The following is a 43,957-nucleotide window of genomic DNA, read 5'->3' as shown; positions in this document are numbered from 1 at the left end:
TACATTATTTGCGGTTGTTACCCCACTTTGTTTTTTGTATACTACTGTCTGTGATGTGTTTACTACAGCAACTGGCTTAGATACTATTTTTACATACTGTGCACTTATATACCCCGTTCTACCACTGTAACTTATCTTGTAAAAGTTATTTGTCTTTCCAACTATTACAACATTAGTGCCACTTTTAAAAGTTCCTTGTATAGGATAGTTTGTACTTACTCCAGTTCTTATACTTAAGCTACTTGCTGTTGTTACACCATACTGTGTTGTGTATACATTACCGAATACTTGTATATATTGATCCACACTACCCTTACTACTATTATAATTTACATTGTTGATACTTCCTACAGATACCAAGGAAATACCCATAATAGTAGCAGCTATAACTATCTTTGTTTTTAATGAACTTAGTTTAAATTGTGTTAAAAGCTTAATATTTTTCAATTTAATTCCCCCTCTTAGGGGTTTGATCTATATTCATCCCATGGTCTCTAGACTTAAATCTTCTGATCTTATTCTACAATTCTTTTAGGATGTATTGACCCCTATGATTTTAGGTTTCATTAACTTTAACTTCCGAATTCCTCTATAATATATGATTTGCTAGTACCAAATGTTCTCCTGCTAATTCCTTTGTCAAACAAAAATTTTCTAACTGAAACGCACTACATGTTTTCTCAAATTTAAAATGGAATAGGACATAACTGTAGATGTAGCAAGGCGAACCTCCAGTCCGCCAAAATCCCTCGGGAGATGTGAACAATACGTGAACGACCAAAGCGGAGGCTAGGCGAAGATGGGACAGCTGATGCGGATAAAGGTTAAGAAGTGATTTAACATGGATGCATATGATAGTAATTTAGTTTATTGGATATGGTTATCACAAATTAATGGCATAGGCCCTGTAATTGCAAAAGTATTGTTGAATGTTTTTGAAATTCCACAAAACATATATAAAGCCACCAAATTTGAACTTATAGACATAAAAGGGATAGGAAGCGTTGGTGAATTGTTACACTCCATTTAAAAAAGAATAAGTCGGATATTTTAGAAACTATATCAATAATGGAATTGAAGGGTAGGGTAATAAAAAACACAATTGATGTAAAAAAATATTTTTGTCTATACACCAGGAAAAAAGCATAAAGATAGAACTAAAGAATCCCATTCTTTAGTTCTATCTTTATGCTATATTATGAATTCTACTCTACTTGCTTAAACTGCAGACTGTAAAGGTATGAATACAATCCTTCTTGTTTTATAAGCTCGTCATGAGTTCCTCTTTGATTTATGCCTTCATCAGTAAGTACAATTATTTCATCTGCATTTTTTATTGTACTTAGTCTATGAGCAATAACAAACGTTGTTCTATTTTTAGTAAGGTTTTCTAATGATTTTTGAATATATTGTTCATTTTCATTATCAAGAGCGGATGTAGCTTCATCAAGTATTAAAATTGATGGATCTTTTAAAAATACTCTTGCTATAGATATCCTTTGCTTTTGTCCACCAGAAAGTTTTACTCCTCTCTCTCCGGTATAAGTGTCATAGCCATGTTCTAGACTCATAATAAATTCATGTATATTTGCATTTTTGGCTGCCTCAATTATTTCATTGTCGATTGCTCCCGGTCTGCCATATGATATATTTTCTTTAATGCTTCCAGAAAATAAATAAACATCTTGCTGAACTAATCCAATAGATTTTCTAAGTGATTTAAGTTTTATATTTTTTACATCGATGCCATCTATTGTTATTGAACCATCATTTACCTCATAAAACCTTGGTATAAGACTGCAAAAGGTTGTTTTACCACCACCTGATGGACCAACAAGTGCAATATTTTTGCCTGATTGTATTTTTATATTTATATTGCTTAATATATTATGCTTATTATTATAACTAAAAGATACATTCTTAAAAGATATATCTCCCTTTGGATTAACTAATTCAACTGCATCTTCTTTATCGATTATATCTGGCTTTGTATTTATGACTTCAACAAATCTTTGAAATCCTGAAAGCCCTCTTTGAAACTGCTCTGTAAAATTGACAAGCTTGTCAATAGGATTTAAAAACGTATTTATATAAAGTATGTAAATTACAAGGTCAGATACTTTTAATGAACCGTCACTTATAAATATTCCGCCTACAAGAATGGCGCTAAGATAGAGCAACCCTTGAAAAAAGCTGTTACCACTATGAAATCTGCCCATTATAAAATAACTTTCTTCTTTCGTCTTTAAATAATTATTATTACCTTTATTAAATTTAGCATTTTCTATGCCCTCATTAGCGAATGATTTAACTACTCGTATACCTTCTAAACTATCTTGAATTTGGGCATTTACACCTGCTATCTTCTCCTTGTTTTTTACAAAAACATTTCGCATTTTCTTATTATAAAAATATGAAAAATATAACATTGCGAGTGTAAAGAAAAGAAGTATAAGTGTTATTCTTGAATTTATACTTGCTAGAATAGCAAAAGATCCAACTATTTTTAAAATGGATATGAATACATCCTCAGGACCATGATGTGCAAGTTCAGATATATCAAACAGATCTGTAACTATTCTTGACATAAGATTTCCGGTACTTGCTTCATCATAATAAGAAAAAGATTGCTTTTGTAAATTGTCAAAAATATCTCTTCTCATATCCGTTTCCATTTTTGCTCCCATTATGTGTCCCCATGAAGTTATGAAATACTGACAAAAATATCTTACAATATACATAATTAATAGTGCTATCCCAACATATAAAACATATTTGATTATTTTATGTGCATCATTAAGTACATAAACATCGTTTAACAAATATCTGACTATTAAAGGAAACACCAAATCAATCGCAGATAAAATTAATGCACAAAACATATCCGCAAAGAACAGGAACTTGTATGGTTTGTAGTAGCTTATAAAGTTTTTTAATAGTTTCATTATTATTGTAACCCCTTATCCTTAAAGTTATTTTATTAGTATTATTATAACATTGAATGGGGGCAAGTAAAACAATGTCCGCTACGCTTGGCCATTTAATAAGGCAAAATAACTAAGACTTAAGTCAATTATCTTTATCTGAGTCATGTTTAATATTTGGAATTACCGGGGTAGATTTACTAGCAGCTTTCATTAAGCTACCTACTAAAATATAAGTAATAGTAAATATAATTGCAATAATTATTAATTTTAGCATGAACAACACATCCTTTCCAATTAATAAAAATTAATCTACTTTTTATTCTCTCATCATATATATTTCCATTTCTAAAGTATATCCAAATAACTATGAAATAGACAACAAACTGCCAAAGGAATTACTATGAAATTCACTGGTTATATTGTATTAACTTTATAATTTAAGGTAAAATAGATATAGTTAGTAATATATAAGCAATCAAGCTATAACGTTAATTAAATTATTTATTAACAAGAAAACATAGCTGTAAATTTAACCTGTAAAAAATACTTATAAGGAGTGAAAAATATGAAGTCTTCAACTCACAGAATAGCTATTCCTACAATTCTAGAAGTAGGAAAAGGAAATATTAATAACATAGGAAACTTAATTAAAAAAGCTATGGTCCAAAAGGTTTCAATATATTTTGGGGAGGGAATAGAGGATTTATTTGGAGCTTCTATAAGGAAATCCTTAAAAGAAGCCAATATCCAGATTTCAAAAATAGAAACTATCTCAGCCATAAACTTTGAAGAAATTAGTATAGCGGCCTTTGAAATATCATACGATGTTGAGGCTCTAATTGGCATTGGTGGTGGGAAAGCTATAGATGCTGTCAAATATATGAGTTTTTTAAAAAAAATACCATTCATTAGCATTCCAACTTCAACCTCTAATGACGGTTTTTCAAGCCCAGGCGCATCCCTTTTAGTCAATGGGAGACGTATGTCTCTTCCAGCCAAAACACCTTACGGCATAATTATAGATATTGATGTAATTAAAGGAGCCCCTGAGAAATTTATATTTTCAGGAATTGGAGATTTAGTATCAAATATTACCGCTCTGTATGATTGGAAATTTGAAGAGGAGCACGGAATGGCAATTATGGATGACTTTGCAACTATGCTTTCCAAAAAAGCAGTAAATAGTTTTGTGCGAACTGAATTTAAGACGATTAAGGATGATTTGTTTTTAAAGGAACTAGTGGATTCACTAACTTTAAACGGTATCTCTATGGAAATAGCAGGTGACAGTTCACCGGCCTCAGGCTCTGAGCATTTAATATCTCATGCTTTGGACAAATTTCTTGAAATACCGCAGCTTCATGGCATACAGGTTGGAATAGCAACCTATATTATGTCTAATGTGCAAAACCACAGATTTGTAAGAATCTCAAGGATATTAACGGAAACAGGTTTTTTCCAATATGTTAAAACTTTAAAAATGAGGAAAGAAGATTTTAAGAAAGCTATAGATATTGCTCCTTCAATAAAACCTAGCAGATTTACTTATATTCATGTTGAAGAAAATAGAGAATTGGCTAAAAAATTTATTGATGAGGATGAAACCTTAAATTCTATATTAATATGATATTCTTTTATTTTAAAAATAAATATCCGTAAGAACTGTCATCAAGCTTGACATTCTTGCGGGTATAAAAACTTTCCATGAATACGATTACAAGGAGCGCGTGGATCAATTTTGTTTACTTAGAATTAACATCATATCAACTTTCATTTTGGCAGCTAATAATTGGATTATTGAAATAGAAACAAACTCAGGAGCTGCATATTTAAAATTTTGTTCAGCTTGCTTTAATTCCATCATAGATTGAGTAATTCCATTATTCATAGTTTTTATCCTCCCATTTATAGGTTTTTTCTACCGTCAGGATTGTCCTCAATTAACTTGTATTTTATAAGGTATGTGCGAACAGTAAGCTTTAGACCAATATATTCAAATGGTCAGCAGCAAAATTTGTACGCATTTGAAAATATTTATATATATTGTATTCTAATGTTTAGAAAAAGGAGTAATAGTTAAAGTGAATGGATTTATTAAAATAAAGGAGATTTTATGATAAAAAATATTTTTTATCAATTTAGAAGGAAAAGTTTTTTGAAATTTGACATTAGAATCATAATAATTAGCGTTATTGTAATGCTGTGTGTAATTATGTTCTTTCCGCATTTTTTTAGAAATACGTATACAGTAACCATTGCAAATAAACGAGTAATAAGAAGTGATAATACTAATACGTATTTAATTTATGCACAAATGGAAAATGGTAATATAAGGGTATTTGAGAATACTAATAGTTTATTAGAATTTAAAGTCCATTCTGAAGATGTGTATTGGGGATTGACAATTAATAGAAAATACGAAATAAAAGCATATGGGTTGAGTATGCCTTTATTATCATCGTATCAAAATATTATAGAAGTTAAAGGGGGAAAATAGGAAAAATAAAAACATAAGGGAAGTAAAAATAAAATATTTAAGAAATAACAGTAAATATTTAAAAATATAGAACGATATATGATTGTAATAAATAATATATTTAGGAGGTGAAAATATTTGTTTAAAGAGAAAATTACAGCAATCATATTAAGTACTTTTATAATATTTACTCTTATAGTTTTATTTCAAATTACAGTATATGGCTCGGAATCAACAAATATTGAGGTTAATGTTAAAGAATTTGGAGCTTCAGGTGACGGAAGTACAAATGATACAAAAGCCATATTCGACGCATTTAAATATATAGCGAAAACAGAAACGAGTGGAGTTGTGTATTTTCCAGCTGGAGATTATCTAGTAAATACTACAATTACTGTTCCTACAAATGTATCAATTAAAGGTGATGGCCAGGAATCTACAAGGATCAAACGAATAGACACTAGTAAAACAGCTATATTTAATTTAAAAGGAAATCAAAGTATTAAAGATATAGGTTTCAGATCCCAAATTAATTTATATCCTACTGGTGATGATATTACTATAGTAGATTGTAAGATATCAGGCATAACGCAAGGTATACAAAATGCTGCAACTATTAATAGATTAACTATATCTAATACACTATTTGATAAGTGTGGGTATGGTATTTTATCAAATAATGTACCATCCTATGATGTTACTATTAGTGATTGTAATTTTATAAGTTCAACAGCAGATGACATAGAGATTAATTCTTCAAGCAAGAGATGGCTAATACAGAATTGTGATTTTAAAGATAATATATCAAAATATAATAGCTCAGGGTTTGGAATTGGAGTTGCAGTTGGTGCAACAGAAATTACTATAAATAACTGCAATTTTTTAAATATGGCTTGCCAAGCGATACACATTGAGGATAATTCACAGGTGAATATAACTAAATGTACCTTTAAAAACTCTGGCCTTGGTGGTCATCCAGGAAGTCCACACTCAGATATTGCTCTTTTATCAAGCGCCACAGCAAATATTTCAGATTGTGTATTTTTAAAATCTGATAGTGGGTATTCAAGTATGGGCATATATAGCAATAATTCTATAATAAAAGGGTGTAAATTTTATGAAAAATGGTGTGGCTATTCTTCTAACTATTACAATTGCGAATTTTATGGTGATTCCTCACTAGACCCGGGCAGTAGAATAGGGAAGGGAATAGATAGCCTAAGTGCTACAAAGATAGTTTCAGATTGTAAGTTTTACAATCTATCTGTAGGGGTTGAATATGGTTATCTAGGTGCTGGTTCTTATGGTGGCACAGTGCAAAACTGTGTATTTAACAATTGTGATACAGGAGCAGGATCTAAACGTACCTCCACTATGATATATGCAGGAGCTAGTGAGATGGTTGAAAATAATTTATTTGAGTCTTGTATTGTAGGGGTGAGTTTGCCTAATGGTGGAGATGCCCCGAGAAGAAATTACACAGTAGTTAATAATTTATTTTCTGGTTGTGAGACAAATTTAATTTTAGGTACATTTATTCCAGGATATGAGCGCTTAGTGTCTAATAATAATGATCTACCAAGTATAAATAATATTTCAGTAGATAAAGAGATAATATATAGTTTTGACTATCCAAGTTTTAGTGTAGATGCAACTGGTGGATCTGGAGAAGAACTTACTTACAAATATGTAATAGAGAATAACAATACTACTGTATACGATAGTGGTTTTGTTAAAAGCCCAAAGATTCAGTTTAAGCCTAGAGAAGCTGGTAGTTATAATTTAAAGGTATATGTTAATGATATATCGCCTTTTGAGAATACAAAAGCATATAGCTTTAATGTTGAAGAAGCAATGCAAGAGGATATAAATTTAGATAAAACTGTTGATATATATGATTTAGTTATGATCTCTAAAAATTTGGATAAACAAAGAGGTAGATCAGAAGATTGGAATGAGAGATTGAATGTAGAGGACAGCGATGATGTTATTAATATTTTAGATTTAGCTAAGGTCTCTAAAAAGTACAATTACTAAAATTAGTTTTAAAAATAAGCCTTTCCTTAATTGGTTAGGCTTATTTTTGTGCACAAAGCTTATTACTATAAAATTTATGGAATATTCATTATAGCGCTTATGCAACTATTACTCTTATTTGAGAGGCTAATTTTATTTTATAATTAATGAGATTATAAAACTTAACATAATGTATCTAGCAGTATTGCAAACTATATGATAATATAAACTTTAATGTCAAAGAATGATATAGTTTGACAAGAGAGAGTTTTGAGGGAAAGTAGCCAACTTTTTGGTAAAGGAGAATAAGAGAATGAGTATACTGGTTAGTATAAATTGCATTACATATAATCATGAAGAATATATAGCAGATGCTATAGAAAGTTTTTTAATGCAAAAAACAGATTTTAATTTTAAAATTGTTATCGGGGAAGATTGTAGTTTAGATGGAACTAGAAAAATAATAGATGACTATATAATAAAATATCCAAATAAAATAAAATTAATAACTTCTGATGAAAATGTAGGTGCTAAAGAAAATTCGCGAAGGGTACATGAAAATTCTAATGGTAAATATATTGCATTATGCGAAGGTGATGATTACTGGACAGATCCATTAAAACTTCAAAAACAAGTAACCTATATGGAAAATAACCCAAACTGTACGTTATGCTTTCATTCGGCAGACATAGTGAGAGCAAATAAGCGTAAAACAGGCAGAATAACCAGACCTTACGATAAATGCACTATATGTCCAACTGAAGATATCATTATTGGAGGAGGAAGTTTTTGTCCAACTCAATCGCTTTTGTATCCAAAAAAATTAATGGACAATCCACCAGAATTTTTAACGAGTGTTTCAGTGGGGGATTACCCTTTACAGATGTTGGTATCTAGTTTCGGATATGCTTACTACATAGATGAAATTATGTCATCATATAGATCAGGAGTTAAAGGTTCATGGACAGAGACATCAAAAACAAGAGAAAAAACTCTTAAGCATTGTGAGGAGATTATATTAATGCTTGATGGTTTTGATAAATATTCAAATTATAAGTTTACTAATTCAGTAAATAAAACTAAATTACAGGTGAAATTATATGCTAAAAATTATCCTTCAAATGCATATATAAAATTATTAAATATAAAAGAAAGAATCAGGGGATTTATATATAGTATTTAAAATCCTTAAGGAGAGAATGTATGCCAGAATTAAATTCATTAAAGAAAAAAACCATATCAGGATTATTTTGGAGCTTTCTAGACCTTATAGCAAATCAAGGACTACAATTTATAATCCAAATTATTCTTGCAAGGCTACTAATTCCAAAAGATTTTGGAGTAATAGGTATGATAAGTATATTTATTGCATTATCTGCAACGTTAATAGATAGTGGGTTTAGCCAAGCCTTGATTAGAAACAAAGAGGCTAAAGAAGAAGATTACTCGACAGTTTTTAACTTTAATCTAGTAATATCAATAATGTTGTACATAATTTTATATTTATCAGCCGATAGCATAAGTATTTATTTTAATGAACCAAGGTTGATTTCAATTTTACGAATATTATCCTTAGTTATAATAATTAATTCTTTTAGTATTGTACAAAGAGTTATTTTAACTAAAGATATAGACTTTAAAACTCAAGCTAATATAAATGTAATATCTAGTGTGATTTCTGGGACAGTAGCTATTATATGTGCGTACAATGGGCTAGGAGTGTGGAGTTTAGTAATAAGAATCCTAACAATGCAATTGATGCAAGCCGTACTGCTATGGTTTAAGAATAAATGGAAACCTAAATTAATTTTTGATGCAGGATCCTTTAAAAATATGTTTGGTTTTGGATGGAAATTACTTGCTTCAGGTGTTATAAATACGGTTTATACAAACTTATATTATATAATTATTGGCAAGATTTTTGCAGCCAGTGAGTTAGGTTATTACACTAATGCACAAAAGTTAAATGATGCAGTAAGTCAAACAATTACAATGTCTGTGCAACGTGTTAGTTACCCAGTACTTAGTAAATTACAAGATGACAAAGACAGACTTAAACAAGCATACAGAAAAATAATTAAGACGGTAGTATTTATAAATTTTCCTTTAATGTTAGGTCTAGCCGCCGTTGCTAAACCATTAATAATTGTATTGTTTGGATATAAATGGAGTGGATCTGTGATTTACTTTCAATTTTTATGTTTTGCAGGTATGATGTTTCCACTTCACGCAATAAACTTAGATATCTTGCAAGTAAAGGGAAGAAGTGATTTATTTTTAAGGTTAGAAATACTAAAAAAAGCTGTATTTACAGTATTAATAATTGCAGCAATTATTTCGAAATCAGGAATTATGGGGCTTATAGGTGCTTTAGTTCTAAATTCATATATATCCTACTTCTTAAATTCATATTATTCTGCTGAACTAATAGATTATTCAACTAAACATCAATTAGTAGATATATTACCAGCATTTATAGTTTCTATTATTATGGGAATTGTAGTTTATGCAAGTAATGTATTTATGCCTAATATCGATATAATTAAACTAATATTTGAAACACTACTTGGGTTAATAACTTATATTGTGATTTCTAAGGTTATAAATGCAGAAGGCTTACATGAGATATATAAGTTATTATCACCTTTAATAGTTAAATTGAAAAAAATTAAGGCTGATCGAAAGTATAAGAAAAATAAATAAACTAAGAGATGAGTTTTGCGAAAAAAATATTAACTTTATCAAATGGAGGAGTTAAAAATATGAAAGGTATAATTTTAGCAGGGGGATCAGGTACAAGGCTGTATCCATTAACAAAGGCTATATCAAAACAGATATTACCGGTATATGACAAACCTATGATTTATTACCCATTATCGGTGTTAATGTTAGCAGAAATAAGAGAAATTTTGATTATATCCACAAAAAGAGATGTAGAAACTTTTAAAGAATTACTTGGGGATGGAAGCCAATTAGGATTACAGATTGAGTATGAGATCCAAGAGCAGCCAAACGGTTTGGCAGAGGCGTTTATTATAGGTGAAAAATTTATTGGTGATGATAGTGTGGCATTAGTACTTGGTGATAATATTTTTTACGGCGTGGGATTACATATGCAATTAAAGACAGCTTCAAAAAGAGGTAAAGGAGCAACTATATTTGGGTACCATGTTTCTAACCCAGAAGAATTTGGTGTTGTAGAATTCGATAAGGATAATAATGTTATCTCGATTCAGGAAAAGCCAGAGATACCAAAATCAAACTATGTAGTTCCAGGTTTGTATTTTTATGGTAATGAAGTTATTGATATTGCGAAAAATATTAAACCATCAGAAAGAGGAGAATTAGAAATTACAGCAGTAAATAATGAGTATTTAAAAAGAGGGAAGTTAAAGGTGGAATTGTTTGGTAGAGGGATGGCCTGGTTAGATACGGGGACTTGTGCAGGGCTGCTTAATGCTGCAAATTTTATTGAGGCTATACAAACAAGACAGGGACTTTATATTGCATGTATTGAAGAAATTGCATATTTAAAAGGTTATATAAATGAGTTTCAACTTTTGCAACTTGCAAAACCTCTTTCCAAAGTAGATTACGGAAAATATTTACTGAAATTAATTAAAGATATAAATGATGGCACTCAAGAAGTGGCGGCTGAAATAATGACTTAATTTCCAGTTTATTAAAAATTTAAAATAGAGGTGTTTAATATGATAAATGTTACTAAAACATATTTGCCAAGCAAAGAAAAATTCAAAAACTACGTTGATGAAATATATAGCACTGGGTGGTTAACAAACAATGGACCATTAAAGCAAAGATTGGAAGCTAAATTAAAAGAATATCTTGGAGTTAAAAATATTATTCTTGTATCAAATGGAACATCAGCATTACAAGTTGCCTATAAATTATTAGATTTAAGTGGGGAAGTAATTACAACTCCGTTTTCTTTTGTAGCAACAACAAGTTCGCAAGTTTGGGGAGGCTTAACACCAGTTTTTGCCGATATTGATAAGGACACATTATGCATTGACCCTAAAAAAATTGAAGAAAAAATAACAGAAAAAACAACAGCTATTGTTCCAGTTCATGTTTTCGGAAATGCATGTGAAGTTGAAGAGATTGAAAAGATTGCGAAAAAACATAACTTAAAGGTGATTTATGATGCAGCTCATGCCTTTGATGTAAAATATAATGATGAAAAATTATTAAATTATGGAGACGTATCCACTCTTAGTTTTCATTGTACAAAATTATTCCATACTATAGAGGGCGGAGCATTAATTTTTAATGATGATGATTTATATGAAAAGGCTAAAAAATTAATTAATTTTGGAATTGCTGGGCCAGATAATATAGAATATTTAGGTATAAACTGTAAAATGAATGAATTTCAAGCTGCTATGGGACTATGTGTACTTGATGAAATTGATATTATTGAAAACGGAAGAGAGAAAGTTTATAATTACTATGTTGAAGCTTTTAAAGAAAATGATAGTATAACATTACAGAAAATTAATGAGAATATAAAATCTAATTATGCTTATTTCCCTGTTGTTTTTGAGTCAGAAGAAATGCTTTTACAAGTTAGAGAAGCATTAAATAGTGAACAAGTATCTCCACGAAGATATTTTTATCCGTCATTAGACACCTTGTGTTATCTTAAAAATAAGCAATATATGCCTATATCTAATGATATTTCAAAAAGAGTTTTATGTCTACCGATGTATGATTCGTTAACAAAGAAAGAATTAGATAAGATTAGTAATATAATTTTAGAAACTATAAGTCTTTATGATGTGGATGATGAAGTAGCATTTGCGAGAGGATAATCTTGGGGGGGTATAAAATTGAAATTAGGAATAATGCAGCCTTATTTATTTCCTTATTTAGGATATTTACAATTAATAAATGCGGTTGATAAATTTGTTATATATGATGATGTCCAATATATTAAAAGAGGTTGGATAAATAGAAATAATGTTTTAGTTAATAAAAAGCCACATTTATTTACATTTAGTGTAGTAAAAGATGAACAAACTAAAGCAATAAATGAAAGATATTATTGTTCTAAAACTTTTAATACAGAAATACAAAAGTTTTATAATATGTTAACAATGTCGTATAAGAAAGCAATATATTTTGATGAAGTATTTAAATTGATCAATACAATCTTTGAGTACAATGAATTAAATGTTGCAAAATTTGATTTTAATGCATTAAAATGTATATGCAACTATATTGGAATTGACACTGAATTCATTGCATCATCTGAAATTCCCCAAAATAATATATTAAAGGGACAGGACAAAATATTAGAGATAAATAAAATACTAAAGTCCTCACAATATATAAATCCAATTGGTGGAACAGAATTATATTGTAATGACACATTTGAAAAGAATAATATTAAGTTGAATTTTATTAAAACTTTAAATATAGAATATAAGCAGTTTAATAATGATTTTATTCCTAATTTATCAATAATCGATATTTTGATGTTTAATTCAAAAGAAGAAATAAAACAGTTGTTAAATGAATATGAGTTGGTATAGGTATGAAAAACATGGGAAGAAGAATCTTGTTTATTGGTAACAGAATCAACGTTTTAAAGAAAATAATAGACTTAAAAATGAATATAACAAAGATTTTATGTGTGAAAAATTCTTACTTGGAAAAGTATTTAAATGAAAATAATATAGAATATGAGTTAATAACAGATAAACAAATGTTATTAGATAAAATTAAGATATCAGATTTTGATATTTTAATTTCAAATGGTTGCCCTTATATCATTCCAGTGTCAGAATTAAAAAAAGAACATCAGACCTTTATAAATATACATCCTTCACTATTACCAGATTTAAAAGGTAAACATCCAATTAATGGAGCGTTATTATTTAATAGGAAAGCAGGTGCTACATGTCACACAATGGATAATGCAATTGATGCAGGAAACATTATAGCACAAATCCCAATAGGAATTAATGAAGATATGGATTTAGAATTATTATATAAAACATCATTTTTGGCAGAGGCTGATGTTTTTGAAATTGCATATAATAGAGATTTCATTGAAGATAGTGCAATATCAAATTTAAGTAATTTGAATACTGAATATCTTTATTATTCGAGAAATGATAGTGATTTAATAATAAATTTTAATAGTGATAATGATAGCATAGTGAGAAAAATAAAGGCATTCGGAATAGAAGGCCAAGGAGCTTACTTTATATTTGAAAATAATAAATTTAAAGTGTATGATATTCATCTCATTACAAATGAATATTTAATTAATAAATACGGAAAGTGTAATGATAAGGAGATAGTTCTTGTTTATGGTAAAAATATTATTATCAAAAATAATAAAGAGCTATTAAAATTAAAATTTATTGATGGAAATATTGAATCATTATACGAAGGAGCCATTCTAGAATAATAGAGTAAAAGGTTTATAAATACTATTTAACTATTGGAGGATAATATGTTGCCAATATATAAAAGAATGATTCATATGAGACTTTTCAAAAGTATAATCTACACGCTAAAGACACGAAAACCTACTATTATATATAAAAGAGTGAGATTCGTAAAAGAAAAAGATAGCGTTCTTGAGGTTAAAAAAGCATTTGAAGTTGGATCTGCTTGGGAAGGATGCAATTACACATATTCAACATTTGTAATAAGAACTAATGCAAAAGTATGTGTAACCGGATCTTTTAAAATTTTCAATGGTTGTTTTATTACAGTAAATAAAGGTGCAACATTAACTTTGGGTAGTGGATTTATTAATAACAATGTTAATATTAGTTGTTTTGATAAAATAACTATTGGTGAAGGAGTTGCAATTTCCGAGGATGTAATTATTAGAGATTCTGACAATCATAATATAATTTATGATGGATTCAAGAAAACAAAACCAATTACTATTGGCAATCATGTTTGGATAGGAATGAGGGTTACAATTTTGAAAGGTGTTACGATAGGGGATGGTGCTATCATAGCGGTAGGGTCGGTAGTAACAAAAGATGTTCCGCCAAATTGTTTAGTTGGAGGAACTCCAGCAAAAGTCCTAAAAACAAACGTTGTTTGGGAACTTTGAGTATTTAGATAAGTATTGATTGCAAGCCTTTCCTTAATTGGTTAGGCTTATTTTTGTAAATTTTAAGAAAAATTTACCATTGAGAAAAGTATAGAATTTATTTATACTGTGTAGGGGTTAGGATAAGCATGTGTAACAAGAGCTAATAGTAATTGACATGAAAAATATTAAGCTAAATAAATAAAAAAGTTAAGTAGGTGGGTGGTAATAATGGTGAAATTTAAATCGTATAAAGTAATTGCATTAAGTATAATTCTTCTATTAGGAATAGTATATTTTATTATTAATAGTATTTTTGTTTTTAATCGTGGATTTAGCATTGTAGACTTATATATTACGCATAAGGTAGTTAATATAAAAAGTTATGGTGCAAAACTTGATGGGAAACATTATGATAATAAGGCTCTAAATGATGCAATTAGCTCAATAAAAGAGGGGACAGTCTATATTCCTCGTGGTACTCTTTTGATACCTGACAATGTAACTATTACTGTGCCGAAGGGTATAAATATAACAGGTGCTGGGTTTGATAAGACTAAAATAAAACAATTTAACGGATATCCATCAAACAAGATATTCAATTGTATGGGCAGGCAAAAGATACAAGGCGTTACTATAGATTCAAAGCTTGGTATAAAACCGAGTGGAGATAATATAGAAATATTGAAATGTAAATTTACAAAGGGGGTACAATCAATTCAAGTAGCTGATACAGTTAATAAACTAATTATTCGCAAATGCGTATTTAATAATAATTCGGGATATGGTATTCTATTTAATCGTAAGCCTTCTTATGATTGTTTAATTGAGGATTGTGAATTCGTAAATACAACAGGTGATTTTATAGAAATAAATTCTGCTTGTAAAAGAATAATAATTGAGAATTGTACATTCAAAGATAATCATTGCACGTCTAGTTGGGCTGGATTTGCTATTGGTGTTGCAGTAAAAGCCAAGCAAATTAGCATAAATAACTGTAGCTTTAGTGATATCTATGGCCAGGGTATACATATAGAAGATTATGCAGAGGCAAGCATAACTAATTGTGATTTTAAAAATTGTGGCAGTGCATTTTATGGAGGATCACCAAAGAGTGATATAGCTGTATTATCTAATGCCAAAGTTCATATTTCGGAGTGTATTCATTATCAGCCAGACGATAAATATAGTAAAATAGGTGTATTTTGTACTGGAGGAATAGCGCTTGCCAGTGATTGTACATATTATAAACGTGTTAATTATGGTTTGCGTATATTAAAATAATAATTTATGTCTAATGTGTCGAATTTTAGGAAATTAACTGTTTATTCATAACTATGTATGCTATGATAAACTAAATATTAAAAGTATATATTTATAGGGCGTTATAAAGTTAGGGAAGAAAAAAGTGGGGGCTGGAAGCATGTTTACATCATTAAAGATAGCGTGGAAATTTTTAATAAACAGTAAATTCCAAACATTTGTGATAATTTTAGGTATTGCCATAGGTATTTCAGTACAAATATTTGTTGGACTTTTAAGTAAGGGACTTGAAACCTCTTTGCTTGATAAAATAGTTGGAAATGCAACTCATATTACAATATATCCTAAGGACAAGACAATAAAAAATTATAGCGAGAAGCAAGATAAGATTAAAAAAATAGATAGTAAAGTAATATCAGCGGCACCAGTAGTTGAGTATAATGCATCTATTAGTTTTAATCATATGTATGAGCCAATACAAGTTAGAGGGTTTCTTTCTAAGGATTTGGATTTATTATATAATATAAAAAATAAAATTTATAAAGGAAGAGCAGTTAAGAATCCCGGGGAAACAATAATTGGAAAAGAGCTTAGTGAAAAATTAGGCTTAAAGCTAAATGATAATATATACATAATTACAGGACTTAACAGAAAGAAGGCGCTAAAAGTAGTTGGGTTCTATGATTTCGCTACTATGAAGGTTAATAAAACTTTAGTTATTACAGATTTAAAATCTGCTCAAGATTTAGCAGGTTATGGTGATGTGGCAACTTCCATGGAATTAACAACAAGTGATCCTTATAATGCAGATATAATTGCAAGTAAAATAAAAAAAGGTCTAAATGACAATAATTTAAAGATAGAAAATTGGAAAGCTCAAAATAAGCTATTAGTAAGTGCTATAATGGGCGAAAAAGTATGTAGTATAGTAATTCAACTTAGCGTTATGATTGCAGCTGTTTTAAGTATAATAAGCATAATGAGTATAAGTGTAGTTCAGAAATACAAGCAAATAGGTATCCTAAAGGCTATGGGTATAAAAGATGGTTCTGCTGCTTGTATATTTATGATTCAAGCATTTATATTAGGTGTAGTTGGTACATGCATAGGTGTGGGGTTAACTTATCTATATATAAAAGGCTTTAATAGATATACAGCGACGCCAGGTGGTGGAACACCTCTAATTACTATAATTATTAATTATAATTTTATAATCAAAGTAGCTACTATTGATATAATAGCCGCAACTTTAGCAGCATTTTTTCCAGCTATAAAAGCATATAAATTAACTCCTGTGGAGGTTATAAAAAATGCATAATATTATAGAATTAAAAAATATTAACAAGATTTATGGAAAAAGAGTCAAAACACAGGTATTAAATGATATAAACTTAAATATTGCTGCTGGATCTTTTAATTCTATTATAGGAGCATCAGGTAGTGGCAAAACTACATTATTAAATATAATAGGAATGCTTGACAGGCCTACAAGTGGACAAGTAGAAATGGAAGGAAAAAGAATAGATGAAATGAGTAGAAGATCACTTGCTTCTATTAGAAATCGGGACATAGGGTTTGTATTTCAATTTCATTATCTATTACCTGAGTTTAATGCTATTGAAAATGTTCTTATGCCACGAACTATAAGAAATGCATTTTGTAGTAGGAGAAACAAGGAAAGAGCAAAAGAACTCCTTGAACTCGTAGGACTTACAAAAGTTAGAAAAAATAAAGTATATGATTTATCGGGTGGAGAACAGCAAAGGGTTGCAATTGCAAGAGCTCTTATGAATAGGCCTAAAATAATACTTGCGGATGAGCCTACAGGAAATTTGGATTCTCGTGCTTCGGAGAATATATATAATATATTTCGCGATATAAATAGAGATTTAGGGACTACATTTATAATAATAACTCATGATGAGCGAATAGCAAAAAAAACAGACAGAATAATTGAAATTAAAGATGGGATTATTACATAGTAAGACAAAAAAAAGTGCCCCTCGCGAGGCACATTTTTTCTAAGCTACAGCAACTATACTTGTATCAGTAGTAACCACTTTAGCATCTTTCTTGCCAATTAGAGCACCATTTGTAGATATAAATATGTTCTTTGCAATTACTAAGTCCATAAGAGCAATTACTTCGGCTTCGGTTACAATAGCAGCTCCATTTTCATCGGATTTAATGTCATCTACAGTTAAAGAAAAATACTTACCCTCTGTATTTGTTAAAAATCTCATAACTAAATTATGCATATTAATTGTCCCCCTTTAAATTTTAAATTCTGCTCATAATCTTTGATCTAAACTGATAAATTAAGCTGTAACTAAGCTGAACTGATCTTGTCTGTCTAGTCCGAATAATGGATAAGTTTTCATGTCTGAGATAGTTCGTCCTATTTCAAAAACATCTTCATCCAATGCAGAAACCTTTAGATTACCTAGTACTTTTGTTGCGTATTTGTCATTACCACTAGTGTCTACGCCTACCTTCATTGTAATTTTTAATGCGCTTGATACCTTTGTTGATATAACTGCCATATTAATCACTCCTTTTATTTTGTTTTCACTTAATATATATGGTGCTGCTAAGTTTTGTGCGGAGTTTATAAATATATTTATTTACATAAGTGCTCTTAGCTTTTGAAGAGCTTTTCTCTTAATTCTTGCAAATTGATGGTAGCTTTTATCACTATCACAAGCAATTTCTCCCATGGAGTGGCCAAGGATGTAGTACCTCTCAAGTACCGAGCGCTCGAATGGAAGGAGCGCATCAAGAGCAACATATAATTTTTTCACTTCATCATAGGCTATTACTTCATCCTCTATAGTAAATTCATAATGATCTGCTCGGTCAAAATCTAGCATGTCATTGTTTGGAACTTCTCTAAAATGTTTTATTTCTCCTTTTAGAAGGGCCTTGAAGTTCATTCTTATAGCATTTATGCAGTAACCATTAAAACTATTGCTACCTAGCTTATACATTGCTATGCATTTGATAACAGATAGATAACCGTGCTGAATTAGGTCCTCAGTATCATAGCCTGGAATGTGATACCTCGATGCCTCCTTGTAAATGAGATATTTAAATTTTTCAATTATTGTCTCAGTAGCTCCGTTTTCTTTTGCTTTAGCCATTTCAATTAGTTTTTCCATAATAAAAACACCGCCTATTTATATCTAGTGTACGTGTACATATACATGTACATACGTGTACATATACATGTACGTACGTGTACATATAAACGTACACTGATTGATTTTACTTGTTTTATATAATGTATACTCAAAAATAATTGGTTATTAAGCTATTCCTAATAGTTGTTTTTCTAAAGCATCGATATCATAAATTCTTTGTTCATAGTCGCAGAAGCCACCACTTTTTACATTGTTTACTTTCTCTTTCATATTTCTATTAGCCCATTGTTTTTGATAGTCAATTACCTGCTCAGCAGTTTTTATGCCTTTACTGATCCAGTTGTTTAAGATTTTAGTGATGTATTTTATAGTTTTAGCATTATAGTTAACAGCTTCATGTATAGCCATAATGATAACTTTGTTACTTACATGTGTTGTAAAGTATAATATTTTTTTATACACAAGTGGCGTAATAGCATGTACATTTTCTTCGAATATTTTAATTATACTGTTTAGATCATATCCATCAGCAGCAGAATTATCTTCCTGTTTTATTATTTCTGCAGTTTCTTTAGCTATCTCTAGTTCACTAGTTATTGATTTTTTTTTAGTTAATGTTTCTTTCTTAGTTAGTACTTCTTCTTCTTCTTTATTTATTAATTCTTGTTTTTTATTTCTTACTTCTTGCTTATTACTTCTTATTCTATTACTTGGTAGGGGCTGGCAAGCCCCTTGTAAGGAACTCGTAATAGGCTTATCAATTAGGCAATCACTAGGTTCCTCAATTTCTTCCGGTTTTTCAGAATTATTAGTGGCCTGGATTTTTGGATTTTTTATTTTCGTGCAAATTACATTAGAGTTATTTTCTGAAGAAATATTATCTGCAGAAGGACTAATAAAGGGTTCCTCTATATTAAGGTTCTCAAAAATTTTATCCACATCCAATTGAGATGCATAACATTTATTAAATAAAATCTTAAGAAATGTTTTACATTTTATTTTATTGAGCTCGTTTCGAACGCATTTTATAGCATTTATGTTATTGGGTATATTGTATTTCATCCAATTTAATACCATAATCTCTTTTGTATCCTTACAGTATAAGATCTTGTTATACTCGCAGAATTTAATAAGTAACTTTTCTACAATTTCTATGTTAATCCCAGTTTCTATCGATATTATCTTATTAGACAATTCAAATATGCTGCATTGGGTAGTTTTTGAGTTTGATATAAGATATAAATAAAAAAGTTTTTCCTCAGTCGTTAGTTCAAGGATAAAACTATCACTCCAAAATTCTGTATAAAGCTGTCTATATTTAGCCATTATTTATTCCCCCTAAGTTTTTAATTATGATTTCATAATCACGTATAACCTAATTTCCTACTACACACAATGAGTTTTACTTAATTCATATTTATAATTTTGTTTTGCCATTAACTATATTGAATGGCTTGGGCAAATATATAAATTCTCTATAATCTAATTGATTATCTGTACACCACTTCATTATTCCATTGAAAAACTTTATACCTGGAGTATTATTCTTAACCAGAACTCGGTACACATGTGCTACATCTACACCAATAGCCTTAGAAAGCTTTGTATAACTTTTATTAAACCGTTCATCCATTAAATTCTGCAATGCAGATTTGTTTAATCCCATCTAGATCTTCCCCCTTAAAATAAGTACATTGTTTAAAGCCAGTTACATTATCTGTAAACAATATATCATAAATATTGAATGTTAACAATACTTTTATAAACATATTTGTATTTATTATCTATATTGCATTGACTATAAACAATGAGCAATGGTATAAAGAGGTAAAAACAATAAATAAAATGGCTAAGGGTGATTACAATGGAGTTTAAAGAGGTAAGATAAAGAAAGAGGAAAAGCTATGCCGGTATTAACTGGTCATAACTTTTCCTTCTGTTTTATATTTATTTATACTAATATATATTTTAAAGAACTAATATAGGTTGAGATCATACGTTTTATATTTCTCGATAGCATTACCCTTAATTTATTTTTCTTGTTCTTATCCAATACATTATTGGAACTCATAGTACCTGTATCATAAGAAGTTTTATTTTCGCTTTCTAGAGTACTTGCAATTACAGTATGCCAATTTTCTACGAAGGCTATATCTTCTATATCATTTGACGATATCTCTTGGTTACTTTTATTTTTACATATTATTTTATGAAGTTCGGCATCAAAATTTCCTTCTTTATCTTTAGTGATCATTGATAGATAAGCATTATCAAAGCATTTAAGTGTTTTTCTTAGCATTGTGTTATTAGCAAATTTACAAACATGCCCTACATCCAATTCTATATTTTTTTGTAATTTATCAATTAAGTTATTATGAGCAGTAACTATTTGTTCCTTTAAAGTCTCAATAAAAGCCACATAGTTGTTTTGTGTATATTTCTCATAAGAGCTTGCCTTATCAATCTTTGTTATTACTACTATACTTTCTTTTGGCTTTGATATAATAATGTTTTTTAACTCTTCTACAAATTTATCATCAACTAGTGCTCCGCCAGTGGCGACTGGTACAAGTAATATTTTACAGCTAACTTCAAGATTAGTTTCTGTGACTTGACCCTCTATTTTTCTATGCCCATGTAGGTCTCTAAACACAATTCCATTTTTAAATTTTTCAGGTAAACTCTGTTTAGCTTTTTCATCACATTTTAATACTAATATTGCCTGTTCAAAAAGGAATCTAAATGATATTATTTCACGATATTCTTCTAATTTTTCCTTATATTTATTAAATGCATTGGAAGGTATAATAGTTTTCTCTAAAATATTTTTATGACCCAGAGAAATTTCATGACGCAATCCGTAGAAATCATTTATATTTAATTTTAAATATATTATATAGTCAAGAAGTCTAGTTAGATTTTCATTTGCTATGTTATTATTTATATAGCTATGAATGTTATCACTACTCGTAAAATTGAGTTGCAAGTCTTTTGCTATTACCTGAAATTCTCGGAGTAACTTACTAGTCCTAAATAGATTATACACCCCCTGAAACAAATCGATATTAACCTTAATTCCCCTCTCAGTATTTTTCTTTACGCCTGCTTTGTTAACAACATCAGTAATGCTTTTTTTAATATCAAACTTATATTCTGCATCTATATTTAGAGCGACTAAAATTAAGTCTCTAATTATATCACTTTTAGTTCTCGCTTTTAAGAAAAGCCTGTTCTTTGTATCTTCAAGAATAGCTATATCTGTGTGCATTAAAGTACTGTTGTTTAAAGACGATATAGTTTTACGTAACAATTTTTTTCCTTCTTCATCTACAAACTGCTGACAAAAAGTAGTTTTCCCGGCTCCGGTTGTTCCTACTAACTCAATAATGGTGGGGTCTGAAGCTTTAAATATTCGTTTATAGAAAGCTATAATATCGCTGTCTTGATTAGGCCTATGCAAATCATCAATGGTTCCTTTTAATTCTTTATCTCTCATTATAGTCCTCCTTAACATCAAAGATCTTTAGAATGTATATAATACCTCATATATATTCAAAATATTTGATAATATGTAAGTATATTCTACGTAAACTCTGAAACTCCTTTATTTCGGAGTAAAATTTAAAAATTATTCTAAATTCTATTACAATTTATCAATATATGCTACTAAACGATATTAATTTAGATATGTTTTAAGGGATTCCATAATCAGAATCCCATTAATTATCTTTCTTCTTATTTATTAATAATTTAGTTAGCTATAGGTATTGGTGTAAGTCTACAGAAAGATAATTTAAACTAGAAAGGGCAATAAGAATTATATTTCAGTTATATTAATAGTAAAATAGCAGATTATAATAATTTGTTAGAAATTGATGATATAAAAATAGCTCTCCAGTATGGAGAGCTATTTACATGATAAATTTATTTATGAAATCATCAACGATGCTAATAGTATCAAATTTATTAATATTCTTAATATTTATTTTAACCATTTCATTGCTAAAGATTAAAGTTTTAGTTGTATCGGATTTTATTTCTTCTTTAATCAAATAGCCTGTAATATGTCGAGAATTTTTAGAATAACTATGTAAGTATGTGCTTTTCTCATATAAATCTACAATAATAATATCGCGACTAACTACATCTGTGTATTTCTCTATTTCTCCATCAATAAAAGTATATTTTTTTAAAGGAGTTATACTTCCATTTGCGGTGTATCCCTTATATAAGAAATAATTATCGTCTACATCATTGTTAAACCCATCTGAAATTATTAAGTTTAATCGACTATCGGATTTACTTAAATATTTATTTCTTAGTAAATACGATTCAATATCATTACAGTCCTTAAGTGCCCTATTAACTTTAAAATTAAAAAAGAATTTTTTGAAGAAATTAGATTTTACATTCTGTTGTACGAGTTGTTCACTCACGTTAATTCGCCTCCATCATTATATTATGCAATATTATAAGCTTGCATAATATCATTTGTAAATTTATAGTTTGACTAATATATCCTAAATTTCATAATAACACATATTTTACAATTATTATTATATTATTAACATAATCTGGTGTCAAGTGATTTCTGACCAATCCATTTAAGGCCATAAGTTACTGAATAAATTGATATTTTAGTAGTCTTTAAATTAAGTATAGGAATAGATAGAGCAACTTTGAAAAACGATGGCATATAATTACATAAAATACATGTAAACAAATTATAAATATCATGGTATAATCATTTAAATAATTAAGATGAATTTACATGTATATAATTATATGTTAAATGCATTCTTTAATTTTATAAAACAAATAAGAAAAAAACAACCAATTTTTATTAAAAATAAACACGGATAGTTGCAAAAAAAACGCATTTAGTCGATTGATGTAGAATTGTAAAGCCTTGATATATAACCCTTTAAAGGCATTTATAGTTGTAAAAGAAAAATACAAACTATGGAATAATTAGGAATCGAATGTATTATGAAGTATAGCGATATTAACGTACTTAATTGCAAACTTAAAAAGTTGCCACAAAATTCATAAAGTTATATAATGAAATGAGAATACTTTGTAGAAATTACCAAATTAAAATGGAAATTTTAGATTTAGTTGTAAAATATGGGGATAAAGCATAGGATAAAGTATAAGAAACTGTATACTAATAAATGGGGGGATATCATTGCAAGAATTGGAGAGAAGTACAAGTGTGTCACATGTAGAATATTCCAGAGAATATGAGAAAAATGCAGGATATTTTATAATTAAAAGAGTTATTGATATTATAGGAGCATTATGCGGAATTCTAATAATAAGTCCGGTGATGATTTTAGTGGGTATTTGGATTAAGTTAGATTCGAAAGGACCTGTTTTTTTTGCTCAAAATAGAGTTGGACAAGATGGTAAGGGATTTAAGATGTATAAATTTAGATCTATGTGCATGGATGCAGAAGGTCTTCTAGACAAGCTTAAACATGAAAATGAAATGTCAGGACCTATGTTTAAAATGAAAGAGGACCCAAGAATAACTAAAATAGGAAAATTTATAAGAAAGACAAGCATAGATGAGTTACCTCAGCTATTCAATATATTAAAAGGGGAAATGTCCCTAGTGGGACCAAGACCAAGTTTGCCTAAGGAAGTAGCGCAGTTTACATCTTTCCAAAAACAAAGGTTAATTGCAAAACCAGGTTTGACTTGCTATTGGCAGGTAAGAGGTAGAAATGATATTAGTTTTGCAGAATGGATGGAGATGGATATTGAGTACATAGAAGAAAGAAATACATTTGTAGATATAATACTCATTTTCAAAACGGTGGGAGTGTTATTTGGGGATGAAGGCGCAAGGTAAAAGGCTATTAATTGCAAAATGATAACTAGTAATTAAAATTTTTTTGAAAAGATAATGAAGAAATGAGGAGTATAAATTTATGAAGATAGTTGTAGCAGGAACTGGTTATGTAGGCTTAGTTACAGGAGCATGCTTATCAGAAGTTGGTCATAATGTTACGTGCGTAGATATTAATCAAGAGAAAGTTGAAATAATGAAACAAGGGATTTCACCTATATACGAACCAGGGTTAGATGAACTTTTGAAAAATAACTATGATGCAAAAAGATTGAATTTCACTACTGATTATGTAAATGCATATAAAGATGCAGATGTTATTTTTATAGGAGTAGGAACTCCTGAGCGGGAAGATGGTTCAGCTAATTTAGATTTTGTGTATAAGGTTGCTGAGCAGATAGCTCATAATGTAGAAAAAGATTGTTTGGTTGTAGTTAAGTCAACAGTTCCAATAGGAACTAATGATAAAATAGAAGAGTTTTTAAAAGAACAGCTAGTTAATGATGTTCAAATTGAAGTCGCATCAAACCCAGAGTTTTTAGCTCAAGGTACGGCTGTTAGAGACACACTACATGCTAACAGAATAGTAATTGGAGTAGAATCAGATAAGGCAAGAGATACATTGAAAGGTATATATGAAAGATTTAATACACCAATAGTCGTGGCTAATAGAAGAAGTGCAGAAATGATAAAGTATGCTTCAAATGATTTTTTAGCTTTGAAAATATCTTTTATAAATGAAATAGCAAATGTTTGTGAAATTGTTGGAGCAGATATAGAAGACGTAACAAAAGGAATGAGATATGATCCAAGAATAGGAGATAAATTCTTAAATGCAGGACTTGGGTACGGTGGATCATGCTTTCCAAAGGATACAAAAGCACTTCATTGGCTAGCAAATGATAATGGATATGAATTAAAAACAATAAAAGCAACTATAGAAGTTAATGAAAATCAAAAATATAAGCTTTTTAGAAAAGCAAAACAAAGACTTGGAAGTTTAAAAGGATTAAAAGTAGCTGTTTTAGGATTAACATTTAAACCTGGAACAGATGATTTGAGAGAAGCTCCATCAATAAGAAATGTAAGAAGACTTTTAGAAGAAGGAGCAAAAATAGTTGCTTATGACCCGGTTGGAATTGAAAACTTTAAAAAGATTTATCCAAATGAGATAGAATACGTAACTACTCCAGAAGAAACATTGAAAGATGCAGACTTAGCATTTATATTTACTGAATGGGACGAAATAAAATCTTTAAAATTAGAAGTTTATGAAAAACTAATGAAAACTCCTATCATATTCGATGGTAGAAATTGTTATAAAATAAGGGACGTAGAAAAAAGACAAATAGAGTATCACTCAATAGGAAGAAAAGAAATTTTAAATATAACTAATAAAGGGATACAAGAAGCAGCAGCTACTAGGATGTAATTATTACTAATGACTTAGAGATAGAGGGATGTAAAATGAAAAATATTTTTATTATTGGGTCAAAAGGAATTCCAGCAAAATATGGTGGATTTGAAACTTTTGTAGATAAACTAACAGAAGGACAACAAAATAAAGAAATAAAGTACCACGTAGCTTGTTTATCAAATGAAAATAGTGAATTTACTTATAATAATGCTAGATGTTTTAATGTTAAGGTGCTGAATATGGGAAGTGCGAAGGCAGTTATATATGACATATTAGCACTAAGACAATGTATTAGTTATATAGAGGAAAACAATATAACTGATGCAATTATATATATTCTTGCTTGCAGAATAGGCCCTTTTATTGGATCCTATAAGCACCAATTAGCAAAATTGGGAGTTCAACTTTTTGTTAACCCAGATGGTCATGAGTGGAAAAGGGGAAAATGGAGTAAAGCTATAAGACAATATTGGAAAATTTCTGAAAACTATATGGTGAAATACGCAGATCTATTGATATGTGATTCAAAAAACATTGAAAAATATATAAAACAAGATTATAAGCAATACAATCCAAAAACGACTTTTATAGCTTATGGAGCTGATACAGAAAAATCTAAATTAACAGATGACGATAGTAATTTAGTTGAATGGTATAAGGAAAAAAACATTGAAAAAAAAGGTTACTATCTTGTAGTAGGCAGATTTGTTCCAGAAAATAATTATGAAACTATGATAACTGAATTTATGAAATCAAATACTAAAAAAGATTTTATATTAATAACTAATGTTGAGGAAAATAAGTTTTACGATAAATTAAAAGAGAAAACAAATTTTGACAAAGATAAAAGAATAAAATTTGTTGGAACGGTTTATAATCAAGAACTACTAAAAAAGATTAGAGAAAATGCATATGGATATTTCCATGGTCATGAAGTTGGAGGAACAAATCCATCTCTACTAGAGGCGTTAGCAACTACAGATTTAAATATTTTATTAGATGTAGGCTTTAATAAAGAAGTAGGAATGGAAGGGGCTCTATACTTTAACAAGGAAGATAGAAATCTAGCTAATCTTATAGAAAAATTAGATAACATTGATGAAGAATACATAAAAACTTTAGGTGCTAAAGCTAAGGAAAGAATAGAAAAAGAATATACATGGAAATATATTATTGACAAATATGAAGATGTATTAGTTAATAATATAGGTACAAAGGATACTACACCGTTAAGGGTTGTTAGTGATAAAAAAAAAGAAGAAAAAGTAAAAGTAGGGGCGTAAATTTAGCATGATAAAATATGTTATAACTATATGCAGGTGCTTAAGGGGATATAGACTATATGGAAAACAAAGTTTGTGCAGCAATAATTACATATAATATAGATGAAAAAATAATTGAGGTAGTTAATTCAATTATTGAACAAATAGATACTATTGTGATAGTAGATAATGCATCTAAAAAAGAGACTATAGATATATTAATTAAGCTAAATGAAAATAAAAAAGTAAATATAATCTTTAACAAAGAAAATTGTGGGATAGCAAAAGCATTGAATCAAGGAGTAGAGTTTGCTAAGGAAAATAAATGTGATTGGATTTTAACATTAGACCATGATAGTGTAGCTGAGCAAGATATGATAAAAAATATGCTATCTTGCGAAAAAGACTATAAAAATAAAGATAACATAGGCATCTTAACTCCAAGAATTTTTGAAACGCATAAGCAGGATTTCATATCCAAGAAGGGATATGAAGATTCTAAATATATTAAAGTTAAGGACTGTATTCAATCAGGATCACTTATAAAAGTAAGCGTATTTGATACTATAGGGTATTTTAAAGAAGAGTTATTTATATATCATGTGGATTACGATTTTTGTCAACGTTTATTAAAAGCTAAATATGATATAGTTCAATGTAATAATGTAACGCTATTACATGAAGAAGGATATAAGATAGCGAAGAAACTTTTAGGGATAAAGGTATTTTACAACAATTATAGTTCTCCTGTAGTTTACTACATAACTAGAAATACAATATACATGTGTAAGACATATAGTGTAATCTATATTAAGAGAGTAATTAAAGACTTCCTTTTTATATTATTATTTGATAACAAAAGAAAAGAAAGGCTTTCATATTTTTTTAAAGGGATTCATGATGGTATTTATAATAAATATGGAAAATTAAAAACAACATAAGGATGGTGTGAGGATATGAAAGGCATAATTCTAGCAGGTGGGTCAGGTACAAGATTATATCCAGTAACAAAAGTAATGTCAAAGCAAATGGTTCCAATATATGATAAGCCAATGATATATTATCCTATGTCAGTTTTAATGCTAGCTGGAATAAGGGATATATTAATAATATCTACACCAAGAGATATTATTAGTTTTAAAGAACTTTTTAAAGATGGACAAGAGTTTGGATTAAACATTGAATATGCTGTTCAAGAAAATCCAAACGGCTTAGCAGAAGCATTTATAATAGGTGAGGAGTTCATTGGAACTGATAGTGTTGGTATGATACTCGGAGACAATATATTTTATGGTAAAGGATTCTCAGGTCGTTTGATAGAAGCAGCTACTTTGAAAGAAGGAGCTTTAGTATTTGGATATCAAGTTCAAGACCCAAAAGCTTTTGGTGTTGTTGAATTTAATGACGAGGGAAAGGTTATTTCATTAGAAGAAAAACCAGAAAATCCAAAGTCAAAGTATGCAGTACCAGGATTATATTTTTATGATAATACAGTAGCTAAAAAGGCGAAGGCATTAAAGCCATCACATAGAGGCGAAATTGAAATAACTGATCTTAATAAGGTATATATGGAAGAAGGTTCTTTAAAAGTAGACCTCTTAGGTAGAGGAATGGCTTGGCTTGATACTGGAACTCATGCATCTATGCTTCAAGCTTCAAATTTTGTTGAAGCTGTTCAAAACACACAAGGAACACATATAGCATGTCTTGAGGAAATTGCTTATAGACAAGGATGGATTACATCAGAAGATGTTATTGAACTTGCAAAGCCATTAATGAAAAATGGCTATGGAAAATATTTAGTAGATATAGTAGAAGAAATAGAAAAAGTAAGAGATCAAGTTGCAGTGACAGTAGAATAGGAGGCTTATAATGGGGAACTTTACTTTTAATAAAACAAAAATTAATGGAGTATATATTATAGAATCAAAGGTTTTTGGAGATAACAGGGGTTATTTTACGGAAACTTATAATAAAGAGCATTTTCAAGAAGCCGGTCTTGATATGACTTTCGTTCAAGATAATGAATCAAAGTCTAGCAAAGGTGTTTTAAGAGGACTTCATTTCCAAAGAAAACACAGTCAAGGAAAACTTGTTCGAGTAACTAGTGGAGAAGTTTTTGATGTGGCAGTGGATTTAAGAAAAGGATCAACTACATATGGCAAGTGGGAAGGGGTTGTTTTAAGTGAGAATAACAAAAAACAATTTTATATTCCAAAGGGTTTTGCACATGGATTTTTAGTTATGTCTGATGAAGCTGTTTTTAATTATAAATGTACAGATTTTTATTCTCCAGAATATGATGGTGGAGTTATGTGGAATGATGATGATATAAATATAAAATGGCCAATAGATGGAATAGACAATGTACTTTTATCTGAGAAAGATATGGTTCATCCTAAATTAAAAGACTTGGATCTAAGTGGATATGAAGACTTTATACTTACCAAATAAAGTATAGACTTAACCAAAGTAAGTATAAAATTATGAGGAGCGATTAATTATGAAAAGATATTTAGTTACAGGCGGAGCAGGATTTATTGGATCAAATTTCATCTTGTATATGTTAAATAAATATGAAGATATAAAAATAATAAATTTAGATAAACTAACTTATGCAGGAAACCTAGAAAATCTTAAGCTTATAGAAAAGGATGAAAGGTATACATTTGTTCAAGGAGACATTTGTGACAAAGAATTGGTTACAAGCGTTTTTGATAAAAATGATATAGATTACGTTGTACATTTTGCAGCAGAATCGCATGTTGATAGAAGTATACGTGAACCAGAAATATTCGTAAAAACAAATGTACTTGGAACAGTTAATATGCTTAACTGTACAAAAAATGCATGGGAAACAGAAGATGGATTCAAAGAAGGAGTTAAATTCCTTCATGTATCAACAGATGAAGTTTATGGATCACTAGGTGCAGAAGGATTTTTTAGAGAGACAACTCCATTAGATCCTCATAGCCCATATGCAGCAAGTAAAGCTAGCTCAGATTTAATGGTAAAGGCTTATTCTGATACTTATAAAATGCCAGTTAATATAACAAGATGTTCAAATAATTATGGTGGATTCCAATTCCCAGAAAAATTAATACCATTATTAATAAACAATTGTTTACAACACAAAGAATTACCTGTTTACGGTGATGGCATGAATATAAGAGACTGGTTATTTGTTGAAGATCATGCAAAAGCTATCGATATGGTAATTAATAATGGAAAATTAGGACAAGTCTATAACGTTGGTGGACATAATGAGAGAACAAATATTCAAATAGTGAAAACAGTTATTGAATACATTAATAAAAATGTAGACAAGGAAGTAACTGAAGAACTAATTAAATATGTTGAGGATAGAAAAGGACATGATAGAAGATATGGAATAGCACCAGATAAGATAAAAGAAGAATTAGGATGGTACCCTGAAACTACATTTGAGGTAGGCATCGTTAAAACTATACAATGGTATTTAGATAATAAGGCTTGGATGAACAATGTTACATCTGGCGATTATCAAAAATATTATGAGAAAATGTATAAATAAGGAGACAATAAATGAAAAACAGCGTTTGTTGTGTGATAGTTACTTATAATATAGGAATAAAATTTTATGAGTGTTTTAATGCAATAATCAATCAAGTAGAAAAGGTTGTTATTGTTGATAATGGTTCTGATAATGAAACGCTAAATGTATTGGATGATATAAAACTGAAATATGATGTTATTGTAATATATAACAAAAATAATATGGGAATAGCCAATGCATTAAATCTAGGAGTTAAATATGCATTAGACAATAAATATGAATGGATTTTAACAATGGACAACGATAGCCAAGCAACAGAAAATATGGTGAAGGTAATGCTTAGTTGTTACGAAACTTGTTTTAAATCCAATGATAATATTGTAGGTTTGTTCCCAGAATATATTGATAAGAGCAGTATAAAAGATAAAGAAATATACAAATCTACTCTTGGAAACTATAGTTATAATGAAATTGGATTTGATAATACATCTGGAAATTTAGTTAAATCAGATGTATTTATTAATGTAGGATCATTTAAAGAAAAACTATTTATAGACAGTGTTGATCATGACTTTTGTTTAAGGGTTAAACAATCTGGTGAAAGAATGGTAAAGGTAAGAAATGCCAAACTTCTTCATAGTCTTGGTAATACAAAAGTTTATAATTTTTTCGGAGTGAAAATAAATTGTTCTAATCATTCGGCATTAAGAAGGTATTATGTAACTAGAAATAGATGTTACATGAGAGCGGAGTATAAGAATGATAAGGAATATATGAAATATGATAGAAAGACATTTATTAATGAAAATCTTAAAATTATCATATTTGAAAAAGATAAGATTAATAAAATGAGAATGAGTATAAAAGGATATCAAGATTTTAAAAACAATAAGTTTGGGGAGTTTAATTAAGTTGAAAAACTTTCTACATATTTATTGATTCCTTTTAAAAAAGAAATGAGGTAGTTATATGAACGGATTATATATTAGTTTATCAGATATGAATAGTGATATTAGCAAGGGTGCAAAACGAAAAATAGAAGGACAAATTAAATCATTAAAGAAGTTTAGCAATGAAGTAGATTGGATATATAAAGAAGGAATTAGTACTACATATTGTAACGGAAAAAAAATGTTTGAAACTAAGGCAGGAAATTCTCAGACAGTAAAAAGTAATATAGACTTTATAAAATTATCTAAGAATATAGATTTTAAAAAATATGATTATATATACATAAGGTATATTATTGCAAATTTAGGTATGCTATCCTTTTTGAAGAAGGCAAAAGATAATGGAGTAAAAATAATTATAGAGATACCAACTTACCCATACTTAGAAGAACTAGATGATAGTTTAAAGATGAAAACATTTAAATTTCTTGATAATAAAGTTACAAATCGACTATACAAATATGTATATAGAATAGCTTGTACAAACAAGGACGACAAAATTTTTAACATAGATACAATACAAATAGATAATGGAGTGGATTTAGACAACGTTTCTATTAAAGATGTTAATAGTGGAGAGAATGAGAACTCTATAAATATAATTGGAGTAGCTAGCATTGACAGGTGGCATGGGTATGATAGGTTTATTAAGTCTATGAATAATTATAAAAACAATTCCAAACTAGCCGTTAAATTTTTTATAGTTGGTGGTGGAAATCTTAAGGTTATCGACTATTTAAAAAACTTAGTTAAAGATTATAAACTTGAAGATAATGTAATATTCACAGGGGCTAAGGATGGGGAAGACTTAGAGAACTTATATAATAATATGGACATAGCTGTCTCATCATTAGCATTATTTAGAGCAGGTGGCGGTCATAATCCGATTAAAACAAAAGAATATATTGCAAAGGGACTTCCAGTTATAACAGGATATGATGATACGTTGGTTCCATCTGATTTAGATTTTATATATAAAGTTAATGAAGATGAAAGCATTTTTGATTTAAATGATATTTTTACCTGGTATAAAGAAGGAAATTTCGATGTGAAAGTAATTAGAGATTTTGCTGAAAAGAATGTATCATGGAATCAACAAATGAAAAAAGTTATTGATGAGTTAAAAGAATAAAATAGGAATATTTGATGCATTTATAATGTGAATGGTGGAGAGAAAATGAAGATTTGTTTTATAACAGATAATGTTTTTGATTTAGGTGGAATACAAAGAGTTGTATCAGTATTAGCAAGTGAATTAACTAAGGATCATACTATAGATATACTGTGTAATACTAGTGAATGTAAAGAAAACAGAGAATTATATAATTTAAATAAGAATGTAAATATTATAATGAATCAAACTATATTTAATAAAAAACTTACAAGTAAAGTATACTCTAAAATATTAAGAACCATAAATGATAAAACAGAAATATTAAATAAAGAAATATCTGTAAAACTACTAACTAAGGCATATTACCCAAAAGAAGTACAAGATAAATGCATTCAATATTTTAATTCTAAAGGATATGATATTATTATTGGTGTAGCTGGATCTTATAGTCTGTTATTAGCTATTATTTCCGATAAATTAGATGCAAAGACAATAGGGTGGCAACATAATTCATATGATGCTTATTTAAAAACTAAAGAAAAATACTATTGGCATCAAGATATATTATTTAATAAATACATACCTAAATTAGATAAATATTTAGTTCTCGCAGAATATGATAAAAAAATGTTTTTAAAAGAAAATGATGTAGAAAGTAGTGTAATGTACAATCCCAGAAGCTTTACTAGCCAGGTTAAATCAGACATGAATAATAAAAGATTTTTGGCAGCTGGAAGATTTAATCGTCAAAAGGGATTTGATTTACTAATAGATTCATTTTATGAATTTTCTAAGAAAAATAACGATTGGAACTTAGTTATTGTAGGTGAAGGTGAAGACAAATCTACAATGTTAGAGCAAATTGCTAACTATAATTTGAACGATAGAATAACGGTAGAAAATTTCACTGATGATATCAAACAGCATTTTTTAGACTCGTCAGTATTGTTACTGTCGTCTAGGTGGGAAGGTATGCCTATGATAGTACTTGAATCACTTGAAATGGGAGTGCCTATAATATCTTATGATATTACTGCAGTTGAAGCCTTAATAGATAATAAAAATGAAGGACTAATTATAGAAAAATTTGATACTAAGAAATTCGCAGAAGCTATGTATGAAATTAGCGAGTCATATGAAATGAGATGTGAAATGTCAACAAATGCTATAAAAAAATCTGAACAGTTTGATATAGAAAACATTGTGGTACAATGGACCAAGTTATTTGAAAACATATAAAAACTGTATACTATGATTATGGTAAGAGATAGTTTGAACTAGAATAAGTATTTTAATTAAAGTGAGGTATAGTAAAATAAATGAAAAAAATTTTAATTGCTAATGCAGTACCAACTAATAACGGAGATGCAGCTCTAGTTTTCGGATTAAGTAAAAAGTTAATTGATATGGGATATGAGGTGATATTTTCTACACTTAAATGTAAAACAATGAAAAAACTTTATCCTGATATGACTTGGGTTAAATCAGAATATGATTTTAATAGGATAGAGCACAAGTTGTGTTCAATCTTTCCTAAGCTAAAGGAAAATTTACTTAAATGGAAAATAGTGAACAATAAGTTTTATAAAGATGTTGATATAGTTATTTCAGCACCAGGAGGATACATTAATTCATATTACGGTATATATGATAGATTATATTGTATGGATCTAATAAAAAAAATTCATAATGTAAAATTAGTAATGTACTCACAATCTGTTGGACCATTAAGTGTAATAGATGAGAAAATACTTGATAACTTTATGAATGATTTTGACTTATTTATGGTTAGGGATGAAGATTCATATGAGAAAGTAAAACAATATAATAATGTTATAAGAACAAATGATGCGGCTTTTTTACTAGATAAAATAGAATGTAATAATGAACAATCGAATATAGTGGCTATATCTGTGAGAGATTGGGGCCATGATGGAAGAAGCAAAGAAAATTATATGGATTTAATAAAAAATATAGTCTATAAGTGTGTAGATAACGGAAATAAAGTTGAATTTGTTTCTACTTGCCAAGGTAGTGATAACTACATTGATGATTCTATTATAGCTAAAGAAATACAAGGAAATCTTCAAGAAAAATATAAATCTCATGTTGAAGTAAACTGTAACCATTATTTGCTTAATGATTTAAGAGAATATATTGGAAAATTCAAGTTTGTTATTGGCACGAGATTACATATGTGTATTTTAGCCATTATGTCAGGGGTCCCAGCTTTTAATATATCATATGAGGTAAAGGGAAAAGAGTGTTATAAGATATTGGGACTAAGTGAGTATTCAATAGACTATAATGGTGACATAAATAAAAGTTTAGATAGTCTTCAAGAGTTTATAGATGATAATAAAGGACTAAAAGAAATATATGATCAAAAGGCAAAAGAAATGAATAAAGCAGCAAATGGATATTTTGAAAATATGATTAATAAAATAATTAAGGGACTGTAGGGTAAGAAAATGAATGCATATAAAAAATTGTTAAAAAATTCTGGGGTATTTGCTATAGCCAATTTAGGTAGCAAATTAATGTCTATTATAATGGTCCCGTTTTATACCTATGTTTTAAGTACAGGTCAGTATGGAACTATCGATATGATAATGGCAACAATTTTTTTGCTTTTGCCTATCATATCATTAAATATAACTGACGGAACTTTAAGATTTGCAGTGAAATCTGAACACAGTAAAAGGAAGATATTCAGTTCTAGTATAGTAGTAGTTATTTGTGGTAACTTAGTTTTTCTCTTGTTATATCCTATATTATCCAACATATCAATTATAAAAAACTATGTACTTATATTTTACATAATAATATTTTTACAAAGCGTAAATGCCCTTATTTCTCAATTTGCAAGAGGAATAGGAGAGGTAAAAATATTTGCCTTTAACGGAGTTCTAAATACATTTATTACCTTGATATTAAATATTGTATTACTTATAAAACTTCACATGGGAATAGAAGGATATTTCATGTCAATAGTAATTGCTAATTTCATTTGTAATATATATTTAATAGTATCAATTAAAATTTGGAGATACTTTAAAATAAAAAGTTATAGTTATGAATTAGTTAAAGAGCTGTTGATTTATAGTATTCCACTAATTCCAAATTCGCTTATGTGGTGGATAATGAATGTGTCTGATAGATATATTGTAGGGATATTTCTAGGAGTATCAGCAAATGGATTATATGCTGTAGCTAATAAGGTTCCTACACTATTAAACTTATTAAATTCAACCTTCTCACAGGCCTGGCAGTTATCGGCTATAGAGGAAGGGGATTCAGAAAATAAATCTAAGTTTTATACAAATGTATTTAACATCTTATCTATAGTAATGTTATTAGGAACATCTATAATCTTAGTAGTAATAAAGCCTGTAATTATAACATTTTTAGGAAAAGGATTTAGTAGCTCGTGGAGATATGTACCTTTCTTATTGCTTGCTGTTGTATTTTCAAGTTTTTCAGCATTTTTGGGAACTAATTATATTGCCATGAAGAAAACAAAAGGAGTTTTTAAGACTTCATTAGTTGGTGGAGTTATAAATATAGTATTAAATTTTATGTTAATACCTCTTATAGGTTTAAATGGAGCTACACTTTCAACAATGATTAGTTTTTTTGCAGTGTGGATAATAAGAATACAGGATACTAAAGAGTTTGTTAATATAAAGCTGAATATTAAAAGTTTATGTTTAACTTTAACCATTATATTTATCCAAATTGGGGTCTTATATATTAATATTAGGTTTGAAATCCTTATACAGATTTTATTATTAGGACTTGTTATATTTTTCAATGCCAATACATTAAAGGAAGCATTAAATAAAATAATAAATATTTTCAGCAAAAAAAGACCTAATTATAGAGTTAAGTAAAAAAATGTTTAAAATATATAGGAAACATTGATTTAAAAATGAGGTAGTGTTTTAAAATATTAGGATCATTTTATAGACCAGTATTTTAAAAAAATTTACTACTAAGAATCCTAATTTGAAATCAGCTATTTTGAAAAATATTATACAGAATTGTAATACTTAATAGCTGGGTGAGAATATGACAGAAAATATAATCTAGAATAGGGGCGTAAGCATTATTAAATATTCGAAGTTATATCATGTTAAAATAATTTATTAGGAGTGTGATTTCATGCTAATTTCTAAACTGCAGGATAAACTTATAATATTATTTGTTGTTTTATTTGCTTTTATACTGTGCTTTTTTACTATTTACTCCAAGTTAATAATACTTTTTGGTGCTTGTTTATTCGTATTCGTTGATATTTTATTAAGGAAACGGTTTGAGTTTAAAATAGAATTACGTATTATATTTTACTTGTTAATATCTTTTGTTGTATTAGAATTTATATTGCAACAAAATGATACTTGGATTACAACACAAACGAGAGCATCAATTGTTGAAATTATGATTTTGTTTTTTTTAATTGGATTTGCTCTTATAAAAAATGAAAATTGGTTTACTAAAGAGTTTAAGATAATAACACTTATTTTGATAGGGTTTATTTTTTGTAATTTCATTTCGACTATGCAGCATTATCACAGTCTTAAAATTTTCATAACATCTACGTTAGATTATTGTAAATACTTTGGTTTAATTTATTTTATTATGCTTTCTAAAGTTGATGAAGATGACATTTTAAAATTGCTTAAGGTTTTTTCGCTTTTTATCATAGTTTGCACTATATTATCTTTTTTACAATTGCTTGGTAATATTCAGTTGTTTGATTTATTTAGAGGACGATTTGATATTGTTTCTCGTAATGGAAATTACAGATCCATTGGTTTTTTCCCATACCCAATAGAACTTGGTAATTATGCAGCTATTCTTTTTTGTCTATATTACTATCTTAATAAGTATATATATAAAAATATTTGGTTTTATTTTATCTCGTTGCTTTTAGTAATTAATGTTGTTCTCTCTGGAACAAGAATTGCATTAGTTGCATTAATCTTAGTATTTATTTTTAGTAACTTAAAATCAGTACGTCAAATATTGAGTACTGCTATTATTATTGTTGTTGCGTCCTTAGTACTAAATAATTTTATGAATATACAGCAAATGATTAATGACACAAAACAAGAATATGTTGGTATGACTCCACGTGAATATTATATACTTAATGGAATAAATGTTTGGAAAGACAATCCATTGGTAGGAATAGGTTTTGGCACGTATGGATCAATGAAATATCGAATGATAACAGGGGATAAAATTTTTAATGAATATAAACTGCATGCTTTCGATTTTGCAAAACTTCAAACAACTGATACCTTTGTTGCGGAAATACTTCCTGAGTTTGGTACTTTAGGAATAGTATTATTATTTCTGTTTGGAGGATTATTTTATTCAAGATATAAAATCATAGAAAAATATAATAAGGGTAATAGAGCGTATGTTTATGTTTTTTTTACCATTTGCATATTATCATTAAATTCATCTAGTGTATTTTTTAGTTCTCATATTGGTACTTTTTTTTGGATTAGTATGGGTATGATATTAAATAACTATTTATTATTAACTGAAAATGAAAAACAACAATTGAATAATGACTTAACTACATAAAAATTATATTAAGAAATGAAGTAAAATGGATTTTGATTGTAATTATGATAAATCTAAGTAGTAGTATATTATAAAAATAGAATAATTTAGAAAGATACGTGGTGTCATTTACACGAGATAATAAAAGGATGTGAGTATTTAGTGTAAGAATATACCTTTGTTACATTCTTACACTATAAATAAAACATGAAAAAGAAAATATTTATTATATCTGTTTTATTACTAGTATTATGCGGTGCTTTAACTTTTTTATATGTTAAAAACAAAAAAATATTAAATACAGACGATTACATAAAAAGGAGTAAACCAGATGGATCTAATATTATTGAACTTTTAGAGCGTAAAAATAACAATAAACAACATCCAAGAATATTAGCCTCAAATGATGACTTCAAAACAATTAGGTTACAAATAGCTAATAATAGAGAAATTGAAGCAAGATTTCAAAGTTTAAGGAGAAAGGCAGATATTATGTTATATGAGCCACCAGTAAAATATGAAGTTGCTGATGGGGTGAGGCTTCTGGAGATAACCAGAAAGGTACTGGATAGAGTGCAGACCTTATCTTTTATATACAAAATAACAGGTGAAAGCAAATATGCGGAACGCGCGTGGATTGAACTTGAAACTGTTTCAGGCAAAAATCCTGATCAACAAGAATATAATTATAATGATTGGGACCCAAAGGATTTTTTAGTTACAGCTGAAATGACAAATGCTGCGGCTATAGGTTATGATTGGTTATATGATTATTTATCTGAGGAACAAAAGACAATTGTTCGTGATGCAATAGTAAATAGAGGGCTTAAACCTGCACTTGATTTATATAGAAAAAAAACCTCGTGGGTAGTATCAGATAATAATTGGAACGCTGTTTGTAACGGTGGAATAGGTATGGGTGCACTTGCAATAGCGGATGAAGGAAAAGAATATGAAAAGATTTCAGGAGAAATATTAGAAGCAGCCATTAAGTCATTGCCTAACATGTTGAAAAAATATTACCCAGATGGAGGATGGTATGAGGGAACAGCTTATTGGGTCTACGGGACTACATATACAGCATATTTAATAGCATCATTGGATTCATCATTAGGAACGGATTTTGGTTTGTCAAATTATTTGGGATTATCTTATACGGGAGATTTCCCAATGTATTTGGAAGGGGTAAATGGTCAATTTAATTTTGGAGATGCTGGGCAGTCTATAAATAAATCACCTGTACTGCTTTGGCTTGCCAATAAATATAATAAGCCGGAATATGCTTGGTATTTTAATAAGGCAACAGACTTAAAGGATAGTAGTGTTATGGGTTTTATTTGGGGTAGAAATAATGAAAAAAGCAAAGCACCTATAGCACAAGATAAATATTTTAAAAATGTTGAAGTTGTGGGTATGCACACTGCTTTAATGAAACATAATGATAGTTTCATAGGGTTTAAAGCGGGGGAAAATGGGTTAAGTCATGGAGATCTAGATATTGGTTCCTTTGTATATGAAACGCTAGGTGTAAGATGGATAAATGACTTAGGAAGCGAAAATTATAATCTCCCAGGATATTTTGATACAAAGCACAATGATAAAAGATGGGAATATTACAGAAAAAGGGCAGAGAGCCACAATACTTTAACAATTAATCCTAGTAGTAAGCCTGACCAAGATGCAAAGGCAGACACAAAAATAATTACATTTAAGGCTGATGAGAAAAAGGCTTTTGCTATTGCAGACTTAACTGATGCATATAAGAAAGATGCAGTCTCTGTTATAAGAGGGATAGAAATGTATAAGGATAATGGGCGGATACTTATACAGGATGAAATTACCACTATAAACAAATCATATATGTGGTGGTTTGCAAACACAAAAGCAGATATTAAAATTAGTAGTGATAAAAAATCTGTAATATTATCGAAAGATGGAAAGAGATTATGGGTTGGCATATTGTCTCCTTCTGAAGGTAAATTTAGAGTCATTAAGTCTGAGCCCCTTCCTTCTTCACCAAATCCTAAGGGTCAAACAGAAAATAATGAAAATAAATTAGCGATACATTTAAGTGTAGGTAATAAAATTACTATTAGTGTAATGATGTGTCCACTAAAAAGTAATGAAATTGAACCTAAACATTTAATAAAGGTTACAAGATTAGATAAATGGAATAAGTAAAAAATTTTGTGTAATAAGAAATCTAAGTGATAAATGTTTACAATGTATAAAAACAGGAAATAGTGACAATTTTCTTATGGTTCTAATAAAACATGAATAATATGGAGTAAAATTACAGGAGCATATGTCCAATAGCAGACCTATTCACTAATCTATATGATTACTAAATAGATATTAATAATTGGATTAATAGTAGCATAAGTGATTTCACTATGAATTATTATACTAAATCAAAAGCTAACTTAATGCTTTTTTTAATAAAGGTCTATGGACTATTAGTCCAACAGTAGACATGGGATAAAAGTGATAGAATAATTAATGTTAATTTAGGGGGATAAATGGATATCAAAAAAAATATAAAATTAGATTCTATTCAAATTATGAGAGGAATTGGTGCTATTCTTATAATTCTATTTCACAGCACCACTTTGTATCAAATAAAATTTAATATAAGTTATTTAAATGGAATCTTTAAATTTGGTTTTATAGGAGTAGATTTATTTTTTATAGTAAGTGGATTTATTCTACTTTATACAAGAAAAAAAGAAAGTGTAGGAAAATATTTAGTTAAAAGGTTTGTTAGAATATATCCTTTGTATTGGGTTATATTATCATGTGTAATTATATTAATGTTTATAATTCCAAATGCAGGAAATGGAGGACAAAAGAATATAGTATTTTTATTGAAAAATATTTTTTTGATTCCAGATAAATCATTATTTATGATACCTCAAGCATGGACATTATCATATGAAATATTATTTTATTTAATGTTTTTGACAACAATGGCTAGTAATAAAAAGATTGCTAAGATAGTAATTGAATTATGGACAGTAGGATGTCTAGTTAATACAATTGGGAATTTTAATAACGCGAACCTGTTTATTAAAGTAATGTTTAATCCGGTTAATTTAGAATTCTTAATTGGTGGCATGATATACTTTCTAATAATAAAATATAAAGAAAGTATTACAAGAAAAATATGTAATATAAGTATAGTAGTGGGATTGATGTTAACATGCTTTTTTGCCACACTTATCTACTTTGATAAACCATATCTAAGTAGAATTTTAATAGGATTATCATTAGCTTTAATTATATTTGGTGTAATCGTAAAAAACATAAAGTATGAATGCAAATACAATAAATTCTTAATTTATATTGGTAATGCTTCCTATTCTATATATTTAACGCATTTTACATTGATAAGTGCAACAATAATAATATTACAAAAGACAAATATCAAATGTATAAATAGTTTCACTATTACATTAGTTGATATTGTTATAGTGGCATGTGGTTGCATTTGCCATAATGTATTAGAAAAACCAATAGGTAAGTATTTTAAAAATTTATTTAAGAAAGCAGATAAACTAAAAGATATTATGATAAAGCAGTGATTGATTTTTCTACTTATATTCAATTATATTATAAGAATAATTTATAGCTTCTTTTAATTATATAATTGTTTACAATAAAATGTAATAATGATAATATTTAATATAATGAAAAGAAGTTCGATTTATAATATAGGGGGGAATCTAATATGAAATTGGTTAAATACTTAATATCAATGCCAAAAACGATACTATTTAATTTTAAAGTTTTTCCATTTAAAGTAGCTAGAAAATTACCTGTATTAATAGCATATAATGTTAAAATACATAATATTTATCGAGATTGTATAATTATTAATAGGGAAATTTCTAGGTTTATGATTAAAATAAATTTTGGAAATGGCTCTGATGGAGTAAATTATTCATACAAAAAAACAGGGTATATTGATGTTCGAGAGAAGGCAAGAATAATATTTAATGGTAAAGCAGATTTTTCTAGTGGAGTGTCCATACGTGTAGATCACGGAGATTTAACTTTTGGAAACAATTTCTCTTGTAATAAAACTTGTTTCTTTTCATGTAGTAAAGAAGTTACAATTGGTAATGATGTTTTACTAGGCTGGAGTATTAATATTCGGGATTCAGATGGGCATACTATTTCTAACCTAAATGATATTGATATTGTACAAAAGACTTGTAAACCAGTAGTAATTGGAAATCATGTTTGGTTAGCTTCTAAAGTAGACATTTTAAAAGGTACAATCATACCTGACGATTGTATTGTAGGCTATAATAGCTGCGTAACTAGAAAGTTTGTAGAAAAAAACTGTATTATATCTGGTTATCCAGCAAAAATCATTAAAAAAGATGTGAATTGGCAAAATTAAAAATACAATACATAATATAAATTTATCATGAAATAACGTATGCTAATTCTACTGAAAACAGTTAGCGAGAGTTTATAAAAGTTACATAAAGACAAAGAAGAACTAAAACGTTTGACATCGATTTAGTTCTTCTTTATTTTAATTACATAACTAAATTTTAAATATATATTAGATTGAAAGATATACTCACGAATATCTATTTATCATTTTACAATAATATGTTTAATAAACTTTGTACCAAACCAACCTACACCTTCTTGAGCCATTTGCCAATCAGACGTATATGTTCCTTCGGTTGAAGGTGCCTTCATAGCAAAGGTAAAAGTCTTAGTATGTCCGGGTAAAATGCTATCAGTAGAAGACAAAGCAAGTCTATAATTGTAGAATGGGTCATTTGTACCTAAGAAGGCAAACTTATATTTTTTTGCCGCGGTCCAAGTTTCAGAACCTGTGTTTTTAACTACAACATTAACGTTATACGTTTGACCAGCTACCATTGAAGCAGGTATGGTATGGCTAACGATTTGGGAATCACTAACTATTTTCTTTACTACTATGGGTTTAATAAACTTTGTACCAAACCAACCTACACCTTCTTGTGCCATTTGCCAATCAGATATATATGTTCCTTCGGTTGGAGGTGCCTTCATAGCAAAGGTGAAAGTCTTAGTCTGCCCCGGTAAAATGCTATCAGTAGAAGACAAAGCAAGTCTATAATTGTAGAATGGATCATTTGTACCTAAGAAAGCAAACTTATATTTTTTTGCCGCGGTCCAAGTTTCAGAACCTGTGTTTTTAACTACAACATTAACGTTATACGTTTGACCAACTACCATTGAAGCAGGTATGGTATGGCTAACGATTTGGGAATCACTAACTATTTTCTTTACTACTATGGGTTTAATAAACTTTGTACCAAACCAACCTACACCTTCTTGTG

At 28.8% G+C, this 43,957-nt stretch carries 42 protein-coding genes; 30 read left to right on the top strand and 12 right to left on the bottom strand.

All coding sequences use genetic code 11. The features are described from left to right. Positions 1 to 447, bottom strand: a 447-nt coding sequence (locus tag LGK95_RS17845) for an SH3 domain-containing protein (RefSeq protein WP_226126268.1), incomplete at its 3' end; no start/stop codon positions are given. 394 nt (positions 448 to 841) lie between these two features. Between LGK95_RS17845 and LGK95_RS17840 the strand changes: the two genes are divergently transcribed. Continuing rightward, positions 842 to 1,030, top strand: a complete 189-nt coding sequence (locus LGK95_RS17840) for a helix-hairpin-helix domain-containing protein (RefSeq protein ID WP_226126267.1) — start codon at positions 842 to 844, stop codon at positions 1,028 to 1,030. A 175-nt stretch (positions 1,031 to 1,205) separates the two neighbouring features. On the opposite strand, the gene LGK95_RS17835 is transcribed toward LGK95_RS17840, so the two are convergent. Both LGK95_RS17835 and LGK95_RS22515 read right to left on the bottom strand, forming a co-directional pair. After that, the gene (locus LGK95_RS17835; protein WP_226126266.1) at positions 1,206 to 2,945 is read right to left on the bottom strand and encodes an ABC transporter ATP-binding protein; all 1,740 of its coding nucleotides are present in this window, start codon (positions 2,943 to 2,945) and stop codon (positions 1,206 to 1,208) included. Positions 2,946 to 3,069: 124 nt separating this feature from the next. Beyond that, positions 3,070 to 3,201 carry a hypothetical protein gene (locus LGK95_RS22515; protein ID WP_264174597.1) on the bottom strand — a complete coding sequence of 44 codons (132 nt, stop codon included), beginning with the start codon at positions 3,199 to 3,201 and terminating at the stop codon, positions 3,070 to 3,072. A 291-nt stretch (positions 3,202 to 3,492) separates the two neighbouring features. On the opposite strand from LGK95_RS22515, the gene LGK95_RS17830 reads away from it, so the two are divergent. Next, positions 3,493 to 4,554 carry an iron-containing alcohol dehydrogenase family protein gene (locus LGK95_RS17830; RefSeq protein ID WP_226126265.1) on the top strand — a complete coding sequence of 354 codons (1,062 nt, stop codon included), beginning with the start codon at positions 3,493 to 3,495 and terminating at the stop codon, positions 4,552 to 4,554. Positions 4,555 to 4,659: 105 nt separating this feature from the next. Here LGK95_RS17830 and LGK95_RS17825 read toward each other — a convergent pair whose 3' ends face one another. Next, the gene (locus tag LGK95_RS17825; protein WP_226126264.1) at positions 4,660 to 4,815 is read right to left on the bottom strand and encodes a hypothetical protein; all 156 of its coding nucleotides are present in this window, start codon (positions 4,813 to 4,815) and stop codon (positions 4,660 to 4,662) included. A gap of 267 nt (positions 4,816 to 5,082) precedes the next feature. Between LGK95_RS17825 and LGK95_RS17820 the strand changes: the two genes are divergently transcribed. From LGK95_RS17820 to LGK95_RS17765, 12 genes are all read left to right on the top strand, one after another. Beyond that, positions 5,083 to 5,424: a DUF1523 domain-containing protein gene (locus LGK95_RS17820; protein ID WP_226126263.1), complete on the top strand. Its 342-nt coding sequence runs from the start codon at positions 5,083 to 5,085 to the stop codon at positions 5,422 to 5,424. 117 nt (positions 5,425 to 5,541) lie between these two features. Continuing rightward, on the top strand, positions 5,542 to 7,440 hold the full coding sequence (locus tag LGK95_RS17815; RefSeq protein ID WP_226126262.1) for a glycosyl hydrolase family 28-related protein: 1,899 nt from the start codon (positions 5,542 to 5,544) through the stop codon (positions 7,438 to 7,440). A 292-nt stretch (positions 7,441 to 7,732) separates the two neighbouring features. Further along, complete coding sequence (locus tag LGK95_RS17810; protein ID WP_226126261.1) at positions 7,733 to 8,602, top strand: glycosyltransferase; 870 nt, start codon at positions 7,733 to 7,735, stop codon at positions 8,600 to 8,602. 20 nt (positions 8,603 to 8,622) lie between these two features. Next, the gene (locus LGK95_RS17805; RefSeq protein ID WP_226126260.1) at positions 8,623 to 10,122 is read left to right on the top strand and encodes an MOP flippase family protein; all 1,500 of its coding nucleotides are present in this window, start codon (positions 8,623 to 8,625) and stop codon (positions 10,120 to 10,122) included. Positions 10,123 to 10,181: 59 nt separating this feature from the next. Beyond that, a complete protein-coding gene (gene rfbA / locus LGK95_RS17800; protein ID WP_226126259.1) occupies positions 10,182 to 11,090 on the top strand; it encodes a glucose-1-phosphate thymidylyltransferase RfbA in 909 nt (302 codons plus the stop codon). Between the two features lie 39 nt (positions 11,091 to 11,129). After that, a complete protein-coding gene (locus tag LGK95_RS17795; protein WP_226126258.1) occupies positions 11,130 to 12,251 on the top strand; it encodes a DegT/DnrJ/EryC1/StrS family aminotransferase in 1,122 nt (373 codons plus the stop codon). 18 nt (positions 12,252 to 12,269) lie between these two features. Then, the gene (locus LGK95_RS17790; protein ID WP_226126257.1) at positions 12,270 to 12,974 is read left to right on the top strand and encodes a WbqC family protein; all 705 of its coding nucleotides are present in this window, start codon (positions 12,270 to 12,272) and stop codon (positions 12,972 to 12,974) included. A 2-nt stretch (positions 12,975 to 12,976) separates the two neighbouring features. Then, on the top strand, positions 12,977 to 13,858 hold the full coding sequence (locus LGK95_RS17785; protein ID WP_226126256.1) for a formyltransferase family protein: 882 nt from the start codon (positions 12,977 to 12,979) through the stop codon (positions 13,856 to 13,858). 45 nt (positions 13,859 to 13,903) lie between these two features. Then, complete coding sequence (locus LGK95_RS22710) at positions 13,904 to 14,521, top strand: acyltransferase (protein ID WP_319001939.1); 618 nt, start codon at positions 13,904 to 13,906, stop codon at positions 14,519 to 14,521. Positions 14,522 to 14,731: 210 nt separating this feature from the next. Next, the gene (locus tag LGK95_RS17775; protein WP_226126255.1) at positions 14,732 to 15,784 is read left to right on the top strand and encodes a glycosyl hydrolase family 28-related protein; all 1,053 of its coding nucleotides are present in this window, start codon (positions 14,732 to 14,734) and stop codon (positions 15,782 to 15,784) included. 139 nt (positions 15,785 to 15,923) lie between these two features. Next, entirely contained in the window at positions 15,924 to 17,081 is a 1,158-nt protein-coding gene (locus tag LGK95_RS17770) for an ABC transporter permease (RefSeq protein WP_226126254.1), read from the top strand. Further along, positions 17,074 to 17,745 (top strand): ABC transporter ATP-binding protein, encoded by a 672-nt coding sequence (locus LGK95_RS17765; RefSeq protein WP_226126253.1) that lies wholly within the window; start codon positions 17,074 to 17,076, stop codon positions 17,743 to 17,745. The genes LGK95_RS17770 and LGK95_RS17765 overlap by 8 nt, the downstream gene beginning before the upstream one ends. A 39-nt stretch (positions 17,746 to 17,784) precedes the next feature. On the opposite strand, the gene LGK95_RS17760 is transcribed toward LGK95_RS17765, so the two are convergent. The 7 genes from LGK95_RS17760 to LGK95_RS17730 form a co-directional block, all read right to left on the bottom strand. Next, complete coding sequence (locus LGK95_RS17760; protein WP_226126252.1) at positions 17,785 to 18,021, bottom strand: DUF2922 domain-containing protein; 237 nt, start codon at positions 18,019 to 18,021, stop codon at positions 17,785 to 17,787. A 60-nt stretch (positions 18,022 to 18,081) separates the two neighbouring features. Beyond that, positions 18,082 to 18,306 (bottom strand): DUF1659 domain-containing protein, encoded by a 225-nt coding sequence (locus LGK95_RS17755; RefSeq protein WP_226126251.1) that lies wholly within the window; start codon positions 18,304 to 18,306, stop codon positions 18,082 to 18,084. An 81-nt stretch (positions 18,307 to 18,387) separates the two neighbouring features. Beyond that, positions 18,388 to 18,921 (bottom strand): sigma-70 family RNA polymerase sigma factor, encoded by a 534-nt coding sequence (locus LGK95_RS17750; RefSeq protein WP_226126250.1) that lies wholly within the window; start codon positions 18,919 to 18,921, stop codon positions 18,388 to 18,390. Positions 18,922 to 19,068: 147 nt separating this feature from the next. Then, positions 19,069 to 20,229 carry a DnaD domain-containing protein gene (locus tag LGK95_RS17745; protein WP_226126249.1) on the bottom strand — a complete coding sequence of 387 codons (1,161 nt, stop codon included), beginning with the start codon at positions 20,227 to 20,229 and terminating at the stop codon, positions 19,069 to 19,071. Between the two features lie 91 nt (positions 20,230 to 20,320). Next, positions 20,321 to 20,569, bottom strand: coding sequence for a hypothetical protein (locus LGK95_RS17740; RefSeq protein ID WP_226126248.1), 249 nt, complete (start codon positions 20,567 to 20,569; stop codon positions 20,321 to 20,323). Between the two features lie 285 nt (positions 20,570 to 20,854). After that, positions 20,855 to 22,399 (bottom strand): hypothetical protein, encoded by a 1,545-nt coding sequence (locus LGK95_RS17735; RefSeq protein WP_226126247.1) that lies wholly within the window; start codon positions 22,397 to 22,399, stop codon positions 20,855 to 20,857. Between the two features lie 415 nt (positions 22,400 to 22,814). After that, positions 22,815 to 23,339, bottom strand: coding sequence for a hypothetical protein (locus LGK95_RS17730; protein WP_226126246.1), 525 nt, complete (start codon positions 23,337 to 23,339; stop codon positions 22,815 to 22,817). Positions 23,340 to 24,091: 752 nt separating this feature from the next. Between LGK95_RS17730 and LGK95_RS17725 the strand changes: the two genes are divergently transcribed. The 16 genes from LGK95_RS17725 (at position 24,092) to LGK95_RS17650 (ending at position 43,017) form a co-directional block, all read left to right on the top strand. Further along, positions 24,092 to 24,760, top strand: coding sequence for a sugar transferase (locus LGK95_RS17725; RefSeq protein ID WP_404814470.1), 669 nt, complete (start codon positions 24,092 to 24,094; stop codon positions 24,758 to 24,760). A gap of 79 nt (positions 24,761 to 24,839) precedes the next feature. Continuing rightward, entirely contained in the window at positions 24,840 to 26,189 is a 1,350-nt protein-coding gene (locus tag LGK95_RS17720; RefSeq protein WP_226126245.1) for a UDP-glucose dehydrogenase family protein, read from the top strand. Positions 26,190 to 26,224: 35 nt separating this feature from the next. Further along, positions 26,225 to 27,457, top strand: a complete 1,233-nt coding sequence (gene cps2T, locus LGK95_RS17715) for a beta 1-4 rhamnosyltransferase Cps2T (protein WP_226126244.1) — start codon at positions 26,225 to 26,227, stop codon at positions 27,455 to 27,457. Between the two features lie 59 nt (positions 27,458 to 27,516). Beyond that, on the top strand, positions 27,517 to 28,377 hold the full coding sequence (locus tag LGK95_RS17710) for a glycosyltransferase family 2 protein (RefSeq protein ID WP_226126243.1): 861 nt from the start codon (positions 27,517 to 27,519) through the stop codon (positions 28,375 to 28,377). Between the two features lie 15 nt (positions 28,378 to 28,392). Continuing rightward, complete coding sequence (gene rfbA, locus LGK95_RS17705; protein ID WP_226126242.1) at positions 28,393 to 29,298, top strand: glucose-1-phosphate thymidylyltransferase RfbA; 906 nt, start codon at positions 28,393 to 28,395, stop codon at positions 29,296 to 29,298. A gap of 10 nt (positions 29,299 to 29,308) precedes the next feature. Continuing rightward, the gene (gene rfbC, locus LGK95_RS17700; RefSeq protein ID WP_226126241.1) at positions 29,309 to 29,890 is read left to right on the top strand and encodes a dTDP-4-dehydrorhamnose 3,5-epimerase; all 582 of its coding nucleotides are present in this window, start codon (positions 29,309 to 29,311) and stop codon (positions 29,888 to 29,890) included. Between the two features lie 49 nt (positions 29,891 to 29,939). Next, positions 29,940 to 30,989 (top strand): dTDP-glucose 4,6-dehydratase, encoded by a 1,050-nt coding sequence (gene rfbB, locus LGK95_RS17695; RefSeq protein WP_226126240.1) that lies wholly within the window; start codon positions 29,940 to 29,942, stop codon positions 30,987 to 30,989. Between the two features lie 11 nt (positions 30,990 to 31,000). Continuing rightward, positions 31,001 to 31,882 (top strand): glycosyltransferase, encoded by an 882-nt coding sequence (locus LGK95_RS17690; RefSeq protein ID WP_226126239.1) that lies wholly within the window; start codon positions 31,001 to 31,003, stop codon positions 31,880 to 31,882. 58 nt (positions 31,883 to 31,940) lie between these two features. Next, positions 31,941 to 33,053, top strand: a complete 1,113-nt coding sequence (locus LGK95_RS17685) for a glycosyltransferase (RefSeq protein WP_226126238.1) — start codon at positions 31,941 to 31,943, stop codon at positions 33,051 to 33,053. A gap of 45 nt (positions 33,054 to 33,098) precedes the next feature. Further along, complete coding sequence (locus tag LGK95_RS17680) at positions 33,099 to 34,274, top strand: glycosyltransferase (protein WP_226126237.1); 1,176 nt, start codon at positions 33,099 to 33,101, stop codon at positions 34,272 to 34,274. Between the two features lie 80 nt (positions 34,275 to 34,354). Next, positions 34,355 to 35,497, top strand: coding sequence for a polysaccharide pyruvyl transferase family protein (locus tag LGK95_RS17675; RefSeq protein ID WP_226126236.1), 1,143 nt, complete (start codon positions 34,355 to 34,357; stop codon positions 35,495 to 35,497). Positions 35,498 to 35,506: 9 nt separating this feature from the next. Beyond that, positions 35,507 to 36,928 carry an oligosaccharide flippase family protein gene (locus LGK95_RS17670; RefSeq protein WP_226126235.1) on the top strand — a complete coding sequence of 474 codons (1,422 nt, stop codon included), beginning with the start codon at positions 35,507 to 35,509 and terminating at the stop codon, positions 36,926 to 36,928. A gap of 271 nt (positions 36,929 to 37,199) precedes the next feature. After that, on the top strand, positions 37,200 to 38,633 hold the full coding sequence (locus tag LGK95_RS17665) for an O-antigen ligase family protein (RefSeq protein WP_226126234.1): 1,434 nt from the start codon (positions 37,200 to 37,202) through the stop codon (positions 38,631 to 38,633). Between the two features lie 186 nt (positions 38,634 to 38,819). Continuing rightward, positions 38,820 to 40,793, top strand: coding sequence for a heparinase II/III domain-containing protein (locus LGK95_RS17660; protein WP_226126233.1), 1,974 nt, complete (start codon positions 38,820 to 38,822; stop codon positions 40,791 to 40,793). 338 nt (positions 40,794 to 41,131) lie between these two features. Next, positions 41,132 to 42,193: an acyltransferase family protein gene (locus LGK95_RS17655; protein WP_226126232.1), complete on the top strand. Its 1,062-nt coding sequence runs from the start codon at positions 41,132 to 41,134 to the stop codon at positions 42,191 to 42,193. A 146-nt stretch (positions 42,194 to 42,339) separates the two neighbouring features. Next, on the top strand, positions 42,340 to 43,017 hold the full coding sequence (locus tag LGK95_RS17650; protein ID WP_226126231.1) for an acyltransferase: 678 nt from the start codon (positions 42,340 to 42,342) through the stop codon (positions 43,015 to 43,017). Positions 43,018 to 43,220: 203 nt separating this feature from the next. Here LGK95_RS17650 and LGK95_RS17645 read toward each other — a convergent pair. Further along, positions 43,221 to 43,957: NBR1-Ig-like domain-containing protein (locus LGK95_RS17645; RefSeq protein WP_226126230.1), on the bottom strand; the 737-nt coding region annotated here is incomplete at its 5' end.

Source organism: Clostridium algoriphilum, assembly GCF_020443705.1.
Taxonomy (GTDB): Bacteria; Bacillota; Clostridia; order Clostridiales; family Clostridiaceae; genus Clostridium_AD; species Clostridium_AD algoriphilum.
The sequence above is the reverse complement of the archived record's forward strand: the minus strand, read 5'-3'. Positions and strand labels throughout refer to the sequence as shown.

Bases quoted from the DNA above. Each gene is read 5' to 3' on its own strand.
- LGK95_RS17750 (WP_226126250.1), bottom strand. From the start codon at position 18,921: ATGGAAAAACTAATTGAAATGGCTAAAGCAAAAGAAAACGGAGCTACT.
- LGK95_RS17655 (WP_226126232.1), top strand. From the start codon at position 41,132: ATGGATATCAAAAAAAATATAAAATTAGATTCTATTCAAATTATGAGA.
- LGK95_RS17660 (WP_226126233.1), top strand. From the start codon at position 38,820: ATGAAAAAGAAAATATTTATTATATCTGTTTTATTACTAGTATTATGC.
- LGK95_RS17720 (WP_226126245.1), top strand. From the start codon at position 24,840: ATGAAGATAGTTGTAGCAGGAACTGGTTATGTAGGCTTAGTTACAGGA.
- rfbC (WP_226126241.1), top strand. From the start codon at position 29,309: ATGGGGAACTTTACTTTTAATAAAACAAAAATTAATGGAGTATATATT.
- LGK95_RS17665 (WP_226126234.1), top strand. From the start codon at position 37,200: ATGCTAATTTCTAAACTGCAGGATAAACTTATAATATTATTTGTTGTT.
- cps2T (WP_226126244.1), top strand. From the start codon at position 26,225: ATGAAAAATATTTTTATTATTGGGTCAAAAGGAATTCCAGCAAAATAT.
- LGK95_RS17840 (WP_226126267.1), top strand. From the start codon at position 842: ATGGATGCATATGATAGTAATTTAGTTTATTGGATATGGTTATCACAA.
- LGK95_RS17650 (WP_226126231.1), top strand. From the start codon at position 42,340: ATGAAATTGGTTAAATACTTAATATCAATGCCAAAAACGATACTATTT.
- LGK95_RS17675 (WP_226126236.1), top strand. From the start codon at position 34,355: ATGAAAAAAATTTTAATTGCTAATGCAGTACCAACTAATAACGGAGAT.
- LGK95_RS17685 (WP_226126238.1), top strand. From the start codon at position 31,941: ATGAACGGATTATATATTAGTTTATCAGATATGAATAGTGATATTAGC.
- LGK95_RS17670 (WP_226126235.1), top strand. From the start codon at position 35,507: ATGAATGCATATAAAAAATTGTTAAAAAATTCTGGGGTATTTGCTATA.
- rfbA (WP_226126242.1), top strand. From the start codon at position 28,393: ATGAAAGGCATAATTCTAGCAGGTGGGTCAGGTACAAGATTATATCCA.
- LGK95_RS17805 (WP_226126260.1), top strand. From the start codon at position 8,623: ATGCCAGAATTAAATTCATTAAAGAAAAAAACCATATCAGGATTATTT.
- LGK95_RS17795 (WP_226126258.1), top strand. From the start codon at position 11,130: ATGATAAATGTTACTAAAACATATTTGCCAAGCAAAGAAAAATTCAAA.
- LGK95_RS17825 (WP_226126264.1), bottom strand. From the start codon at position 4,815: ATGAATAATGGAATTACTCAATCTATGATGGAATTAAAGCAAGCTGAA.
- LGK95_RS17755 (WP_226126251.1), bottom strand. From the start codon at position 18,306: ATGGCAGTTATATCAACAAAGGTATCAAGCGCATTAAAAATTACAATG.
- LGK95_RS17740 (WP_226126248.1), bottom strand. From the start codon at position 20,569: ATGGGATTAAACAAATCTGCATTGCAGAATTTAATGGATGAACGGTTT.
- LGK95_RS22710 (WP_319001939.1), top strand. From the start codon at position 13,904: ATGTTGCCAATATATAAAAGAATGATTCATATGAGACTTTTCAAAAGT.
- LGK95_RS17745 (WP_226126249.1), bottom strand. From the start codon at position 20,229: ATGGCTAAATATAGACAGCTTTATACAGAATTTTGGAGTGATAGTTTT.
- LGK95_RS17735 (WP_226126247.1), bottom strand. From the start codon at position 22,399: ATGAGAGATAAAGAATTAAAAGGAACCATTGATGATTTGCATAGGCCT.
- LGK95_RS17835 (WP_226126266.1), bottom strand. From the start codon at position 2,945: ATGAAACTATTAAAAAACTTTATAAGCTACTACAAACCATACAAGTTC.
- LGK95_RS17810 (WP_226126261.1), top strand. From the start codon at position 7,733: ATGAGTATACTGGTTAGTATAAATTGCATTACATATAATCATGAAGAA.
- rfbB (WP_226126240.1), top strand. From the start codon at position 29,940: ATGAAAAGATATTTAGTTACAGGCGGAGCAGGATTTATTGGATCAAAT.
- LGK95_RS17710 (WP_226126243.1), top strand. From the start codon at position 27,517: ATGGAAAACAAAGTTTGTGCAGCAATAATTACATATAATATAGATGAA.
- LGK95_RS17765 (WP_226126253.1), top strand. From the start codon at position 17,074: ATGCATAATATTATAGAATTAAAAAATATTAACAAGATTTATGGAAAA.
- LGK95_RS17770 (WP_226126254.1), top strand. From the start codon at position 15,924: ATGTTTACATCATTAAAGATAGCGTGGAAATTTTTAATAAACAGTAAA.
- LGK95_RS17785 (WP_226126256.1), top strand. From the start codon at position 12,977: ATGAAAAACATGGGAAGAAGAATCTTGTTTATTGGTAACAGAATCAAC.
- LGK95_RS17680 (WP_226126237.1), top strand. From the start codon at position 33,099: ATGAAGATTTGTTTTATAACAGATAATGTTTTTGATTTAGGTGGAATA.
- LGK95_RS17760 (WP_226126252.1), bottom strand. From the start codon at position 18,021: ATGCATAATTTAGTTATGAGATTTTTAACAAATACAGAGGGTAAGTAT.
- LGK95_RS17775 (WP_226126255.1), top strand. From the start codon at position 14,732: ATGGTGAAATTTAAATCGTATAAAGTAATTGCATTAAGTATAATTCTT.
- LGK95_RS22515 (WP_264174597.1), bottom strand. From the start codon at position 3,201: ATGCTAAAATTAATAATTATTGCAATTATATTTACTATTACTTATATT.
- LGK95_RS17690 (WP_226126239.1), top strand. From the start codon at position 31,001: ATGAAAAACAGCGTTTGTTGTGTGATAGTTACTTATAATATAGGAATA.
- LGK95_RS17830 (WP_226126265.1), top strand. From the start codon at position 3,493: ATGAAGTCTTCAACTCACAGAATAGCTATTCCTACAATTCTAGAAGTA.
- rfbA (WP_226126259.1), top strand. From the start codon at position 10,182: ATGAAAGGTATAATTTTAGCAGGGGGATCAGGTACAAGGCTGTATCCA.